49 protein-coding genes and 1 riboswitch (2 of these 50 cut by a window edge) are annotated in these 57,671 nt (G+C 39.2%); of the genes, 13 read left to right on the top strand and 36 right to left on the bottom strand.

All coding sequences use genetic code 11. From position 1 onward, the window contains the following. The 3 genes from O0V13_RS16105 to O0V13_RS16095 form a co-directional block, all read right to left on the bottom strand. On the bottom strand, positions 1–652 hold the beginning of the coding sequence (locus O0V13_RS16105; protein WP_268035995.1) for a TonB-dependent receptor. 2,039 nt of this gene lie to the left of the window's left edge; the window shows 652 of its 2,691 coding nt (coding positions 1–652); the start codon lies at positions 650–652; its stop codon lies beyond the left edge, outside the window. Positions 653–713: 61 nt separating this feature from the next. Next, positions 714–2,177 carry a SusD/RagB family nutrient-binding outer membrane lipoprotein gene (locus O0V13_RS16100; RefSeq protein ID WP_268035994.1) on the bottom strand — a complete coding sequence of 488 codons (1,464 nt, stop codon included), beginning with the start codon at positions 2,175–2,177 and terminating at the stop codon, positions 714–716. An 11-nt stretch (positions 2,178–2,188) separates the two neighbouring features. Beyond that, entirely contained in the window at positions 2,189–5,362 is a 3,174-nt protein-coding gene (locus O0V13_RS16095) for a SusC/RagA family TonB-linked outer membrane protein (RefSeq protein ID WP_268035993.1), read from the bottom strand. A gap of 423 nt (positions 5,363–5,785) precedes the next feature. Between O0V13_RS16095 and O0V13_RS16090 the strand changes: the two genes are divergently transcribed. Continuing rightward, positions 5,786–6,199 (top strand): nucleotidyltransferase substrate binding protein, encoded by a 414-nt coding sequence (locus tag O0V13_RS16090; RefSeq protein WP_268035992.1) that lies wholly within the window; start codon positions 5,786–5,788, stop codon positions 6,197–6,199. A 5-nt stretch (positions 6,200–6,204) separates the two neighbouring features. On the opposite strand, the gene dnaA is transcribed toward O0V13_RS16090, so the two are convergent. Beyond that, a complete protein-coding gene (gene dnaA / locus O0V13_RS16085) occupies positions 6,205–7,629 on the bottom strand; it encodes a chromosomal replication initiator protein DnaA (RefSeq protein ID WP_268035991.1) in 1,425 nt (474 codons plus the stop codon). 340 nt (positions 7,630–7,969) lie between these two features. Between dnaA and O0V13_RS16080 the strand changes: the two genes are divergently transcribed. From O0V13_RS16080 to O0V13_RS16070, 3 genes are all read left to right on the top strand, one after another. Beyond that, positions 7,970–9,370, top strand: coding sequence for a methylmalonyl-CoA mutase family protein (locus O0V13_RS16080; protein WP_268035990.1), 1,401 nt, complete (start codon positions 7,970–7,972; stop codon positions 9,368–9,370). Then, positions 9,367–11,487 carry a methylmalonyl-CoA mutase gene (gene scpA / locus O0V13_RS16075; protein WP_268035989.1) on the top strand — a complete coding sequence of 707 codons (2,121 nt, stop codon included), beginning with the start codon at positions 9,367–9,369 and terminating at the stop codon, positions 11,485–11,487. The genes O0V13_RS16080 and scpA overlap by 4 nt, the downstream gene beginning before the upstream one ends. A 75-nt stretch (positions 11,488–11,562) precedes the next feature. After that, a complete protein-coding gene (locus O0V13_RS16070; protein ID WP_268035988.1) occupies positions 11,563–13,446 on the top strand; it encodes a TIGR00341 family protein in 1,884 nt (627 codons plus the stop codon). On the opposite strand, the gene O0V13_RS16065 is transcribed toward O0V13_RS16070, so the two are convergent. The 12 genes from O0V13_RS16065 to O0V13_RS16010 form a co-directional block, all read right to left on the bottom strand. Beyond that, positions 13,447–13,749: an AtuA-related protein gene (locus tag O0V13_RS16065; RefSeq protein ID WP_268035987.1), complete on the bottom strand. Its 303-nt coding sequence runs from the start codon at positions 13,747–13,749 to the stop codon at positions 13,447–13,449. Then, positions 13,746–15,068 (bottom strand): acyclic terpene utilization AtuA family protein, encoded by a 1,323-nt coding sequence (locus O0V13_RS16060; RefSeq protein ID WP_268035986.1) that lies wholly within the window; start codon positions 15,066–15,068, stop codon positions 13,746–13,748. Before O0V13_RS16060 ends, O0V13_RS16065 begins: the two co-directional genes overlap by 4 nt. Before the next feature lies 1 nt (position 15,069). Beyond that, positions 15,070–16,356, bottom strand: a complete 1,287-nt coding sequence (locus O0V13_RS16055; RefSeq protein WP_268035985.1) for a CitMHS family transporter — start codon at positions 16,354–16,356, stop codon at positions 15,070–15,072. Positions 16,357–16,359: 3 nt separating this feature from the next. After that, positions 16,360–17,895 carry a carboxylesterase/lipase family protein gene (locus O0V13_RS16050; protein WP_268035984.1) on the bottom strand — a complete coding sequence of 512 codons (1,536 nt, stop codon included), beginning with the start codon at positions 17,893–17,895 and terminating at the stop codon, positions 16,360–16,362. 64 nt (positions 17,896–17,959) lie between these two features. Next, the gene (locus O0V13_RS16045; protein WP_268035983.1) at positions 17,960–18,340 is read right to left on the bottom strand and encodes a hypothetical protein; all 381 of its coding nucleotides are present in this window, start codon (positions 18,338–18,340) and stop codon (positions 17,960–17,962) included. Between the two features lie 66 nt (positions 18,341–18,406). Beyond that, entirely contained in the window at positions 18,407–18,850 is a 444-nt protein-coding gene (locus tag O0V13_RS16040; RefSeq protein WP_268035982.1) for a DUF4440 domain-containing protein, read from the bottom strand. Between the two features lie 79 nt (positions 18,851–18,929). Beyond that, complete coding sequence (locus O0V13_RS16035; protein WP_073573536.1) at positions 18,930–19,253, bottom strand: 2Fe-2S iron-sulfur cluster-binding protein; 324 nt, start codon at positions 19,251–19,253, stop codon at positions 18,930–18,932. Positions 19,254–19,268: 15 nt separating this feature from the next. Continuing rightward, positions 19,269–20,273 carry an NAD(P)/FAD-dependent oxidoreductase gene (locus O0V13_RS16030; protein ID WP_268035981.1) on the bottom strand — a complete coding sequence of 335 codons (1,005 nt, stop codon included), beginning with the start codon at positions 20,271–20,273 and terminating at the stop codon, positions 19,269–19,271. A gap of 51 nt (positions 20,274–20,324) precedes the next feature. Beyond that, complete coding sequence (locus O0V13_RS16025) at positions 20,325–20,774, bottom strand: MarR family winged helix-turn-helix transcriptional regulator (protein WP_268035980.1); 450 nt, start codon at positions 20,772–20,774, stop codon at positions 20,325–20,327. A 98-nt stretch (positions 20,775–20,872) separates the two neighbouring features. After that, positions 20,873–21,847, bottom strand: a complete 975-nt coding sequence (locus O0V13_RS16020; RefSeq protein ID WP_268035979.1) for an ABC transporter ATP-binding protein — start codon at positions 21,845–21,847, stop codon at positions 20,873–20,875. Position 21,848: 1 nt separating this feature from the next. After that, positions 21,849–22,874: an iron ABC transporter permease gene (locus tag O0V13_RS16015; protein ID WP_268035978.1), complete on the bottom strand. Its 1,026-nt coding sequence runs from the start codon at positions 22,872–22,874 to the stop codon at positions 21,849–21,851. Beyond that, positions 22,864–23,973, bottom strand: a complete 1,110-nt coding sequence (locus tag O0V13_RS16010; RefSeq protein ID WP_268035977.1) for an ABC transporter substrate-binding protein — start codon at positions 23,971–23,973, stop codon at positions 22,864–22,866. The genes O0V13_RS16015 and O0V13_RS16010 overlap by 11 nt, the downstream gene beginning before the upstream one ends. A gap of 135 nt (positions 23,974–24,108) precedes the next feature. Continuing rightward, a riboswitch (cobalamin riboswitch) is annotated at positions 24,109–24,347 on the top strand. Between the two features lie 105 nt (positions 24,348–24,452). Here O0V13_RS16010 and O0V13_RS16005 point away from each other — a divergent pair. Both O0V13_RS16005 and O0V13_RS16000 read left to right on the top strand, forming a co-directional pair. Further along, the gene (locus O0V13_RS16005) at positions 24,453–26,303 is read left to right on the top strand and encodes a TonB-dependent receptor (RefSeq protein ID WP_268035976.1); all 1,851 of its coding nucleotides are present in this window, start codon (positions 24,453–24,455) and stop codon (positions 26,301–26,303) included. Further along, complete coding sequence (locus O0V13_RS16000) at positions 26,300–27,352, top strand: DUF5074 domain-containing protein (protein ID WP_268035975.1); 1,053 nt, start codon at positions 26,300–26,302, stop codon at positions 27,350–27,352. Before O0V13_RS16005 ends, O0V13_RS16000 begins: the two co-directional genes overlap by 4 nt. 86 nt (positions 27,353–27,438) lie before the next feature. Here the strand turns inward: O0V13_RS16000 and O0V13_RS15995 are convergent, their stop codons facing one another. From O0V13_RS15995 to O0V13_RS15985, 3 genes are read right to left on the bottom strand one after another with little or no spacing between them, the layout of a single operon-like run. Beyond that, positions 27,439–28,167, bottom strand: a complete 729-nt coding sequence (locus tag O0V13_RS15995) for a DUF4163 domain-containing protein (RefSeq protein WP_268035974.1) — start codon at positions 28,165–28,167, stop codon at positions 27,439–27,441. Further along, positions 28,164–29,150, bottom strand: coding sequence for a methylmalonyl Co-A mutase-associated GTPase MeaB (gene meaB, locus O0V13_RS15990; protein ID WP_268035973.1), 987 nt, complete (start codon positions 29,148–29,150; stop codon positions 28,164–28,166). Before meaB ends, O0V13_RS15995 begins: the two co-directional genes overlap by 4 nt. Further along, positions 29,147–29,554, bottom strand: a complete 408-nt coding sequence (locus tag O0V13_RS15985; protein WP_268035972.1) for a hypothetical protein — start codon at positions 29,552–29,554, stop codon at positions 29,147–29,149. Before O0V13_RS15985 ends, meaB begins: the two co-directional genes overlap by 4 nt. A gap of 51 nt (positions 29,555–29,605) precedes the next feature. On the opposite strand from O0V13_RS15985, the gene O0V13_RS15980 reads away from it, so the two are divergent. From O0V13_RS15980 to O0V13_RS15970, 3 genes are read left to right on the top strand one after another with little or no spacing between them, the layout of a single operon-like run. Next, positions 29,606–30,142 carry a CopD family protein gene (locus tag O0V13_RS15980; RefSeq protein ID WP_268035971.1) on the top strand — a complete coding sequence of 179 codons (537 nt, stop codon included), beginning with the start codon at positions 29,606–29,608 and terminating at the stop codon, positions 30,140–30,142. A gap of 5 nt (positions 30,143–30,147) precedes the next feature. Further along, a complete protein-coding gene (locus O0V13_RS15975; RefSeq protein ID WP_268035970.1) occupies positions 30,148–30,777 on the top strand; it encodes an SCO family protein in 630 nt (209 codons plus the stop codon). Further along, positions 30,777–31,229, top strand: coding sequence for a c-type cytochrome (locus tag O0V13_RS15970; RefSeq protein WP_268035969.1), 453 nt, complete (start codon positions 30,777–30,779; stop codon positions 31,227–31,229). Before O0V13_RS15975 ends, O0V13_RS15970 begins: the two co-directional genes overlap by 1 nt. Here O0V13_RS15970 and O0V13_RS15965 read toward each other — a convergent pair. Further along, positions 31,226–31,648: a hypothetical protein gene (locus O0V13_RS15965; protein ID WP_268035968.1), complete on the bottom strand. Its 423-nt coding sequence runs from the start codon at positions 31,646–31,648 to the stop codon at positions 31,226–31,228. The genes O0V13_RS15970 and O0V13_RS15965 overlap by 4 nt on opposite strands. A 272-nt stretch (positions 31,649–31,920) precedes the next feature. On the opposite strand from O0V13_RS15965, the gene O0V13_RS15960 reads away from it, so the two are divergent. Together O0V13_RS15960 and O0V13_RS15955 are read left to right on the top strand one after the other, a co-directional pair. Further along, on the top strand, positions 31,921–33,078 hold the full coding sequence (locus tag O0V13_RS15960) for a DEAD/DEAH box helicase (protein ID WP_268035967.1): 1,158 nt from the start codon (positions 31,921–31,923) through the stop codon (positions 33,076–33,078). 177 nt (positions 33,079–33,255) lie between these two features. Continuing rightward, positions 33,256–34,080: an aminotransferase class IV gene (locus O0V13_RS15955; protein WP_326492737.1), complete on the top strand. Its 825-nt coding sequence runs from the start codon at positions 33,256–33,258 to the stop codon at positions 34,078–34,080. 35 nt (positions 34,081–34,115) lie between these two features. On the opposite strand, the gene O0V13_RS15950 is transcribed toward O0V13_RS15955, so the two are convergent. Genes O0V13_RS15950 through O0V13_RS15930 form a run of 5 tightly spaced genes read right to left on the bottom strand, consistent with a single transcriptional unit; the run spans position 34,116 to position 41,107 of the window. After that, positions 34,116–34,556, bottom strand: coding sequence for a hypothetical protein (locus O0V13_RS15950; protein WP_268035966.1), 441 nt, complete (start codon positions 34,554–34,556; stop codon positions 34,116–34,118). Between the two features lie 24 nt (positions 34,557–34,580). After that, the gene (locus O0V13_RS15945; RefSeq protein ID WP_268035965.1) at positions 34,581–35,822 is read right to left on the bottom strand and encodes an ABC transporter permease; all 1,242 of its coding nucleotides are present in this window, start codon (positions 35,820–35,822) and stop codon (positions 34,581–34,583) included. After that, positions 35,819–36,451, bottom strand: a complete 633-nt coding sequence (locus O0V13_RS15940) for an ABC transporter ATP-binding protein (RefSeq protein WP_268035964.1) — start codon at positions 36,449–36,451, stop codon at positions 35,819–35,821. The genes O0V13_RS15945 and O0V13_RS15940 overlap by 4 nt, the downstream gene beginning before the upstream one ends. 1 nt (position 36,452) lies before the next feature. Beyond that, positions 36,453–37,628, bottom strand: a complete 1,176-nt coding sequence (locus O0V13_RS15935) for a hybrid sensor histidine kinase/response regulator (RefSeq protein ID WP_268035963.1) — start codon at positions 37,626–37,628, stop codon at positions 36,453–36,455. Between the two features lie 44 nt (positions 37,629–37,672). Next, positions 37,673–41,107, bottom strand: a complete 3,435-nt coding sequence (locus tag O0V13_RS15930; RefSeq protein ID WP_268035962.1) for an ATP-binding protein — start codon at positions 41,105–41,107, stop codon at positions 37,673–37,675. A gap of 114 nt (positions 41,108–41,221) precedes the next feature. Between O0V13_RS15930 and sucD the strand changes: the two genes are divergently transcribed. Continuing rightward, positions 41,222–42,103 carry a succinate--CoA ligase subunit alpha gene (sucD, locus tag O0V13_RS15925; RefSeq protein ID WP_026955480.1) on the top strand — a complete coding sequence of 294 codons (882 nt, stop codon included), beginning with the start codon at positions 41,222–41,224 and terminating at the stop codon, positions 42,101–42,103. A 136-nt stretch (positions 42,104–42,239) separates the two neighbouring features. Continuing rightward, the gene (locus O0V13_RS15920) at positions 42,240–43,871 is read left to right on the top strand and encodes an ABC-F family ATP-binding cassette domain-containing protein (RefSeq protein WP_268035961.1); all 1,632 of its coding nucleotides are present in this window, start codon (positions 42,240–42,242) and stop codon (positions 43,869–43,871) included. 78 nt (positions 43,872–43,949) lie between these two features. Here the strand turns inward: O0V13_RS15920 and O0V13_RS15915 are convergent, their stop codons facing one another. The 11 genes from O0V13_RS15915 to O0V13_RS15865 form a co-directional block, all read right to left on the bottom strand. Continuing rightward, positions 43,950–44,699, bottom strand: coding sequence for an NIPSNAP family protein (locus tag O0V13_RS15915; protein ID WP_268035960.1), 750 nt, complete (start codon positions 44,697–44,699; stop codon positions 43,950–43,952). A gap of 115 nt (positions 44,700–44,814) precedes the next feature. Beyond that, positions 44,815–45,009, bottom strand: coding sequence for a DUF6728 family protein (locus O0V13_RS15910; protein ID WP_268035959.1), 195 nt, complete (start codon positions 45,007–45,009; stop codon positions 44,815–44,817). A 30-nt stretch (positions 45,010–45,039) separates the two neighbouring features. Then, positions 45,040–47,022: a (E)-4-hydroxy-3-methylbut-2-enyl-diphosphate synthase gene (ispG, locus tag O0V13_RS15905; RefSeq protein WP_268035958.1), complete on the bottom strand. Its 1,983-nt coding sequence runs from the start codon at positions 47,020–47,022 to the stop codon at positions 45,040–45,042. Between the two features lie 4 nt (positions 47,023–47,026). Further along, the gene (locus O0V13_RS15900; RefSeq protein WP_268035957.1) at positions 47,027–47,731 is read right to left on the bottom strand and encodes an SDR family oxidoreductase; all 705 of its coding nucleotides are present in this window, start codon (positions 47,729–47,731) and stop codon (positions 47,027–47,029) included. A gap of 65 nt (positions 47,732–47,796) precedes the next feature. Further along, positions 47,797–51,258: a hypothetical protein gene (locus O0V13_RS15895; RefSeq protein ID WP_268035956.1), complete on the bottom strand. Its 3,462-nt coding sequence runs from the start codon at positions 51,256–51,258 to the stop codon at positions 47,797–47,799. Positions 51,259–51,301: 43 nt separating this feature from the next. Beyond that, entirely contained in the window at positions 51,302–55,003 is a 3,702-nt protein-coding gene (locus O0V13_RS15890; RefSeq protein WP_268035955.1) for an ATP-binding protein, read from the bottom strand. Between the two features lie 54 nt (positions 55,004–55,057). Further along, on the bottom strand, positions 55,058–55,309 hold the full coding sequence (locus tag O0V13_RS15885) for a hypothetical protein (RefSeq protein ID WP_268035954.1): 252 nt from the start codon (positions 55,307–55,309) through the stop codon (positions 55,058–55,060). A 33-nt stretch (positions 55,310–55,342) separates the two neighbouring features. Beyond that, the gene (locus O0V13_RS15880; RefSeq protein WP_268035953.1) at positions 55,343–55,894 is read right to left on the bottom strand and encodes a DUF420 domain-containing protein; all 552 of its coding nucleotides are present in this window, start codon (positions 55,892–55,894) and stop codon (positions 55,343–55,345) included. Beyond that, positions 55,881–56,549, bottom strand: a complete 669-nt coding sequence (locus O0V13_RS15875; protein WP_268035952.1) for an SCO family protein — start codon at positions 56,547–56,549, stop codon at positions 55,881–55,883. The genes O0V13_RS15880 and O0V13_RS15875 overlap by 14 nt, the downstream gene beginning before the upstream one ends. 74 nt (positions 56,550–56,623) lie before the next feature. Further along, complete coding sequence (locus tag O0V13_RS15870; RefSeq protein WP_073573567.1) at positions 56,624–56,953, bottom strand: cytochrome C oxidase subunit IV family protein; 330 nt, start codon at positions 56,951–56,953, stop codon at positions 56,624–56,626. A 19-nt stretch (positions 56,954–56,972) separates the two neighbouring features. Then, on the bottom strand, positions 56,973–57,671 hold the 3' portion of the coding sequence (locus O0V13_RS15865; protein ID WP_268035951.1) for a cytochrome c oxidase subunit 3. The gene runs 78 nt beyond the window's last position; 699 of the gene's 777 nt are visible here — the last part of the coding sequence; its start codon lies beyond the right edge, outside the window; the stop codon is at positions 56,973–56,975.

Raw genomic sequence — 57,671 nt, 5'->3', positions numbered from 1 at the left:
GCTTGAGGGTTTGATTAAAAAGTTCCACATCCAATTTCCCTTCATTAATCACCTGAACAGGAATAGATTGGGCTTCATATCCGGCATATTGAACCAACAATTTATATTTCCCAGGTACTAACGGAATTTCAAAATTCCCATCGATATCCGTCACAACACCTTCGGAGCTGTCCAATATCTGAATACTCGCTCCAATTAATGGTTCTCCCTCAGCAGCATCAATTATTTTACCTTTGATTAGAACCGGAAGGTTGGAGTTTTCTGGCTTTCCCGAACCAATAATTTTATATTGGTCCAGATTAATGTCATTTTCATCCCAAAATTCATATTGGTATGATTCTAGTCCTTCCTGATTGACGATTACAAAAAGTCCTTTGTACTCAATCAAGCTATACCCATAAGTTTCTAATAAGACATTGATTCCGATCAATGCATCCTGACCTTTTTCCCCGTTTAATAGGAAGGCTTCAATTCCCCAGTCATTTTTATAAAAAAACTGGACCCCGTTTTGATTTTCAAGATTTTGCAACACAACAGTTAGGGGTGTAACGGAATAATCTTGATCAAAAACAATCTTTTCAATTCCTGTCTGACCAAAAATAATGGTAGTCTGAATAAAAAAGTAAGATAGTAGTGGTAGTAGTTTTCGCATAAGCGTTTAACGAAAAATGCCATCCACAAATGTGGATGGCATTTTATGTTATTTCAATGGATTATTTATCCCACCAAACGTGAGTATCCAAATCATCAGCACCTTGACGAGCAACAACAGCATCGTAGTTGGTGGAGTTCAAGTTCACCTCGAACAATGGATAGGCTTGACGTACTGGAATTTCTCCACTGGTGTTCAAAGCATCTTCCGCAGGAGTCAAGGTTGGGAAACCTGTTCTTCTCCATTCTGACCATGATTCATAACCATTTAGGAAGTTTGCAATCCACTTTTGAGTCAAAATTTGCTCCATAGCTTTGCTAGAATCAAATTTCACCCAAGAGTTAGCAATGTAATCATCGTAACCTGCAGCAACACCATATTGATCCAAAGATGCCTCGATACCTTGATAGTACAAGTCCTCAGCATCACCAGAGATCCATCCTCTTTCTACAGCTTCAGCCATTGAGAATAGAACCTGAGCAGAAGTGTAGATGTAGTTAGGAGCATCTTGAGCTCTCAATGTCTCTCCTAAGAAAGACACATCAGAGTTGGAGATAGCACCTGCTCTTGCTTCAGAGATACCATAGGTCATACCTACATAATCACCTCTATTTTCAGTTGGATCTGCATAAACTGGAACACGTGGATCCATAGATTTATCCAAAACTCCACCATTTGCAACAGTCTGCATTCTATCCATCAAAGTATTAGAAACGCAATAGTCACGGCGAGTCAAGAACCTTGCATACCACGCATTTTGGAATGCAGCTTCTGGAAGGTTAGCATAGTAAACATTTTCACTATTATCCAAAGCAATCACTCCATCAGCGATAGCAGAAGAAAACTCTGCAGCAGCAGTAGTTGGATCTACTTCGGACATTCTCAATGCCATCACCATTCTCAATGTGTTTGCAAACTTCTTCCACATCATCATATCTCCGCCGAAAAGGATATCACCTTGTACCGGAGCAGTAGTAGAAAGATTTGCTTGTGCAGTCTTCAACGTAGAAAGAACACCTGCATAAACATCGGATTGAGGATCAAATTGTGGCTGACGAATATCTTCAGCAATATCCAAGGCTTGAGAATAAGGAATATCTCCCCATCTGTCAGTCATTGTTTGGAAGAAATAAGACTGAAGAATTTGCGCAACCGCAATTTGGTTTGCATTAGAACCATTTACTGAGGCTTCATCCTTGGTTTCCTCATTGGTATTGATCTGAATTATCTGCTCCAAATCCATCAATGGTCCGCTATAGGTACCACCATAGTTGAAGATGATAGTCTGATAATTATCAGCACTTGTATACTGAGAATTTGCCAAAAATTGGGAATACAATGATCCCGTAGGATCGTCGATAGTACCCTTAAGACTATTCAGTGAATTAGTCAATAAAGAAGAGGTGATAGGCTTAGTCGTTTGGTTAGGATTGACATTTGTATCACCAAAATCTCCCAAATCACAGGATGTAACGCCTACGGCTAACAATCCTATGAAAATATATTTTGAAATTGATTTTTTCATTTTTCTGTTTTTTAGAATCCTAGACGAATGTCAAAACCGATAGATCTTGTTGCTGGCAACTGACCACTATCCACCCAAGCACCATTGTTTCTTGAATTTCTAGTATCACCAGATACCTGAGATGGATCCAAACCAGGAACATTTGACTTAATCAACCAAGGGTTGTTTGCTACAACTGCTACAGCAGCAGATCTAAACAAGTTAGATCTCTGAAGAAGAGACTGAGGAAGGTTATATCCGAATCTAACTTCACGAAGTTTCACATAACTCGCATCATATACCCACTGCTCATGAAGTGCAAAAAGAGCTTTCCAATAGGTGTCAGCTTCTAGGTAAGTGTCATTTGGAGTTCCGTCAGCATAAACACCTTCGAATCTCAAACCACCACCATCAGCTACTGGATCTCTCATTGGAACACCTTTATCGTTGTCACCTACAGTCATTATTCCAAGACCAGAATAGGCATTAAACATATTGGTAATGGAGTTGATTTTACCACCGATTTGCCAATCAATTGTAAAGCTCAATTCGAAATCTTTGTAAGTAAATCTGTTGAAAATACCACCAGTGTAATCAGGAAGGATTGTTCCCAATACTTGATTTTGCTCAGTCATTGGATATCCATCCTCATCGATCAAGATATTTCCAGCTTCATCTCTTTGATATTTCTCACCAATGATTGTACCCCAATCTTCACCAACTTTTGCTCTAGCAGAGATAGATCCCCATCCACCGCCTACACGGTTACCTAGGAATCCGTTCACCAACTGGATTGCATCAATACCTGGATAGATTTCTTCGATTACGTTTCTACTTCTTGCGAAGTTGAAATTCAAATCCCAGTTGAAGTTGGAAGTTTTAATCGGTGTACCACCGATGGTCGCATCCCAACCTTTTGTAAAGGTTTTACCAGCATTAATTGTATAAGAAGAAATACCAGTAGTACTTGGAACCTCAGTTGCCAAGATTTCATTGGTATTATCATAGTAGTAATAAGAGAAATCAGTTCTGATTCTTCCTTGCAAGAATGCCAATTCAACACCAGCTTCCAAAGCACCTGTCGTAGCAGCTCTCAAATTAGGATCAACCAATGAGTTTGGATATCCCATAGTTGGATTTCCATTATAAGGAGTTCCCAATCCATAGGCTGGATCCAATTGATAAGGATTCAATTCACCACCTACTTCAGCATAACCTGCACGAACTTTACCAAATGACAAGATTCTGTTGTTTGGCATCAATTCAGAGAAGATAAAGGAAGTAGAGATAGCTGGATAGGTAAATGCATTACTTGTAGAAGGCAAAACAGAATCATAATCACGACGGATGGAACCATCTACGAAAACGATTTCTTTGAAACCAAAACTTGCTTGAGCAAAGATTGAATTTACTTGTCTATTTTCAATTCTATTAGAAGCATTTGGACGGTTGATAGATGCCGAAATATTATACAAATCAGGCACTGACAAACCACCAGCAGTTGACATTGAAGCATTACTATAGAAGTTCTTTCTGATATTCCCACCAACCAATGCAGAAACAGAGAATTTCTCGGTCACCTTATTGTATTGCGCTAAGAATTCATAGTTATCCTCATTTTGTTCATATTTTCTCAAACTGTAAGAATCAAGATTCAAAGTTCCAGAAGCAATTCTTCCATCCTCAAAATATGTGGTAGCATATCTACTCAAATTTGCTGAAACAGAAAGACCGTCAATGATTTCGTAAGTCAAACCAAATTTACCACTGTAAGTATCTTTTGTGCTTTCAGAGAAGTTAGCGTATTGCTCAGTATATGGGTTGTTCCAATACAAAGGAGTAGCATTTCTTGGAGAGTTGATATTCCAAGAAGTGTATCTTCCATCAGGCATTCTATAATACTTCTTCAACAAGTCCATATCCAATTGTCTTTGGAACCACTGGTTGAAGTTTTGTCCAATACTACCATCTTGATAACCTTCAGTCAAAGATCCAAATACATTGGTTCTATTATAGTTAGCCATTGTATTCAATTTCAACTTTTTGGAAAGATCCACCGTTGCATTCAAATTCAAGAATGTTTTCTCTTGTTTAGTATTTGGAAGAACACCAGTTCTATTAACGTTGGTCATGGTAGCAGTTACGTTGTAACCTTCACCAGCTTTACTCACTGACAAGGAATTCTGAACACCAACACCTGTGTTAAAGAAATCTCTTACATTGTTTTTATTTGGAGACCAAGCTCTTGTTTGACCATAGGTATCAGTACCTGGAGTAAACGCGTCCCACTGAGCTACTTGAGAACCATCCAATCTTGGACCCCAGCTCTCATCTGCATAAAATTCAGGGATTTTTGCACCATCCAATCCAGCCAATGCAGGATCATCTCTAGATGGGTCAAAAGAAAATGTCTGCCACTCTTGAGAATATCCACCACCATATTGGTTTTGATATTCCGGCATCACAGATACATTTTCGAAAGTAGTGGTGTTATTGAAATCAATATTCAATCTTCCACCTTTCGCTTTTTTCATGGTGATCAAAATCACACCATCACGAGCACGAGAACCATACAAAGCAGATGCGTTAGCACCTTTCAATACGTTGATGGATTGTACGTTATCCATGTTGATGGTAGAAGGATCTGAAGTTGGGATACCATCTACTACATATAGAGGGGAATTAGATCCGAAACCTCTCACACCACGGATACGAACAGCTGCCTCACCAAATTTAGCTCCAGAACCAGATACTACTTGTACACCGGCTACTTTACCTGCCAAAGCTTCGTTCAAGTTAGTTTCACGAGCTACACGAAGATTTTCGGCACCTACTTCTTGGGTTGCATAACCCAATGTTTTTTTCTCTCTCTCCACGTTCAAGGCAGTTACTACCACCTCATTCAATTGGGTTACATCTTCTGACAATACTACATCAATAGTAGATTGATTTCCGATTTCCACTTCTTGAGTTTGCAATCCAATAAAGGAAAACACAAGAACACCACCTGTACTAGGTACTGTTAAACGGTAGTTACCATCAATGTCGGTAACTACACCGATTTGGGTTCCTTTCAAAATCACACTTGCCCCAGGTATGCCCAATCCATCTTGTTCAGAAGTTACCACACCAGTGATACTTCTGTCTTGAGCCCATACCATGCCAGTAAGCATGATCATGAAAGAAAATAGTAAAACTTTCTTCATAAAGGTTAATTTTTAGTTTGGTGCGAAGTTGGCAAATTATCAGAGGAGTTGTCTCAAAAGTGAGCACTTAAAGTATAATAAGTTTCAAATGCGGACACAAACCAGATATGAACGGCAATTATCATACATGAACGGAATGTTAAAAAAAGATAAATTATTTGTGAATTTGAAAAAAGACTTTCAACTAAAAATATCCAAATAATAATTATGATTATACCAAGTCAATTATACTAATTTAAAATAAATATCTATTATTTTTTCAATATTAATAGAATAATTCCAACCCATGTATTTGCCTTTAATTATACAAATAAAAAAACAAATTGCATCAATAATTTCGCAAAGAATCAATTTAACGACATAAAATTTTATTATATTGAATAAACACAACTGAAACCCTGTCTAAAACCATAGTTTTTAATAATGAAATCCCTCCCTCAGTCCTGTACGCAGTGTTTTGAAGAATTTAAGACCTCTTTAGAAGATCTTCGGGTATTTACCCAAAGTTCAAAATCTCACCCTTTATCCGATGCACAAACTCGAGAACTAATTATCAATTTTGAGGTAGCACATGAGCTTGCACTCAAGGTAATAACTAAATATTTCGAAAAAGAAAAAAAAGGACCGTTTTCAGGGTCTAGAGATGCAACGGTTGAAGCCTTTCATGCGGATCTAATCGATGATGGCAAAGGCTGGCTAGACATGATTATAGATAGAATTCAATATAATCCAGTATATCCTATCAATACTCAAAAGGAGTTTATAAACAATATAATAAACAAGTATATAAGATTATTAAATAGATTTGAAGACAAGATGGAAAAAGAATTATATTAAATATATTAATATGATCTCATCTTAAATTTCTTCTTCAGTTCGTTGACAGAATTTCTGAAAGTACTGTCAGTTTCGATCAAGTCATTCACAGTGGTTACCGCATGAATCACTGTCGAATGATCCCTTCCACCAAAATGATAACCAATTGATTTCAAAGAATGATTGGTAAACTCTTTTGAAAAATACATGGCTACTTGTCTGGCCACCACTATTTCTTTCTTCCTGGTTTTGGCCTTCAAGTCATCTTGGTTGATTCCGTAATATTCTGATACAGCTTTCTGGATAAATTCAATCCCGACTTCAGTCTCAATATCCTTGATGATGTTTTTCATCACGGTTTTGGCAAGCTGAAGGCTTATTTCAACACGATTCAATGATGCATGTGCAATAAGTGAAATTAAAATCCCTTCTAGCTCTCTGACATTGGTATCAACAGTATATGCAAGGTATTCAACTACATCATCAGGAATAAAAATTCCTTCTGACTGCATCTTTCTTCTGATGATAGCTACCCTCGTTTCAAAATCTGGCATCTGCAAATCTGCAGTCAAGCCCCATTTGAATCTCGAGAGCAATCGCTCCTCTAGCCCCTTCAGATCTCTTGGAGGACAATCTGAAGTCATGATGATTTGCTTTTTGCTTTGATGAAGATGATTGAAAATATGGAAGAACATTTCCTGAGTCCGATCCTTACCAGCCAAAAACTGAATATCATCAATTATCAACACATCTACCTGCATATAAAAATTCGTGAAGCTCTTCACATTTCCATCCTTAATGGAATCCATGAATTGATTCACAAACTTTTCTGAAGAGACATAAAGGACAAACTTGTCCTCCGGTCCATTCTTGATTTCATTCCCTATAGCCTGAACTAAGTGAGTCTTACCTAACCCAACTCCTCCATATACCATCAATGGATTGAAAGAAGTTATCCCTGGCTTGGTAGCTACAGCAAAGCCAGCAGATCGTGCCAAACGATTGCAATCCCCTTCTATATAAGTATTGAAGGTATAGTTTGGATTCAAATTACTTTTCGTCAAAGCTTCAGCACCCAAAGACTCCATTTCAAATGGAGTTGTCTTTTGCTCTTGTACAGGCTGAGAGGAAGGCTTTTTGTTTCCGTGATTTCCTTGCGGATAAGAAACCGCAATCGGACTATTTGAGGAATTACCTCTATCTACCACAACTGCATATTCCAAACGTCCACTTTGACCAAGGGTAGTTTTGATTGCTAGCTTTAATTCTTGGATATAGTTATCCTCCAGCCATTCGTAGAAAAATTGACTCGGTACTTGGATGGTCAGACTGGTCCCATCCAATTTCACTGGGTTTATAGGCTTAAACCAAGTAGAAAAGCTCTGCTCACTGACGTGTTGCTCAATAACACGTAAACATTCATTCCAAACTGCGCTAGCTTCTGAACTCATTAGAGAAGTTTTCTGAAAAACAATGACCCGGACGGATTAGTACAAGGGTGTCAAATTTGGACAAAATTCAGTTAAATAAAAAATCAATTTCACCTTGAAAAAGTGAAAAATTAAGCAGGATTGAAAAGTTTTAAATTTTTCTTCTTGAATAGATTCTCTTCTTTAAAATCTTTAGTAAACAATGTACTAATCTCCCGAATTATTCTTCACTCGCATGCTTTAAAAACAGAACTTTATTCAAAACTTTCAATTTCCAAAAAGGTAGCGGTTTGAATTTCAATTCTTTATTTTTAGAAAATATTCAGTTCATTCATGAGACTGAAACTTGACTACCCAAAATATGACTGAAAAAAACTTTTATCCATTCAAAACCACTTCGAAGATTGATTGGAAATCCCAAATTGAAAAGGACCTTAAAGGCAAGGACTTCAACCAAACATTGGTAAAAACCATTTGGAACGAAATACTGCAACAGCCTTTTTATTCCTCAGAAGATTTAAAAGAAAAGCCAATTCAAAACCGGTTTTCTCCACCTGCAGAGACCCCAGGTTTATCTCCTAGGACATGGTCTACCACAGTTTCAATTAGTCCATACAACGACAAAATTGAAAACAAAGAAATCTTAGCCGCACTTGAAAATGGAGCGGATGCAATAGTTCTGGAATTGGACCGTGACCCAAATTGGAACGAGTTATTAAAGGATGTATTGTTACCATATATACATATATATATCAAGCCTCTTCAAAATGCAGGAGTAATTTTGCTTTCTTTCTCAAAGTTCATTCAGCAAATGGACCTTAATCAATCAGATCTTCATGGAGGATTTATTTGGTCTCCCACCGGTGACCTTTTAGAATCTAATGGAGATTTTGCAAAGAAAATCTCACTTACTCAACAAGTCATCATAGACTGGAAAGAATACCCTTCCTTCTTCCCCATTTGTATAGAGTTTTCCAAATACAGAAACAGCGGAGGAACAGGAATTCAAGAACTCACCTTTGGCTTCGGCGAAATCATAGAAATAGTATCTTCTTTAACCGAATTGGGAATTGATGCCAAAACCTGCTTTGACAACATAATGATACACTCCTCTATAGCAGAAGAGTTTTTCCTTGAAATCGCAAAGTTAAAATCCCTTAGAAACTTATTTTCGTCGCTTGCCAAACAATTTGATGTAGAAACATCTCCTGAAAACCTCCATCTTATTTCCTCTACTGCAACTTGGAGTCACTCATTTTTAGATAAAAACTCAAACCTGATTCGTCAAACTTATGAAGCCATGGCAGGTGTTATTGGAGGCTCGAATTCCATTTGGGTTATTCCTACAGAAGGTAAAATTGCAGATACGCTCGAAAAAAGGATTGCTAAAAATATTTCTTTGATACTGAAAGAAGAATCCTATCTAGACAAAGTAATGGACCCAAGTTCGGGATCCTACTACTTAGAGACCTTGGAAGCTGAAATTTGCGCAAAAGTCCAGTCAAATATTACAAGTCTTGAATCAAAAGGTGGTTGGTTGAAGTCTTTCCAAACAAGAGAACTCCAAAAATCTATCAGGGAGACAAGAATCCTTATTCAAAACCAAATATTGAATAAGGTGCTAGTCAAAGTTGGAGCTAATAAATATCAGCCATCCAAAAAATTAGAAAACAACTTAGAAATTCAGGATTTCCAGGAGAAAGAATTCCAATTACGCCCAACTAGAGCTAGTTTTTCACTTGAAAAATCCCTTGCCCAATGAGACCTGATTTTAAAAATTGGAAATATCACAATTCTGAAAAGGCAAATCAATCCACTCAAAGCTGGGATTCGCCTGAGCAAATACAAATACCTGATTCATTCAATGAAAAGGAAATCCTGAAGTTGCCTCATCTAAATTTTGCAGCGGGGATCCCTCCTTATTTAAGAGGACCTTACAGCACTATGTATGCAATTAGACCTTGGACCATTCGCCAATATGCAGGTTTTTCAACCGCAGAAGAGTCTAATTCTTTTTATAGAAGAAACTTAGCTGCTGGTCAAAAAGGACTATCCGTAGCATTTGACTTAGCGACGCACAGAGGATATGATTCGGATCATCCCCGAGTAGTAGGTGATGTCGGAAAAGCTGGTGTCGCTATCGATACGGTTGAGGATATGAAGGTCCTTTTCGACCAGATTCCATTGGATCAAATGTCGGTTTCCATGACTATGAACGGAGCAGTGATCCCTGTTATGGCATTCTTCATTGTCGCTGCTGAGGAACAAGGAGTGAAGCCGGAACAATTGAGTGGAACTATCCAAAATGACATCTTGAAGGAATTCATGGTTCGGAATACGTATATCTACCCTCCACAGCCATCCATGAAAATAATCGCGGATATTTTTGAATACACATCCAAGTTTATGCCCAAATTCAACTCTATTTCTATTTCTGGATATCACATGCAGGAAGCTGGAGCAACGGCAGATTTGGAATTGGCTTACACCTTGGCGGATGGATTGGAATATCTCAGAACAGGAATCAAAGCGGGATTGGACATAGACGATTTTGCACCTAGACTTTCATTCTTTTGGGCAATTGGGATGAACTATTTCATGGAAATAGCCAAACTGAGAGCAGGAAGGCTTCTTTGGGCTAAAATTGTCAAACAATTTAATCCCAAAAACGATAAATCCCTTGCCTTAAGAACGCATAGCCAGACTTCCGGCTGGTCTTTGACCGAGCAAGATCCTTTTAATAATGTCACTAGAACAGCTATAGAGGCTATGGCCGCTGCAATGGGTGGAACCCAATCCCTCCACACGAATTCCTTGGATGAAGCCATTGCTTTACCAACTGACTTTTCGGCAAGAATCGCTAGAAACACTCAGCTAATCCTTCAGAATGAAACAGGAATCACAGAGGTTGTCGATCCTTGGGGAGGGTCCTATTATGTGGAATATTTGACAGACCAATTGGTTGAAAGAGCTTGGACATTGATTGAGGAGGTTGAACAAATGGGCGGAATGGCCAAAGCCAATGAAGCAGGACTTCCAAAGCTTAGAATCGAAGAAGCAGCCGCAAAAAAACAAGCAAGAATTGATAGTGGAAAGGATATAATCGTCGGAGTCAATAGATATCAAATCGATGAGAAATCGGACATAGAGCTTTTGGAAGTGGATAATGACTCGGTAAGGAAATCTCAAATCGATCGAATCAACGATGTCAAATCAAAAAGGAATTCCAAAGAGGTGGAAAAATCTTTAGAACGAATTACCGAATGTGCAGAATCGGGCGAAAGTAACCTGTTGGAACTTGCAGTAGATGCAGCTAGAAAAAGGGCTACCTTAGGAGAGATTTCTTTAGCTATGGAAAAGGCCTATGGGAGACATCAAGCACAGACAAAATCTATCTCTGGAGTTTATGCAGCAGAAGTGAAAAATCAGGATTCATTCAAAAAAGCAATTCAACTTTCCGATCAATTTGAAGAAATGGAAGGAAGAAGACCCCGCATCATGGTCGCCAAAATGGGGCAAGATGGACATGATCGAGGCGCGAAAGTAATTGCAACAGGCTTTGCAGATTTGGGTTTTGATGTAGATATCGGCCCACTATTCCAAACACCAGAGGAAGTTGCAATGCAGGCAATTGAAAATGACGTTCATTTGGTAGGAGCTTCATCATTGGCGGCAGGACATAAAACACTCGTTCCTCAATTGATCAATGAATTGAAGAAATTGGGAAGACCTGACATCATGGTGGTTGCGGGCGGAGTTATTCCTCCCAAAGATTACCAGTTCCTCTATGACAAAGGAGTAGCGGCTGTATTTGGACCAGGAACTGTCCTTTCGGAAGCTGCCATTGAGATTTTAGAAAAACTCCTCAAGGAAGAATAATCACAAAAAACACCCGAATTACACCGGGTGTTTTCTATTTTAGTACATACCTAATTTATTCTTTGATTTTGGCACATGGATAGTTATACTCTTATTTTTGACCCAAACCTTGAGAAGGAAGATAAAGACGCATTTTTCGAAAAATTGGATCCTGCTCCAAATCAAAAAATTCCTTTCAACGACCTTTCTCTTTCGGACTATTCTTCTGAAGACGATTTATTGCTTTGGATCAATGATCAGCAAGGACAAGAGCTTATCCAAAAACTGGATGAAAATTCTCCGGCAATCCATTTCCTCCCCCACCCTGAATTAACCCTATTGGCGCGATCCTTTGGTGTTCCAAATTCAAAAGAGGCAGCTTTTATAGCATTCAAAGAGCAGGAAAAAACACCTCCATACGATCTCCTTTCTATCAATGACCAACTTTGTCTCAATTCCTTGGTTATTGGTGAGTCTCTTTCTGTTTTGTATGATTCTATCCAAAAAGGCTTTTTCAAAAATATTGCAGATCGGTTTTCAAGATTCAAAAAGCTTTTTCAAAAAGTAAAACTTCGAAAGTACAAGATCACCTATGGAGATGATGAAAGCGCCAAAACTCTTGAAATAGCCGCTATGGGAATTCTGGCCGTTTCACATTGTGAAAGCAACCTTATTTTCAAAAGAGTCATCAAGGACTCCGGACTCAATGAAGGGCTATTGCATGTCATCATTCTAGCACCTAAAAGTCTTTTTTCGATCATTCAGTTTGGAATGCAAAACTTATTCTTCCCGGTCAAAGGGAGTGCTATACCTGACTTTTTGAGTTACATCTCCACAAAAAAACTAACAATCGAAAGTGAGGAAGAATTTGGCTATGCCCTTGATGGAAAAGAAGAAAAATCCAATCAGTTGGAACTTGAGATCCGGTCTGAAAAAGTGAAAATCCAGACTTATTTCGAGTCTACAAAAGAAAATGAGTCTCAAAAAAAGGAGCTAAATCTAAAAGCCCTACCAACGGGGAAATTACGGGAGGAATTGACCCGAGGGTATCTACCCTGGGTAAGACATGCCACCTATGATGAGTTCAAAGAGCTGTTTACTCTTCTCAGACAAAACTCCCAGACCACTTCCAATTACCTGGTCTTAATGGCTCTTTCTACCCTTATTGCCACCTTTGGTCTATTTGCGAATTCTACTCCAGTCGTGATTGGAGCGATGATTTTGGCTCCATTAATGGCACCGATTATTTCTTTAGCCATGGGTGCATTACGACAAGATGGATTATTAGTAAAAAATAGCCTAATCACAATTTTCTGGGGAGTTCTGATAGGTTTGATATTTGCAATGCTGATTACTCTGATAACTCCTTTACATTCCATGAACTCGGAAATTCAATCCCGGATAAGACCCAATTTATTGGATCTGGGAATAGCAATAGTTTCGGGAGTAGCAGGAGCCTTTGCATATTCCAAAGAAGAGATTGCCAAAACTCTTGCGGGTGTAGCTATATCCGTTGCATTGGTTCCTCCATTGGCTGTAGCTGGAATCGGATTGGGATGGGGAGATTGGAATGTATTCTGGGGAGCTTTTCTTCTTTTGGGAACCAACCTTGCCGGAATTGTAATGGCAGCATCCTTAACTTTCCTTTTATTGGGATTCAGCCCATTTCAATTGGCAAAAAAAGGTCTGCTGATCAGTGTGGGAATTCTTGTATTGGTGACAGCACCTTTGATTTTCAGCTTTAGAAATATGGTTTTGGAAAACAGATTGATTCAAGAACTGGGAGGAAAAGAAATTCCACATGGTTTAATGCGGGATGTCAAAGTAATCGGACTGAACCCCGTCAGACTCTCTGTGACCATACTATCCAAAAAGCCTTTGGATGAGAATGATTTTAGGGAAATCAAAAAAGAAATCGAAGACGTAATTCAACAGCCTACAGAATTGGAATTAACACTTGGAGTGGAGGTTTTTGATTAATCAGATTTCTAATTCAAGAAGGGCATAGCTCAGACTTTTCCCATGCGCATCCAAAGCCAAAGAAGTAGTCACACCGCCTGCCAATGCATCAGTACAGGTAAATTGCATGACCTTCAAATCAGGTAAAACATATCTGGTAACAGTCCCCTTGACTTGATTCTTCAAATGATTTTTCACCAGGTCTGCTGAAACTTTCTCGACCAGCAAATCAAAATCATTTGAATCGAAAGGAATTAAAGACAAGATCAAAATATTTCCTTTGTCACCTGCTCTGCTATGTGCTATTTCTGCTAACTTTTTCATGCGGAAAACAATTGAATACCTGGTTTAACTTGATCCCTTTCTAACAATGTTGAAATCACTCCTACGACTTGTTCTACATATTTTCTTGCCCCTCCACCACCGGCTGGTCCGTTGGTATACAAAGCTTCTACTTCCTCTCCAATTTCCTGTGCCAAAGAAAGGGAATCACACATTCCTGTTACCCGAAGCCTGACTTCATAAGGTTGAGATTCCTTGGAAAATTCAGATGGATGCAATGAATTCATTCCAATCAAATCAATCTTGAGATTTTGAATCTTATCCTTCAATCTCAATCGCATGATTTCGGCCGCCAACTCTCCTCTCTCTACTGCATGAGCTCCCGCATAGGAAATTTCGCCAGTCCCACGAAAACCTGCTTCATATCCAACACTCACCTTGTAAGTTTCCGGTTTTGAATTACCCCCTCCCCCTTTTATTTGAATTTGATTTTTTGAAATCTCTTCGATTTTAACCGAAGAAAAATCTGCAATCACATCAGGAGTGAAGTAATGAAACGGATCCAGGACTTCATATAATAATTGCTCTTTGGTAGTCTGAGGGGTAATGGCCCCTCCGGTACCTTCTACTTTTGAAATGACACCATGTCCATCCTTAAAAACATCCACAAATGGATGTCCCAAAATATGCATATCAGGGATTGGTTTGCTTATTGGATCCGCAAAATAGCCTCCAGTAATTTGACCTGCACATTCCAACAAATGTCCTAAGACCGTACCTTTTCCCATTTTTTCAAAATCATCGACCTCCCATCCAAATTCATAAATCATAGGAGCCAAAAACAAAGAGGGATCTGCCACTCTTCCGGTAATTATAATATCGACATCAGTCGCCAATGCAGGTAAAATCGCCTCGACACCCAAATAAGCATTTGCTGACACCAATTTACCATATGAATAGATGGGTATATCATTTTCAAGAGAATACTCATCTCCAGATAAAAAGGAAAAAACGTCATCTCCAAAAACTGCAGCAACCTTTACCTTCAAACCTTGTTCTTTCGCTAATTCAATGATTTTCTTTGCACCAGCTATGGGGTTGGCTGCTCCCATGTTGGTTATTAAACGAGTTTTGTTTTTCAATAAAAGAGGCAACAAACCCGAGATTCTTTTTTCCAAAAGAACATCATATCCTAAATCGGGATTTTGAAGTTTACGCTTTTGCGCCAAAGCAATTGTTCTTTCTGCTAGGCATTCTAAAATGAGATAATCTAAATCCCCTTTTTCAGTCAAAATCAATGCGGGTTCAATTCTGTCCCCAGAAAATCCTGCTCCACAACCAATTCTTATTTTCTCTTTCATATCATACCCTGATCACACCAATCAAAACAGAAACAAAAAGCATCACCAAAGTCACCAAAAAAGCCAAAGGAATGGTCTTTTTCTGATGATCACCCAAATCCACTCCTGCCAATCCAATCAGCAAATAAGTAGATCCAGTTAATGGACTAACTGGAAAGCCCGTTGTCATCTGACCTAATATAGCTGCTTGACCAGCCTCTATTCCACTAACTTGGAAAGATTCAGCAGTTGAAGCTAAAAGCGGCAAAATCCCGAAATAAAAAGAATCCGGATCAAAAACCAAACTCGCCGGCATTGCCAAAATCCCAGTCAATAAAGGTAATTGTCTACCCAGAAATTCAGGAATTATAGTTTGGATTCCTGAAGCCATGGCATCCATCATTCCACTCCCTTTTAAAATCCCCGTAAAACAGCCAGCGGCAAATAAAATACTCGCCATTAACAAGGCTTCTTTCGCGTGAGCATCCACTCTTTCTTTTTGATCTGAAACTTTTGGGAAATTAATCAGCAAAGCCAATCCAAAGGCTATCATAAACACCACATAAGGAGGAGCCCAAGACATCACGATGGTTAGAATTGCGAGCAAAATCAAAGCTATATTGATCCAAAATCTCCAAAGAGGAAGCTTCACCTTTTGATCAGTATTTCCCTCTTGAACCCTACTTAATTCAACAGAAGGAATTGTATCTATTTCTTTTTTCCCTAAGTAAAAAGCGATACCAAACACTGTTACCAAACCAACCAAAAAAGGGATCAATAAAGGATTGAATAACTCAGTGACTGTAACATCCAAAGCAGAAGCAGCTCTAATTGTTGGGCCTCCCCAAGGCAAAATATTCATTGTACCTGCGGAAAGTGCTACAATACTCGCAAGTGTCAACCTGTTCATCCCTATTTGGTCATAAATGGGAAGTAAAGCAGGAATTACTACCAAGAATGTAACTGCACCAGAACCATCCAAATGAACCATCATGGCCAGAGCAGCTGTAGCAAGAGCAATTTTCACCGGATCATTTCCTGCCAGTTTTAAAAGTCTTGAAATAATAGGCTGAAAAGTTCCGGCATCCATTAATACCCCAAAAAATAAAATTGCAAAAACAAACATGACGCCTGTCGGAGCTATACTTATCAAACCGCTGGAGATCATAGATGGTAATTCTTCGAATTTCCCAGCTAAAATTCCAGCTAAAACCGGCACCAGAATCAAAGCCACCACTGCTGAGGTCTTTTTTGAAATGATCAAAAAAAGTAGAATAGCAATGGTCAAAACGCCTAATAAACCCAACATTGTTTATTGAATTGTGCTTTCCAAGAATCTAATCTGGGAACTGTGAGGCAGAGGAATTGCCAAAACTTCTTCTCCTAACTCGATCACCATGGGGTCTTCAGGATTGAAAATAGGCCATTCTGGCATTCCTTCCCCATTTGGATTCCCCGTTTTTACAAAATTCACCCAATAAGTGGACATCTTCTCTTCCAAATCATAATCCGCTTGTTCAAAAGGCCTATTCCAATTCTTGAGAGTATGAAGTGCATAGGCAAATTCTGCCGAGTGAAAGGCACCGTAATTAGGTTCTCCTGGAGGAACACGGGTGAAATAATACAAATATGCAGAACTGGAGCCTTTCTGTGTCTGAAGCTTGGCCCAGCTGTAGTTTTGCATTCCAAACATCAGTTCGGATAATAAATTTTGAGATTCTTTTAGCTGGACTTCATCATCAGCAGGAAACAATTCCAAAAATTCACCTGCTCTTCCACCATATTCTTTGATTGCATTTTTTTCAAATTCTTCAGGATTTTTGGATGGATCCGTCCGTACCAAATCATCCGCATTCCATCCTGTCAACAATGGAACATCAGAATAATTACCAGATTCAATTGCCTCTTTAACTGAAGGCAAAACAACTCCATCTACTACAGGGGAAAACCTAGCCTGAATTTTAAGCAGGCTGTCAGCAGGTAAATTTCTTAAGCCCTCAATAGATGTATATCCCAGATCTGACAAAACTTTTTGGTTGTGCTCTTCAGAACTTTTCAACCCTCCTACCAATCCAGAGCCACGATTTACCATGGCCCCACTTTCTGCAATTGCCTTATTGAAGTATCCTTTTGCCAAAGGCGATACTACCAATGCATTGATGCTAAATGCCCCCGCAGATTGACCAGCAATGGTTACATTTTCAGGATCACCTCCAAAAGCAGCAATGTTTTCATTCACCCATTTCAAGGCTGCAATCTGATCTAAAATCCCATAATTACCAGAAACTCCTTCTGTGTTTTCATCACTTAATTCCGGATGTGCCAAAAAACCAAAAATCCCTAATCGATAATTAATGGTCACCACGATGATCCCCTTTTTGGCCAAGGCTTCTCCATCATATAAAGGAACAGTACCTGAACCAGAGACAAAGCCACCCCCATGAACCCAAACCAAAACAGGAATTTTCTCATCCTTTTCTGTAGCTGGAGTCCAAACATTCAAATACAAACCATCTTCAGAGATTGGCTCTTTTGGAATCAAAAACTCCTCTGACCAAGCAAAAAATGGAACTGGAGCCCCCTGCATTAATGAAGCGGGATTTTCTGTGGTTTCCAAAACACCTTCCCATGGGATTACAGGTTGGGGAGCTTTCCACCTCAACTCACCTAAGGGTGGTGCGGCAAATGGAATTCCTTTGAATATTTTGATGGAATCTTCCTCGGAATAATATCCTGAAATCTTTCCTCCAGTGACGGAAACTTCCTCTATATGAAGTGATTGGTCAGGATTTTTTTCCGAGCAGGCAAAAGCAAAAACAAGAAATAAACAGGCTAAAAGGGTTTTCATAGGATAAGGGAATATCCTTCCAATAAAACCAAAAAAATAATTGTTTCAAAACGAAACAATAACCTTAATCATACTGAAATACAGGCTTCCCGGCCTCACATACCACCGAACTAGGTGGGCTTACATACATACAGTCTGAAAATCTTTCATTTTTTGCATTATCCTCCGCTTGAAGCTTGTTGTAAGTCTTCACTTTTTCCAAAAACTTAGCCTCATCAATCGAAGAAGAATAGGCAATATATTTCCAAGGTCCACCGCAAGGCTTACTTCCCAATGCCACAAACTTCCATTCCGAGGAATTTGTACAGGATTTTGATTCGGATAGCTCTTGGATTTCTCCATAGAGAATTTCTAGCTCTTCCAAGGTGTAATCTTTGGAAGCAGACTCAAAAATCTGGCAGGAGGAAACTACCATAAGCAAAAATAAAATGTAAATGTATCTCATAAGAATAGCTTAAAAACTATTCTCAATACGCTATTGTTCACCGAATTGATACATTCTTTAGAAAAATTAATTTCCGGGATCCATATTTCTAATTGCCGAGATTTTCCAGGTCTTTTTCGAGAAAACAACCACAAAACTGCTCCAAAGTTTTCTCTGATCTCCATTCGGTGCCGAAATCAAATAGCGACAATCCACAACCGCTATTTCATCGGATAAAAATTTGATTTTCTCGACTTCCAATGAACGTCCACCAGGATTGGAACTGGAGCTTGCCATCATTCCCTCAATGGCCTCATTGATACCATTTCTCCATTCCCCATTCGAAACCAATTGATCCACATTTTCCGTAAGGATGGATTTTAAAAGTTCATAATCTTTCGTTTCCCTCGCTTTTGAATAGGTATGAATCAACTGATTGATCTTCAATGAACTTTCTTTTTGCACATCAGATATTTGAGCAAAGACAAAGGCAGGAAGAAAAAATAAGAGAGAGAGAAATAAAGCTTTCATAAGGAAATGATTGACATGTTTCTTGAAAATAAAAAAAACCACCCTTTTGAGGTGGTTTTCAACTATAAATCTTTTTGACTTAGACGACGTCTTCTCCTCTTAGCTTCACTACTGCTCCTTCCAAAATATCTCCGATACGGATTTGGCAAGCCAATCTTGAAGTTGGATAGTATTCTGGAAGATTTTCCAATTGGTCCAATTCTACATCTGTAGCTTCTCCCAATTCGTCTTTTCCTTCCAAAATCTCCACATGGCAGGTAGCGCAAAGAGCCATCCCTCCACAAGTTGCCAAAACAGGATATTCTGAAGCTTTCAAAATTTCCATTAGGCTGAAGCCCATATCGTCAGGAGCTTCTATTTCTTGACGGTTACCGTCGTGATCTTCTACAGTGAAATTTACCATGATTCAAAAATAGAATTAAAATGTGTTTACTCCATTAACAGTTGTGTATTTGAAGCTCAATTTCTGATCCGGATATACATACTTGAAGGCAGAGTGCATCATGATCGCAGCTTCATGGAATCCACAAAGGATCAATTTCAATTTTCCTTCATAGGTATTGATATCTCCAATCGCGTAGATTCTTTCCACTCCAGTAGAGTAATCTCTGGTGTCTACTTCGATCGCATTTTTATCGATAGAAAGCCCCCAATCTGCAATTGGTCCCAACTTCGGACTCAAACCGAACAAAGGAATCAAATAATCTGCATCAATCTTGATTTCGGTCTTGGCTTTATCGTGAAGAGTTACGGAATTCAATACTCCGTTTCCTCCAACTTCCTTCAAATTTGCAGAAAGGATCAAGTCAATTTTACCTTGGCTGGCCAAATCAAATACTTTCGCAGCAGAATCAGGAGCTCCTCTGAAAGTTTCATTTCTATGCACCAAAGTAACTTTCTCAGCAACTTTAGAAAGGTAGATTGTCCAGTCCAAAGCAGAGTCACCTCCACCTGCCAAGACAACTTTTTTACCTCTGAAAGTCTCAGGATTCTTCACCATGTAAGTGATTCCTTTTCCTTCGAAAGTCTCCAAATTATCCAAAACCGGCTTTCTAGGCTCAAAACATCCCAAACCTCCAGCAATTACAATCACTTTGGCATGAACATGAGTCTTGTCGCTTGTTGTCACGATGTAACTTCCATCTTCTTGCTTATCCAAATGATCAACTCTTTCTCCCAAGGTAAAAGTTGGTTTGAAAGGCTTGATTTGCTCCATCAAGTTGTCAACCAAATCCTGAGCCTTTACTTCTGGATATCCTGGAATATCATAGATAGGCTTCTGAGGATAAATTTCTGAAAGCTGCCCTCCCACTTGTGGCAAAGCATCGATCAAATGACAACGCATTTTGAGCAGACCTGCTTCAAAAACTGCAAATAAGCCCACTGGGCCTGCTCCAATGATACATAAATCGGTGTGAATCATATCGAAGTTCTTTATGGGAAATCCCTGGATTTTCTATTTTAAATTTTATTCTTAATCTTCTATTACTTGGCCATCCAAATTTTGGTAGATGGTATTTAAGATTCGCTTAAACTCATCAAAATCCGTTTGATTCAGATTCTCCCAAGCTTTTTCGCGAATCTCTAATATTTGAGGACGGAGAGCAGTGACTTTTGACACCCCTGCCTCAGTCAAGTGCAATTGGAAGCTCCTTCTGTCCTGAGGATGCGGCACTCTTTCCACATAACCTTTCTTGCTTAGTAGATCAATGATCCGAGTTAAAGTAGGATGATCCTTGAAAACCAATCCTGCCAACTCGGTTTGACTTGATGGACCATTTTCTGAAAGGTTTTTCATCACCAACCATTGGTCCACCGTCACATCAAAATCCCCTGACTTGAACTGCTGCTGGGCATATTGCTTGACTTTTCTGGCAGTACGGTCCAGCAAGAAAGAATATTTTGCGAATTGCTCTTGTGTCATACAAATAATTAGTGTGACAAATATATGAAAAAAGTGATTCAATAAAGCAATTCTCTACTTTTTTGATAGGTTTTATGGATTTATAAATGAATTGATATTTATTCTCCTAAAAATAAAAAGGCTACAAATTCTTGTATCGAGCTGAATTCCAAGTCTTCATAATGAATAAAAAATGGGTTTTCTTGAATTTTTATAGCGCTTTTCACCTCAGTAATATTTGCTTTTCCCAAGGCCTTTTGAATCCAGAATGCAAGAGATTCATCTCCCTCGAAATCCAGCTTTGCCAATTTATTTTCAAGCTCTACCTTTCCCCTTTTAGAATTAAAATGGATTTTTTCTTTAGAAAAAAGAGAATCTATCAGTCCTTTTACGATCAAATCTTCGGTTAATCCAGCGATTAATTTCTTCTCTTTCCTCATAATCCAAAGTTGATCGGAGGTTTCCAGAGCAATATCCAAATCATGAGTAATCACGAGGATACTTTTGTTTTGAGACTGAGAAATGGAATGGAGTAATTCCATAATCTCAAATCGATTGACTAGGTCCAAATGAGCTGTAGGTTCATCCAAAATCATGATCGGTGCATCCTGAGCAAGAGCACGTGCAATCATAGCTTTTTGTCTTTGTCCATCTGATATTTCACTTAATCTCTCATCCTTGATTTCCAAAATCTGTGTAGAAATCAAAGCTTCTTCTACCACTTGTTTATCATGTGCGGACAAATATCCCGACCAATTCAAGTATGGAGTTCTACCCAAACTAACCAATTGGCCAACGGTCATATTTCCAGCTACAATTGGCTCTGTCAATACCACTGCGAGTAATTTGGAAAGTTCTTTAGAATTAAGTTTAGAAAGCTCCTTGCCTTCTACCAACAATTTTCCATTCCAAACAGGAATTCTCCCCATAATTGCCTTTACCAAAGTAGTTTTTCCAACTCCGTTTGCTCCTAAAAGACAGGTCAATTGCCCAGCGTACAAATCGAAATTCAATCCATGTAGAATCTCTTTCTTCGTTTCGCCTTTTTTATAACCCAGACTTAAATTCTTTCCCGAAATGACAGCTTTCTTCATGTTAAAATTCTTTACTGAAATTTCTTTTTAAAACTAAAGCAATCACAATCGGAGCACCGATCAATGAGGTAACTGCATTGATAGGAAGGCTTTGTGCAGAGCCTGGCAGTTGGCCTATAGCATCACACAAAAGCAACAAAACCGATCCACAAAGGGCTGAAGCTGGGAAAAGGATTCGATGATCCGAAGTTTTCCAAATAATTCTGGCGACATGTGGAACAGCTATCCCAACAAAAGCAATAGGTCCACAAAATGCAGTCACTGCCCCTGACATCAGACCTGTACTGATGATCATTAGCCAGCGCAATTTCACTGGACTGATCCCCATACTTGCCGCATAGGATTCTCCCAATAAAGAGGCATTGAAAGCTCGAATGGAAAAAATAACTGGAATCAAGCCCAAAAGGATAACTATAGAAAGCAAAGTAACTTGAGCCCATCCCAAGCCCCCTAAGCTACCCATGGACCAAATCGTGTATAATTTCAAAGCCTCTGCTCCTGAAAAATAGGCCAAAACAGAAATAATCGAGGAAACAGCCGCTCCAAACATGATCCCTACGATCAATAAGGTCATGCTATCTTTCACCCTCCAAGCGACCAAACTCACTAAAACCAATATCAAGCCTGCTCCCAAAGTACCCGCAACTGCAACGGCCCAAGGATTCATGGCATTGCTTGCAAAACCGAAAATGGATCCCGCTAAAATCAAAATGGCTACACCAAATCCAGCCCCAGAACTAATCCCCAAAACATAGGGTCCCGCTAATGGATTTCTAAAAAATGTCTGCATTTGAAGACCAGAAATACTCAAACCAACTCCTGCCAAAATCGCCACAAGCGCCTTGGGAAAACGGTAGTTAAGAATGATCTGTTCGTATGAATTTCTCTCCCAATTCCCTGAAAATAGGCCTTCCAAAATAGCTGAAACGGAAATAGAAACGGAGCCAAGACTCACATTCAGCAATAAGCTAAATATCAGCAACATAAATGCTCCGCCGAGCAAGATTCCATTTCTACTAATTTTCATTCAATTGATTGTAAAAATACAGCTGGTAATCAGGTAATAAGTTAGGATGTATGATCTTGATCAAATCCTTCAAAACCCAATCAGGTCTCATATATCCCAACTCAAAATACTCAAATCCGCCTTTAGGACCTTTCTTCGCAGTATATGTAAATACATTTCCTTCCTTAAATGCTTTAAAAACCTTGTATCTCGGTTCAGCCTCTCCCATTTCTTGAAGACTATTAAAATCTGCTGAGCCAATCCAAAATTTAGAATTCATGGATTGATCCAAGACATATTCATAATTCAGCTCCAGACTTCCAGTTCCTTTTTGTTCCTTGAAAATGTAGTTTCCACCTGCATTTTCAAGGATTTTAGCTCCCCAACTTTCAGATCCAGGCGCATACCAAATATCCTGATATAATACTCCCGTAAGAACAGTCGGTTTTTCAGCATCAGGAATTGATTTTACCAATTCCTCTGCCTCTAAATATGCTTTTTCCACAACCCCAAAAACAGAATCTGCTTCTTCGTATTTTCCTAAAAGCACACCTGTAAATTTGATCCACTCTGCTCTACCCAAAGGATGCTGTTCCACATACTCTCCATTGATGGGGGTTGGGATACCGGATTGATTCAACAAATCCATATTTCTCATATCCTCACCCAAAGTCGAAACCATCATCCAATCAGGCTCCATTTCAAGAATCATCTCCACATTTGCAGAGGGTGCTGACCCCAAATCTTTCACCAAATTTTGATCAATCCTCTCCCAAACTTTTTCAGAAGAAATTAAATCCAAATTTGGAAAAGCAATCATTTTTTGAGTTTCTCCCAAAAGGTCCAAATGGGGGATTTGAGTGGTCGAAGTCAAAATCACTTCTTCTACTGGAAGTTGAATCACTCCATTAAATTCTCCTTCGGGACCAGACTTTCCCTCTTCCAAAACCAAATATTTGAAACTTTGCTTAGCTCCCTTCCAAGGTTGATTCACAGTCAAGATCCAAAAACCTTCACCTTCCTGGATATCAAAACCTTGCGCATACGAAAGCGGAATATTTTCTAAAGTAAGATTTTCATTTTCAGCACTCTTTTCTGCGCATGAAAAAAGAATTATCAAAGCTAAAAGCGGGTTAAAAAATTTATTCTGGATTTTCAATATTCAATGATTTTTTCGCCCTCAAAGTAAGAACAAGATATTTCCGAATACAAAAAATCTTTTCAAACCCGATTGTTTCAAATCAAAATTGAGTCTAAGTTTGTGGCAGAAACAGGTTCCGGATTCGAAGCTTCGAGTCTTGGATTAAAAGGGAATCCGGTGTGATACCGGAGCTGTCCCCGCAACTGTAAGTCTGAATCTGTTCAGAAGAAATTTTGAGTGGAAAATGCTTTTGCCTCCCACGCCATTGAGCAATCCTGATCCAATCAGGAAAGCTTGAGAAGGCCGGCAAGAGTCAGACGAGCCAGGAGACCTGCCTGATTCTATTGATTCAGTGCTTTCGGAGGAAAAGCGATGGAGAATTGACTGGGAATCCCCATTCTGATTTCTTCCTATTTCTCTTCAAGCCCGAATCGAATTGAAAATTAATTCGATCAGGCATGATTTTGCTCGTATGGTTTATGTCGACCTTCGGTTTTCAAACTGAAGGATTGGATACTTTGTCTCTGAAGGAGGTCGAAGTGACAGCTCCTGTCTACCAACGATTTGGTCAGGGCCAAAAAGCAATCGCTTGGACTTCTGAGGATATCCAAGGATATAATAGCAGAACCCTTTCTGATCTTTTGCAAGAAACCAGTCCTATTTTCGCCCGTCAATATGGACCAGGAATGCTTTCATCACCATCATTCCGAGGCACTTCTGCGGGTCATACAGCACTTTTTTGGAATGGACTCCCCATCAACAGCCCCTCTTTGGGACAGAGTGATCTTTCCCTAATTCCAATTTTAGCAATCGATCAGGCGGATCTTCAATTCGGATCTTCAGGAGCTTTGATTGGAAATGAATCCATCGGCGGAAGCATTCAATTGAGGAGCACGGCAAAATTCTCCCTAACTCCTCATCTCCTATTTTCTCAGGAGTTTGGAAGTTTTGGAACTTATAATACGCGTATCAAAGCTGGGTTTTCTACTGAGAAATTGGCTTTTCAAACCAAAGCATATAGACTTTTTACAGAAAACAATTACCGGTTTGAAGACCTTTCCAAGCCTGGAACCCCGACAGTTGATCAAGAACACGGACAGGTCAACCAATATGGAATTGTGCAAGATCTTTCCTGGAAAACCAAAGAAAACCAGTTGCTAAACAGCTCTTTTTGGTACAATCGAGCCAACCGGGAAATTCAAGCTCCGATGGGTTCTAATACTCAAGATTTGCAGGAGGATGAAAGTTGGAAATGGTCTTTGGACTATGAGATTTTTATGCAAAAAGCATCTTGGCTTTTTAAATCCGGACTTGTACAAGATCACCTGACTTTCAATGGCAGCCTTTCTAAAACGAGGCAATTGTTCTTTGGGGCTGAATGGGATTATTCAACGAAAAACAAGTGGAAGTTTCATGCAGGAACAAGATTTTCCTTCATCAAGGGAGATTTAAGCACTTATTCCGCAACTGATCAACGAATCGAATTTTTCGAATCCATCCAATTTCTGGCAAATGAAAAGCTAACTTTCTCTTTCAATGGAAGGCATTTCGTGTACCTCGATAACTTCAAACCATTGATTCCGAGCCTGGGTTTGGACTGGAAAATTCAACAAAGTGAAGGTCAAAGTTTGACCTTGAAAGCTTCTGGAAGTATGGGATTCAAAGTGCCCACACTCAATGACCGATTTTGGAAACCCGGAGGAAACCCGGATTTACTTCCAGAGAAAAGCTGGAATGCAGAATCTGGGTTTCTTTGGCAATCCAAAAATTTAGAACAAAGCCTGACCGGGTACTGGATGGATGTGGACAATTGGATCATTTGGCTACCCAATGGTTCTGTTTGGTCCCCTCAAAACATCAGAAAAGTAAGGTCGGAAGGAATAGAATACCAAGGCAAAGCGAATTTTCAAACGGGAAAAATACACTGGAATCCACATTGGCAATACAGCTTCAACAGAGCTGTTTCGATTCAGGGAATTGCTGAAAATGATCCATCCCTCGGAAAACAACTTCCTTACACACCCCAACACCAAGCGACAGTTGGAATTGGAGGAAAGTTGAATGGTTTCTCGATTTCTTTTGCAGGGGACTATACTGGAAAAAGAAGCGTTACTGCCGACAATCCACGTATGATGGACCCTTTTACACTTTGGAACAGCCGCTTTTCTTATGAGGGCTTTTCGATCGGTAAAATCAAGATCCCGATGCAATTCCGAATCCAAAATCTTTTTGACACCAACTATCAAGTTTTATATCTCCGACCCATGCCCGGAAGATCTTATCATTTCAATTTATCAATTCAACTATGAAGTTTAGACTACTACAGTTCAGCAAGGCTTTTGCCTTAATTTTCATTCTTTTTGCCTGTACAGAAAATGCCCCTGAAATCCCGCTGGGAGAATATGATTCAGGAATTTTGATCATGAATGAAGGCTCTTTCGGCTCCAATGATGGAGAAGTTTATCACCTAAATCCCAGTACCGATGAGCTAAAAGCCAATATTTTTGAAGACGCCAATGCCAGACCATTTGCAGGATTGCTTCAAGACATGGTTTTAGAGAACGACAGGCTTTATTTAGTTGCAAACACAGGAAAAGTAGAGGTAGTAAACCCTGGAGACTTTTCCAGTTTGGGATCTGTGACTGCTGACTTGGATCAACCGCGATCTCTGACAGTCAACTCCGGCAAACTTTTTATCTCGGATTACGGACCTTACGATGCGAGTTATGCCACTCCTGAATCATACATCGCTGTGGTAAACAACACGCTGGGAGGTCAGGTTTCGACAAAGATTCCTGTTTCCAGAAAGCCTGAGGATTTGATTTCTTTCGGGAAATACGTGCTAGTTGCCGGTTCTGAAGAGGGAAAAGTTGAGGTAATCGATGCCGAAAAATCAGAATTGATCGAATCAATTGAGGTAGAAGGAAGTCCTTCTCGATTTTTTGAAGCGAACGGATCAATCTACCTATTCTCTCCAAATGGAGATGAATTGATCCTTTACAGCTTTCATATGGATAATTTCACCCTGGCTACAACGACTTCCTACCCGATTGCAAATGCCACAGGGAAGTTCGCAAAAGATGAAAATGGAGTGCTTTATATCCTAACCAGTTCCGGTTGGCCTGACTACCAAGACGGCATCGCACTTTTGGACATTTTGGGAACTGACATCGACCCTACTTGGTATGAAGGTTCAGGTTTTTATGGAATTGGGTATGATTCAGTTTTGGATGAAATCTATGTCACCAATTCGAATGGTTTCCAGGGCAATGGGACTGTGACCGTTTTGGGTGAAGACGCAACCGAAAAGAGAAGTTTTGAAGTGGGAAGAGGTCCTTCAGGATTTTTGTTTAGGTAACCATCTTTTATTAGCCTGAGCGGAGAAAAATGGCCTTCGACTCCGCTCAGGCTGACTTTTTAAGGTATTTAAGACAGCATTTTTTATTATTTCCTAACCACCCCATCTAATTCACTCAAATCAAAACTTAAATAAGTATAACCAAATACATAAGGAGCGATCTCATAAGGATTATAAATTAGCCAATACTTCCCTTCCTTAAATCCCTTTGCCTGAGCTAAAAAGAATCCTGAATCAGGAATAAAAAAGCGATCATCTTGTTCAATAGTTAAGGAGTCGGGTACATCATGATATTTTCGAAATTCTCTCCTTGCCATTTCCAAAAGCTTTGCCTGATCCAAAATCAACTCTTTATCAGTCAATAATTCGCCTGTCAAAGCATTTACATTAAGAAAGGTCTCCGTGGAATTAGGATGGGCACCTCCTGAATAGTTGGCTTCAATAAAATCGAAACTCAAAATCGAATCCGATTGATAAGTCAAATTTCCTTCGATCGTCAAAGTCCAGCCAGCAGGGTAATCAGGGAATTCCTTTGTCACTTTCTCGTATTCTGTGAGAAAATTTTCAATCTGCTCTTCTATTGATTCTTGAGGGTTGTCTGTATCTAAGTTGCCTTTTACTTTTCTGATCAAAAGATCATTGATCAACTCAGAATTGGGAAAATCAGTAACCTTGGGCCATGAAATGCTTACTTCTGCACAATTCCCACCCACGCATCTAGAAGCTTCAAGTACTTCATTTTCCAATTTCAACTCTCTTTTTGGAGCCTGACATGCTATGGCCAATCCCAAAAGTGCAACAATTAATTTTTTCATGATTTAAAAAACAATTCGGTAAGCTCACGGGCCAATTTCATGGGACTTAATTCCCCGGACAGAACTTTTTCCACTTCACTTTTCAATTTTTCCTGAACTTTGGAATCTTTATAAAATGCCTTTCCCAATTCAGATTGAATACTTTCATTCAACCAGGAAAGTCTTTGTTCAGAACGGTTCTTTTCCCAAAATCCAGAAACCTTCATTTTACCTTCAAAATCTTCCACCAACTTCCAACATTGTTCAAGTCCTTCCTTAGAAACGGAAGACCCAGTCAAAACTTGTGGAGACCAATTATTTTCCCCTAGCGGAAATAAATGAAGCGCATTTTGGTAAGAAACTTTTGCTCTTTTTGCAGCTTGGACATTGTCTCCATCCGCTTTATTGATGAATAAAGCATCAGCCATTTCCATAATGCCTTTTTTGATCCCTTGCAATTCATCACCTGCTCCAGCCAACATGAGTAATAAAAAGAAATCAACCATCCCATTGACAGCTGTCTCGGACTGTCCAACTCCGACTGTTTCAACCAAAATCACATCAAAGCCAGCTGCTTCGCAAAGCAACATCGCCTCTCTGGTTTTGGAACTCACTCCTCCAAGCGTAGATCCCGATGGACTTGGGCGAATGAAAGCTCTGGAATCAGAGGAAAGCTTTTCCATCCGAGTTTTATCCCCAAGGATACTTCCTTTGGTCTTTTGACTAGTCGGATCAACAGCCAGTACAGCAACTTTTTTTCCAAGGGATATCAAAAGACTCCCAAATGCTTCAATAAAGGTACTTTTCCCTACTCCTGGAACCCCTGTAATTCCAATTCGGATGGATTTTCCAGAGAATGGTAAAAGTTCCTGAACCAAATCCCCAGCCAAACGAATATCAGATGTCAAGTTGCTTTCTACCAATGTGATGGCCTGTGACAAAAGAACTCTATCTCCATCGAGAATTCCCTTTTTGTATTCTGCTATTGATTTACGCTTCCTCATTCAGATGATCGTGATTTAAACCTGGGTTCTCCCATAGGAGTTCTTTCAAAGCTTGCCACAACTTTTTCATCCAAACTCTGATCAAAATAAGGAGGGGTTCCAGAAAGCTCAATCGGCCCACTTACATCTTGTGAAAAGAAATAGACCAATGTCTTTCCGTATTTAGTATGAGGTTGAGATTCGGCAAATTCCTTCATCCATTTTTGATCACTGTCCAAGGCCCGAATCGCATAAATTCTTAAAACAGGCCCCGTGTTATTCTCATTCCGGAAATGGCCCAATTCTTCGTATTTCCCTTCGAAGCGCTCCATTCCAGGCTGAAAAAATGATTCTTTGCCTATATAAAACACCAATGCAACGATCACAAAGACGATAATGTAGAAAATTATTCGAGAGCTTTTCAAAAGTTTAGGGGTTAATCGATTTAGACCTTAATTTAGCCGAAAATTCTGACAATGAGTTTCGAATACGTCAAGGCACTTCATATCATTTTCGTAGTCACCTGGTTTGCAGGACTTTTTTATATCGTGCGTCTTTTCATCTATCAAACTGAATCTATGGAAAGGCCTGAGGCAGAGAGAAACATTCTAAAACCACAACTGGATTTGATGGCTTCCAGGCTCTGGTACATCATCACCTGGCCTTCTGCAGTTTTGACTTTGATCTTTGGAACTTGGGTTCTCAGCTATAGAATGGGCTTCTTGGAGCAGGGATTTATGCATGCCAAATTGGCTTTTGTAGTATTACTATATGCCTATCATCTGGGTTGTCACAAATTGTTCAAAGAAATCCAAGCTGGACGAACTCGATGGACATCTACTCAGTTAAGAATTTGGAATGAGGCCTCCACCCTATTGCTATTTGCCATTGTTTTTCTGATCGTTCTGAAAAACACGCTGAGCATGGTTTGGGGCTTAGTTGGATTGATCGGATTGGGAATTACTCTGATGATCGCCATTCGCATTTACAAGAAATATAGATCAAAATCATAATATTTATGAAAACCTGGAAGGTATTAAGCCTACTAGCCATCAGTTCTTTTGCCTTTTGGCAATGTCAACCCTCTGCCACAAAGACCGAAGAACCTTTACCTAAATTAGGAAATTGGCATGTGGAGGATTCCGGCGATACTGTTTACCATCAAATCGCCCAATTCGAATTTGTGAATCAAGTTGGGAAAACTGTCACAAATGCTGACGTGGAAGGAAAAGTCTATGTGGCTGATTTCTTTTTCACAACCTGCCCGACTATCTGTCCGATTATGAAAAAGGAAATGCTTCGCGTTTACGATGCATATCAAGACAATCCAAATTTCAAGATTTTGAGTCATTCTATTGATCCTACTTATGATACTCAAGAGGTATTGAAGGATTATGCTGAGAAATTGGGAATTGAAGATGCAAATACCTGGAACTTCTTAACTGGTGAACCTCAAAAAATCTATGAAATTGGTCAAACCAGCTACCTGACAACTGCTATGGAGGACCAAAATGAACCTGGAGGCTTTCTTCATTCAGGAGCATTTGTATTAGTCGATCAAGAAGGACATATCAGAGGTGTTTATGATGGCACCAAAGAAGATCAGGTAACGCGCTTGATCAATGACATACCTAAAATCCTCAAGTAATGCGTTGGATCCCAGCAGCTATTTTATGCCTGACTTTTGGGTTCTCATGCGCCCCAAAATCCACTAATGAGGACAATACCCTAGCTCAAATTTCTGACCCAGAAGTCATGAAATATGCGGTTGATGGGAAAAGGCTCTATGAAAATCACTGTGGAAACTGCCATCAAAATGACGGAAAGGGCTTGGGAAAATTAATCCCTCCATTGCGAGAGGCTGATTATTTCAAAGAAAGCGTTCACAGATCCATTTGGATCATGAAGCACGGCCAAAAAGGAGAGATTATAGTTAATGGACAGGTTTATAATCAAGATATGCCCGCAAGTCCACAACTTACTCCTTTGGAAATAGCTCAAATAAGCACGTATGTATTTAATATTTGGGGAATGGAAGAAGGAATTATCACCTCCTCAGATGTTGAAAAATATCTGAGAGAGCGGCCCAAAAACTATTAATTATTTAGCTCCTTTTCAGCTTTACTCAACGCGGCCTTCATTTGCTCGTTTACTTTAGTCACCTTCACCATTTGTTCCTCTAAATCTGCTTTCACCACTTCGGCAGCACGATCTCCATCTTCAGATTCATATTGATGCATCCAGTCGAACATAGCCTCATAAGCCTGATCCAGATCATAAGCCACAGCCTTCAAAGTCTGAACCTTTAAGGTATCAACGCTTCCTTCTGATTCTAATTCTTTGACTTGATCTAGAGCCTTCTTCTCCAAAGATTTCAACTTACCCATCATAGGCATTACTTCATCATGAACTCCAACTACTTCTTCTCTTAATTTTCTGTTCTCTTCCTTAAGATTTGGGCCACAGGAGTTTAGAAAAACAATCATTGTTAAAATGAAAAAGGGAATTGATCTCTTCATGATATTTGGTAATTTTTTAATAAAGGTACTATTTTTTCACATTTAAGTCTTATTTAGACACTCAATAAAATTGAACTTCTACACTTTCTTCCCCTCCTATTTTCAATAATTAACCGACTCCTCAAAAAGATATTAATTAGGCCAAGAAGGGGTTAAGAGTCCTTTGATTCTGACTTAGAAAAAATGATTTCCTAAATGGTATAAAACAGGCATTTTCATTCTCTTAAAAATGCTTCCAATGAGATCACTAACTTTGCAAAAAAAATCTCTCAATGAATTTTGCCGATTTAGGTTTCTCCAAAGAAATCCTGACCGCGATCAACCGCGCCGAATATCAAGCTCCCTATCCTATCCAGACCCAAGCAATCCCTTCGGTTCTTAAAGGAAAAGATCTTCTGGGCTTAGCTCCTACAGGCTCCGGAAAAACTGCGGCTTACATTCTCCCAATCCTTGAGAGGTTCTTAAAAAAATCCCCCTCCAAAGATCGCTCAGTCCCCGTTTTGGTCATCGTACCCACTCGAGAATTGGCAATCCAGGTGGCAGAAGTAGCAGATAGTTTCAGTAGATTTTTACCTAGGAAAATCAAAACATTGGCCGTATTTGGAGGGGTTTCGATCAATCCACAAATGATCAAACTCCAAGGCACTGAGCTCCTGATCGCAACTCCTGGCCGATTGATTGATTTGATGGAAAGAGGATCAGTTTCCCTCGAAAAAGTGCATACCTTGGTTTTGGATGAAGCGGACAAGGTTCTCAATATGGGCTTCCGTGAAGAACTGGACCAGATTCTTAATAAGATCCCAAGCAAGCGTCAAAACATCCTTTTTTCGGCTACAATGGATTCAGAAGTAGAAGTCTTGATCCAAAATCTACTCCAAGAACCAGTAAAAGTTTCTGTAGAAGCAGAAAACTTCACCCCGGATCTGATCGACCAAAAAGCCTACCGTGTCAACCCAGAAGAAAAAGGCCCATTCCTGCGGAAACTTATCCAATCTGGTGACTGGAGCCAGATTTTGATTTTTGCATCCTCCATCAGAACAGCCAACAATGTCACAGGCAAACTGGTGAAAAATGGCATTGATGCACTTGCTTTCCATGGAGACAAAAGTCAGGGAGCAAGAACTGAGGCTTTGGCAAAATTTAAATCAGGCAAAACCCGAGTATTGGTGGCCACGGACCTAGCTGCTCGCGGAATTGACATTCAGGCTCTCCCACTCGTCATTAATTATGAACTTCCAAGATCACCCAAGGACTATATCCACCGAATAGGAAGAACTGGCCGAGCAGGATCCAATGGTCTGGCGATTTCCCTAATCACTCCCGAAGAAATGCATCACTTCAAGATCATTCAGAAAAAGATGAAAAAATGGGTCAAACTGACACATGCGGAAGATTTTGATAAAGAAGAATCAGAAGGTGAGAATTCTTAATTGACATAAATTTCTGGCAAAAAAAATTAAGGAAAGGTTTTTATTGCAAGTCCAGCTACTATCGAATTCATTCTTAAATAATCGATGAAGGATTAGGTTAAAATGCTTTTAGGAGTATTTGTTTTAAGTCCTTAATAATTTAAAAACCTTCCTTATTTTTATCCTTCTAAACTTTGAATGATGAAACCTTTTTGCTTTGCCGACGGAGAAATAATTGCAACTAAAAAAGCCACAATTCACCCAATGGATCTAGGATTGATTCGGGGATATGGGATATTTGATTTTTTCAGAACTGTCAATCATAAACCTCTTTTTTTGGAGGATTATCTAGATCGATTTACAGCTTCCTCTGCCAAAACATTTCTGACTTTAAAATACTCCAGAGAGGAGTTAAGAGCTATTATATCTGAGCTTGTTGACAGGAATGATTTGGAAGCCGGAGGAATGAGAATGATGCTTAGCGGTGGATTGTCCGACAACCACTTTTCTCCCGCAGAAGGGAAGCTTTTCATCTTTGCAGAATCATTAATTTTCCCTTCAGAGAAAAAATACAACGAAGGAGTTAAACTTCTTTCTCTGGAATACATTCGACCGATAGCCGATATCAAAACCACCAATTATGCCTTGGCAGTTTGGCATTCGGAGGGATGGAAAAGACAAGGAGCTGAAGATGTACTCTATCACCTGAATGGCGTAATCAGCGAAAGTTCAAGAAGTAACTTCTTTATCGTCAAAGATGGTCAGGTGATTACCCCAGGCAAAGACATTCTCATGGGAATCACTAGAAAGAATCTGATGAATTTGGCAGGAAATGTCCAGGTGAGACCAATTACATTGCAAGAAGCTTTAGAAGCAGACGAGGCTTTTATCTCAAGTACTACGAAAATTTTACTTCCGATCACCCAGATTGACGATCATAAAATTGGAACGGGGAAGCCTGGCCCGATTACTATGGATTTACTCCAAAGATTTAAAGAGCTGGAGAAAGAAATATCATACTAGCAAAGGAGGCCTGAATCAATTTCAGGCCTCTTTTTTTATTCTACCAAAGTAGCATCTGTTAAAATATACATGAGCTTTTCCGGGTCAGCAGAGTTCAGGGTTAGCTTACCTTTTACTTTTACTCTTTTTGACGTGTATTTGATTGGTGTGGAAAGCATCACTTCCATCACAGTTTCCGGACCACCCGATCCACAGAAAAAACATTCTGCCAATGGAAGACTTGATAAGATGATATGCTCTGGCTTAAACATTCCTTCAAATGGAATAATATAACCATCAGCCTCCACTACTTTACCTTCTAGTTTTTTCGCATTATCTGAGAAAACCGGGACGTACAATTCCCCGAAATTATCTTCACTGATTTTATATGTGACATCCGCCAAATTCTTCCACACGTTGGTGTCCTGAGCCAAGGTGGAATTAAAACCACCAACTACCAAACCAAAGAACACTGCTATTAATACTACCTTTTTCATATTCTTTCTAATTCTGCCTCAAGATTAGGCTTTTGTCAATTGCTTTGCAATACTTGTTTGATAAGCCGACCAAGCCGGAATAAGAGAGGCAATTATTCCCACTACTAACGCATAAATCACTATCCAAAGTTCTGCTTTTAAGAAAACCCATGGATTTAAAGTTCCTACGACTCCCTGTTCGTTTTGGGAAACGATAACTGATAAAAAGGTATGCCCCAATAGAATCCCTACCAAAGCACCCAAAAATGTCAGCATCAGTCCTTCTAAAAAGATCAGAAAAACAAGTTGAATTCTCGAAGCTCCGATAGCTCTCAAAATCGCCAGATCATATTTTCTTTCTTTTAGGGAATTATACAAAGCGATGAAGATCCCCAACCCAGATATTCCAATCAATACAAAGGCAAGACCTTGAAGTAAACTAACTCCCACACCCAGCAATTCAAATAGTCTGGACATTTCAAAGGACGGAGAAGCCGCTTGCATGGATGTGCCAGAATTGATCATTCTTGGAAGCTGTATTGCTGCCATAGGATTTCGATATTGCACTAGCAATGATGTGACTTCTCTTTCTTGATCTGTCTGAGGAAAACCTGTCTGAGAAACGGGCTGATGTAATAAATCATGAGCAGCTTCAGAAGCTGTTGAATCTACCTCATCATGTGTATACCAAACAGATTCAATAGATGTCAAAACCAGTCTATCGACTACATTTCCCTTCGGCTCCAATACTCCTTTTACTTTGAACCCATGCTCATCATGATCGTGACTACCTTCAGAGATTCCATGACTTCCTTCAAAAGAATCTCCGGTTTTTAGTCCCGTTTTCTTCGCAACCTCTGCCCCAAGCACTACATCAAATGGTTCTTTCCAAGCTTCTCCCTGAGCAAACCCTACCCCATAGAGGCTTAAGTAATCCGGATTGGTTCCGACTATCCTGTATCCTTTATAATTATCTCCCAAAGCCAATGGAATCACATTTTTGATCAGGCGACTTCTGGACACCCGAATGGCTTCTTCCATCGGAATATTTCCCGTAGGAAAATCAATATGATACACACTCGAAAGAATCAATTGAAGAGGGCTTCCTTTAGCTCCAACCACCAAATCAATGCCCTCTGCATCCTGATTCATTTTCTTTTCAAACTGATCCTGAATCAAGAGTAAGACTGTGATAATCGCCAAACCCAGTGCAAGCAGCATCACATTTAACCCTGTCGACAAAGGTTTAAAAGTCAAATATTTCCAGCTTAGCTTAAAGATATTCATGATGCCTTCACTTCTATAAAGTTGGAAATATGATCTTTCACCCGCTGATCATGGGTCACGATAATCAGTGCTGCGCCAATCTTTTCAGCTTGATTTTTCAGCAAATTGATCACCTTTTCGGTATTCTCATCATCCAAACTGGAAGTCGGCTCATCAGCAAGTATCAATTGTGGTTTATTCACCAAGGCTCTTGCGATAGAAACTCTCTGGGCTTCTCCCTCACTCAAGGTTTTCACAGAAGAATTCGCTTTAGCCCCAATTCCTAGTTCATCCAGTAAACCTTGGACATTCTGTCCTTTTTCTTTTGCGAAATATTGAGCTGCAACGAGATTTTCTTTTACAGAAAGTGGAGCTAACAAATGCGGTTTTTGAAAAACAATTCCGATGTTTTTACCTCTGAATAAATCCAGTTCTCCTCCACTTAGTTTAGTTAGATCTACACCTCCTAAAATCACACTTCCTGATTGAGGCAATAAAAGTCCTCCTAACAAATTTAATAATGTTGTCTTTCCACTTCCAGACTTTCCTAGCACTAAGAGAGACCCTCCTTTTTCTAAAGAAATATCGGAAAATGAAAGTTGAGGCTGACCTGGATGTGCATATTTCAGGTCTTGGGTCGAAAAGAGCATATTACTTTACCGGAATTCTGACTTCAAAGGTTGTCCCTTTTTTTATTTTACTGTCAAAGGTGATTTCTCCGTTCAAGACTTCCAAGCATTTTTTGACGATCGAAAGCCCTAACCCAGACCCCTCTACGATTCCTACATTTTTGGCCCTAAAAAACCTGTCAAACAATTGACTTTGCTCAGACTCAGGTATTCCTATTCCAAAATCAATCACTTTTCCAATTAAAACACCATCTTGGTAATCTAGACTGAATTGAACTTCTCCACCATCTTTAGAATATTTCACTGCATTTGAAAGAAGGTTTTCGAAAGTCTGGTATAGAATTTCGCTATCCGAAGTAATTGTTTTTGGAAGCGAACCTAATTCTGATTTAATGACCACGTCATTCTCAATACCTGCCTTGACAGTATCGAGTAGTTCCTTTACAAATGCTCCCATGAACATTTTCTTAGGCTTGTATTCCATCTTATTTGCATCAGCCTTTCCGAAAAACAAGACACTCGTCAATAAGTTATTCAGCGCTCGGACGGAATTCTCGATTTTCATCGCATGCTTCGCAATCTTTTGCTTAAAAGGATGATCTTTTTCAGCATACATCTGAAGGAGCTGCGCAGAACTCAAAATGGAGGTTAATGGGGTTTTAAAGCCATGAGAAACGTTCAACACAATACGGGATTTCAACTCATTGATTTCTCTCTCTTTCTCCAGAGCCTTTGTCAATTCTTTATTGGCTTCGTAAAGTTCTGCAGTTCTAATCCGCACCTTTTCCTCAAGCTGATTATTGAGTTTTTGAAGTTCTTTTTCTTTTCTGTCCTTGAAAATCGCCAGCTCAATAACCATGTTTAATTCACGGATATTAAATGGCTTGATTACGTATGCTGAAGGGTTAGTCCCAACTACCTTATTCAAGGTCTCAGCATCAGAACTGGCACTTAGATAGACTACAGGAATATCAAATTTTTCATTGATGATTTCAGTTGTAGTAATCCCATCAAGCTCACCAGCTAGATTGATATCCATCATCACTATATCAGCGTGACTTTCTTCTAGTAGATCAAGGGCCTTCTCGCCAGAATCGGCAACACCCAGAATATGATGATTATTTTTCTCTAAAGCCCTTTGTAAAAGTAGGGCTGAAACTGAATCATCTTCGACGATGAGGATATTAAGACTAAACATTCAGGTTTTTAAAAGGCAGATAAACAGCTTTGAAAATACAAAAATTATGAATTAGACAATGGAATTTCTACTATCACTCGTGTTCCTTGATTTTTGGCACTTTGCAGATTGATATAGCCCTTCAAAAGATCAACCAGATTTTTGGTGATCGCCATTCCCAAACCGGTTCCTTCAAACTGTCTCTGATTCCCTGTACTTTCCTGCTCAAATGGCTGGAAAATTTTCGGCATAAAGTCCGTGGACATACCCACACCCTCATCCTCGATTTTCATTAATAAAGATCCATCTTGAGAATCGACCGTCACTTTAACAGTTCCAGACTCAGTGTATTTCAATGAGTTACCGACCAAATTATTAAGAATCATTTCTAAGAATCTCTTATCAGTCTCTCCTTTGATATCTTTCTTTTTGAAATCCAATTTCAATTGAATGCCCTTTCTTTGAGCATGGGCAAAAAATGGCTTCATGACCAAGGAAATAAATTCAACATAATCAACCTTTGTATAAACGACCTCCATTTTATTGGCTTCGATCTTTGCCATATCCAAAATCGAGGTAATCGTAGCCAAAAGTCTTTCGCCACTTTGCAGGATAATATCTAACTCATTCAAAAGTTTGGTATCATCCTTCCTAGTCATCATCACATGCTCAGTACCTCCCAAAATCACATTGAGGGGAGTTCTGATTTCATGACTTACATTCGAAAGTAAACTTGTTTTAAATCGGTTAGCTTCCTCGGCTTTTTCCTTTGCTTCTCTTAAGTTTTTCTCGATTTGTCTTTCTGCAGTCACATCACGAAACATGGATAAAATTGTTTTTCCATCTATCCCTTCAGAGGAAATTCTTTTAGAATAAATTTCCATTTCCACATCTAGATCATTCCATTTAAATTCGAGCTTCAATGTTTTTCCCTCTTCCGGAAGGTTCTGCATTTCCTTTTGGTATTTCCTTAGAAAATCACAATCCCCAAAAATTTCAATCAGCTTTTCCCCTTCAAGGGATGTTGGTTCTTTTCCAACAAACTTTGCAAACGTTGGATTGGCCGCAAGAATCGTTTCTCCATTTATAGTCAAAAGCATAGGGTCTTTGGAGCTATCCCAAACGTTTTTAAACTGCATTTCTACAGTCAATTTCTCCTTATCTTTCTCACTTACTGCTGATTCTAGCACTCCAAGTTTATTCCCCTGATCAAAAAATGTTTTGACAAAAAAACCAATGGCAATCATGACCAATGATGCTAAAGCCAAGAACCAAAATCTCATATAGAATGGCTGCAATACGGTAAATCCCACAGATGTTACCAATGGTGAAAAATTTTCTCCTTCATAAGATGCTTTGATTTCGAACTGATAATCACCTGGTGGAAGCCTAGGATAGAAAAATCGTTTTGATTTGGGTTCTACTAAAACTTGCCAAGACTCTTCAAAACCTTTGAGTCTCCAATGAACCCACAAATCTTTTTCTTCATTAAAACCGATTGCAGCATATTCCAACTCAAGGGAATTTTGCTGAGACCCAGTTCTTGCATTTTCAAGATTCAAAATAGACTCACCTTCCAAATCAAAGGATTTCAAAAACACTTTTGGAGTACCATGTGCAATGAATTTTTCTTGAGGTTTGAAAATCGAAAACCCATCAAGTGTACCTATCATGATCCTTCCATCCACCCCTTCAACTAATGCACCTCTGTTGATTTCGTTATTTGCCAAACCATTCATCTGATTGAACTGGCGGACATGGTTATTTTCAAGCTGAAATATTCCATCATCTGTCCCAAGCCAAATTACTCCTGCTGAATCTTGAAGAATTGAAAATACAGGCCTATTTATTTCTTGTCCACCAACCGAATACGACTGAACTTTATTGTCTTGCACGAACTTTAGGCCTGATTCGGTGCCAAGCAAAATTCCGTTTTCAACCTCTAAGAAGTCATATCCATCTGCTAAAAGGAAGTCTGTGGTAGAAATTAATTCCTCAGTGTTTTCGATTCTGGATGCTCGCATAATGATCGTTCTTCCATCCTCAAGTTTTCCAGACTTCCTTAAATAGTAAAATCGGTGATTCATCAACTCTTCCAACTTGTTTTGAATAGAGTTTTTGTATAAATCAGTACCTCTATCATTTACGGAAGCAAAGTAAACTGCCCGAGGGCTAGTGATTAAAATACTATCTCCATAGATATTTACTGAAGAAATCTGAACATTTGATGGTGGTTTGAATATTTCAACCTTATTGGAAGCAATATCATATCTTCCAACTCCTCTGACGTTTGAAGAAAACCAAATTGCCTTATCTCCTTCCCGAGAAAAATTGACTATCCTACTATTAGGGATTATCCCTACTTCTGAATCTTTGTAAATTACTTCAATGTCATACCTAGATATTTTTTGAATTCCATTGTTATACCCAAATAAATACTCATCTCCATTTACTGGAGCAATGGCTGTAACTTCTTGGCTCATTAATCCTGACTGGACTACATCATAATTTTGGAAAGCCAAAGAATTCAAATTAGCCAAACCTCTGGCAGTAGCCATCCACAGAATCCCTTCCCTATCAATTAAAAAATCTTGCAGATAAAAAACTCGAAAAGTATACTCCAAATCCAATGCAATGGGACGTCTCGAACCAAGAGTCAATTTGTAAAGGTCAGAATTGAAGTGATAAAAAATACTTCCTTTTGCAAACCCCAACCCAAAATAACTATCCAAAAAGTCAAAATTCTGCTTAAATCCGCTATCCACAATTTCATTTGGAGAAAACTGATCAGGCCCTTTGGCTAAATAGTCAGCTCCTAAAAAATAAAATTCACCCGTTTCTGGACATTTCTTAACAATAACTGGTGGGCTTGATACTTTATTCAAATCCCATTGGACTTTTCTCAATTTCCCATTTTCAAGAGCTAATGTTCCTTTATCAAAGAAAAATACAGGATTGTTGATTTCACCGCCTAGAAAGGTCAAGAAGCCTAATTCACCTATATTTTTTTGAAAAAGTTGTAGGCTTTGTCCTTCGACCCAATAATAAAAACGAGTGCCAATATCTAATACATATTCCTTGCTCGATCCTTTCCCACGAGTTGTAAATCTAATACGAGGAAGATTTACCAATGAATCAATACCTGGAAATACCACATTTTCCCAACTCCCATACCCTCCTTTCAGAAAGGTACCGACCCCTCGATCATTATACAACCAAATCATTCCATCTTCATCTTTGTGGATACTGATTTGGAAATCAAATTTTGAATTAAGACTATCCGCCAGAGCAAAAGTCTCCATACCGTCTGAATAAAAAACTCCACGAGTCGTAGACATCCAGATCATCCCCAAAGTATCTTGCTCCACTTGAAGTACACTTTGAACAGGAAGCCTTATTCCTTTAGGATTGGTGTTATATTTAAAAGTCTGAGCAAAAACCCCAAAATTGATAAACAATAACAGGGCACATACTAAAGCGCTCAGGTAGCTTGATTTCATGACAGCTAAATTATAAAAAGAAGCCGTATGTCAAATTAGATAGAGAATGTTAATATATTCTTTTGTCAGCGAACGGTTTCTCTTATTTTTGTGCCAAACTTTAAAATACGACGCATGAGTGTACTAGTCAATAAAAATTCCAAGGTAATCGTTCAAGGATTCACCGGATCTGAGGGCTCTTTTCACGCACAGCAAATGATCGAGTACGGAACCAACGTAGTTGGTGGTGTAACTCCAGGCAAAGGAGGCTCTACGCATTTGGAAAAGCCAGTTTTTAATTCTGTTGAAGAAGCCGTTCAAAAGACTGGTGCAGATACATCTATTATTTTCGTGCCACCAGCTTTCGCAGGTGATGCGATCATGGAAGCTGCTGATGCTGGTATCAAAGTGATCATTGCTATCACTGAAGGGATCCCTGTAGCTGATATGATGAAAGCTAAGCCTTATATCAAAGAAAGAGGAGCTACCCTAATCGGACCTAACTGCCCAGGTGTAATCACTCCAGGTGAAGCAAAAGTTGGTATCATGCCAGGTTTTGTATTCAAGCAAGGAAGAATCGGTATTGTTTCTAAGTCTGGGACCTTGACTTACGAAGCTGCAGACCAGGTTGCTAAAGCAGGTTTGGGTGTTTCTACAGCAATCGGAATCGGTGGTGATCCAATTATCGGAACTTCTACCAAGCAAGCTGTTGAATTGCTTATGAATGATCCTGAAACCGACGCGATCGTAATGATCGGTGAAATCGGTGGTAACTACGAAGCTGAAGCGGCTAAGTGGATTAAAGAAACTGGAAACAAGAAGCCTGTTGTAGGTTTCATCGCTGGCCAAACAGCACCTCCAGGTAGAAGAATGGGCCATGCGGGAGCGATCATCGGTGGAGCTGATGATACTGCAGCGGCTAAAATGAGAATCATGAGAGAAAACGGCATCCACGTAGTAGAATCTCCAGCGGAGATCGGTGCGACTATGGCAAAAGCTTTGGGTGTTGATGCTTAAATAAATTTTCTGATGCCGGATGCCGGATGTCGGAGGTTAAAAGCCGCTTCGATTGATTTCGAAGCGGCTTTTTTATGATTTCAAACTTCAGAATTCATATTTAAAAATTTACCTTTGCGCCTTCAATTTCGACAATATGATCTCAGTTGACAACGTAACTGTCCAGCATAGTGGCAGCGCACTCTTCAGTAATATTTCCTTTGCCATCAATGAAAATGATAAAATCGCATTGATGGGTAAAAATGGAGCAGGCAAATCCACTCTATTAAAAATTATTGCAGGGCAATCCAAACCTACTTCTGGAGCAGTTTCCGCCCCAAAGGATTATGTTGTTGCTTACTTGCCTCAGCACCTTTTGACCAGTGATGATTGCACTGTAATGGAAGAAACTGCTAAGGCTTTTGCTTCATACTTGAACATGAAGGCAGAAATTGATCATATCAATGAGGAACTGACAGTAAGAACTGATTACGAATCTGAAGAATATTACAAGCTTATTGAGAAGGTTTCTGAACTCAGCGAGAAGTTTTACGCTATCGAGGAGGTCAACTATGAAGCTGAAGTAGAAAAAGTATTGTTGGGACTAGGATTTGAAAGAGATGATTTGACTCGCTCCACTTCGGAATTTTCTGGTGGATGGAGAATGCGAATCGAATTGGCAAAAATCCTTCTTCAAAAGCCTGACTTGATTTTGTTGGATGAGCCCACAAACCACCTGGATATTGAATCCATTCAATGGTTGGAGGAATTCCTAATGAATAAGGCCAAAGCTGTAGTTGTGATTTCCCACGATAGAGCTTTTGTGGACAATATCACCACCAGAACTATCGAGGTGACTATGGGTCGTATCTACGACTACAAAGCCAAGTATTCCCACTATTTGGAGCTTAGGAAAGAAAGAAGAGAACAGCAGCAAAAGCAATATGAGGAACAGCAGAAGTTCATAGCTGAAACCACTCAATTTATTGAGAGATTCAAAGGTACCTATTCCAAAACTCTTCAGGTACAGTCTCGGGTGAAAATGCTAGAGAAATTAGATATCGTTGAGGTGGATGAGGTTGATACTTCTGCTTTGAAATTGCGGTTCCCTCCTTCTCCAAGGTCAGGAAAATACCCTGTGATTGTAGATGAAATGAGCAAATCCTATGGAGACCATGTGGTTTTCAAAAATGCTTCCATGACCATTGAGCAGGGACAGAAAGTTGCTTTCGTAGGTAAAAACGGAGAAGGTAAATCCACTATGATCAAAGCCATCATGGCTGAGATTGATTTCGAGGGAAAATGTGAATTGGGTCATAATGCCATGATCGGCTATTTCGCACAAAATCAAGCTTCTCTTTTGGATGAAAGCTTGACTATTTTTGAAACAATTGATCACATAGCTGTAGGGGAAATCCGAACTAAAATCAAAGATATCTTGGGAGCCTTTATGTTCAAAGGGGACGATATCAACAAGAAAGTAAAAGTGCTTTCAGGCGGTGAAAAAACCCGATTGGCTATGATTAAACTTTTGCTGGAGCCTGTCAATTTGTTGATTCTCGATGAACCGACCAACCATTTGGACATGAAAACCAAAGACATAATCAAGGATGCTTTAAAGGCCTTTGACGGTACTTTGGTAGTTGTATCTCACGACAGAGATTTCTTAGATGGCTTGGTAACCAAAGTCTTCGAATTCGGTAACAAACGAGTAAGGGAGCACTTCGAGGACATCAATGGATTCTTGAGAAACAAGAAGATTGAAAATTTGAAAGAAGTGGAGAGGTAGTACTTTTTGTATGCAGTAAAATTTGTATGTGGTAAGTAGTGATCGATATGACTCATTACTTACCACTTCCTATTTTTTTTATTTCATCGGAGAGAAAGGCAAAGTCTTCAAAAATTTCGCATCGACTTTCTCTACAATCTTTCCATTTTTTTCTGAGGCATCTCGGGCCTTGATCCATTCTGGGTCTTTTCTGAAGTTATCAAAAGCCGTCTCATAGGCTTGTTGATTGGAATCTCCTAAGAAATAAACCAGTTTAGGTTGACTTCCATCTTTTTCGACAGTTAAAAAATACATATAGTTTTTCAATCCCTGTTTTTCGAATAAGTCTTGGGTATGGTTTCGGAATCTTGCCTGCAAATCATTGATTTTCCCGTCAAAGCAATAATAGGTTCTCAACTGAAAGATACCACTTGGACTTGGAATCGGATGATCATTTAGCCCAGGAGCTTTGATCATAAAAACTTCCTGCACCTCACGAACTAACCTACCATTTTCAATGGACTCCTGATAAACTTTTTGCCACTCGGGATCATTATTAAATGCCTGCCACATTCGATCTCGAGCCTTGGCATCAGGGTATCCCAAAATATACGTCAAAGTATTGTCGGATTCGTCCACTGGAAGCCAATAGATGATATTTTCCATCCCAAGCCTTTCAAAAATGGCCATCGTATGATTCTGAAACCGTTTTACTAAATCAGGCATTTTGCCATCATTTGCGGTATAAGTTCTCATTTCAAAGTAATTGGAATTCACCTGTTCCAATTGTTGGGCAATACCTGAAAAGGAAACCATAAGCATCAGTCCAATTAGATAGATATTCTTCATGGGTTTAAGGGTTTTTGTTAAGTTTTAAATTTACTCGAAAATCAATCATCTTGAAAAACTCAATAAAAAAAATACCTGACCGGTTGGATCAGGTATTTTGAAACACTTTTTCAGATTATATAAACCTTTTGATGGTCCAAATGATTAAGGCGAGAAGGAAAATGACTATGGAAATCTTATTGATACCATGCATCATTCTCAAATTAAAGCTAGTAGGCTTGGAGGGATCAGGCTTTTGGAAAACCCTAATAAAGTAGTTACCTACCTCTCCCAATTTGAAAAACTCTTTTACTTTATTTTCTTCTGGCATGGCTTCGTTTTGTTAACTCACTCTTTAAACTCAAATACTTTCAGGTTCGTTCCACATTCCATCTTCACGAATGATTTCAATCAATTCATCCACCGCATTTTTTGAAGGTACTGAGCGTTTCACTACCTCTTTTCCTTTGTAAAGCGTGATTTTTCCTTTTCCAGAACCAACATATCCATAGTCCGCATCGGCCATTTCACCCGGGCCATTCACGATACAACCCATAATGCCGATTTTCACACCTTTCAAATGGTCGGTTCTTTTACGGATCATTGCCGTGGTTTCTTGCAGGTCAAATAAGGTTCTTCCACAAGATGGACATGAAATATATTCAGTTTTGGACATTCGGGTTCTTGCTGCTTGCAAGACTCCAAATGACACAGAATTATGCAGTTTGACCTGATCCAATATTTCTTCACGAGTATGCTCTCCTTCATTCTCCAAAGACATCATGATACCATCCCCCAATCCATCGATCAACAACCCCCCGACATCTGTAGCGGTGTAAAGCATGGTCATATCAGTAGTCTGATCAGGATAGCTGACTTTCATCACTACCGGAATCTCATTTTTGCTTTGCAAAAGCTTGATCATCGAAGCCCTCATCGCTGGCATCCCGTGTTTGTTGTTGGTCTTGAGAATCAAAACCCAATTCTTCTTTTCCTCCACAAATGAAATTGCTTCATCCATTTGAGTATCCAGAATTTCCAAGAAATTCAACTCAGAATGCCTTATTACAGAATCATTTGCCTCAGCTAAAGAGAAAAGAGGAAACTTATTTACCTGATCCGGAGCTTGTTTCCAAATTTCATAATTCTGGATTTCCTTCATGCCATTTGGGAGCATAAAGGGAATAGGATTGGATCCAGAATACACAAAATCACATCCAATGTCATTCATTTTCCACTTATCCAATTCAGGAAGGTAGAAATGCCCAACAGCTTTCATTTCCTTTTCAGTCACCTTCTCAACTCGTGAAATATCAGTGATTACTCTAGGAACATTGTGATCACCGAAGTTGTAAACCTCAGCTGTATGTCGCTTGGTGTATTCAAAAGGGTTGATAGAATAGTCTGAAATAGGCTCGATATCTTGATGTCCCGCACGATCAGTGTAGCGATCAATCAATGCTTTGGCAACAGGAGCTTCGAATTCCGGATCTTCTGTCAGTGAAACACGAACCGTATCTCCCAACCCATCTTCCAGTAGTGTCCCAATTCCCACAGCAGATTTGATCCTACCATCTTCCGCCTCTCCGGCTTCAGTCACTCCCAAGTGTAGAGGATAAGGTTTAAAACCTCCTTCATCCAGTTTTTGAACCAATAATCGATATGCCTGAACCATCACTTGCGTGTTGGAAGACTTCATAGAAATGACAATATCATGGAAGTTTTCACTTTCACAGATTCTTAAAAACTCCAAAGCTGATTCTACCATTCCTAGTGGCGTATCTCCATAACGGCTCATGATTCGATCCGAAAGCGAACCATGATTGGTTCCAATTCGCATCGCAGTTCCGTTTTCCTTGCAGATTTTCACCAAAGGAAGAAATCGCTCCTGTATTCTTGCTAATTCATCTTGATAGCTTTCATCGGTATATTCGATGACCTCAAACTTCTTTTTATCCGCGTAATTCCCGGGATTGATCCGGACTTTTTCTACAATTCTAGCGGCTAATTCAGCAGCATTTGGTGTAAAGTGGATATCCGCAACCAAAGGAGTGTTATAGCCCCTTTTCCTCAATTCCGCTTTTATATTTCGGAGATTTTCAGCCTCCTTCATACTTGGGGCAGTAATCCTTACCAATTGACATCCGCTTTCAATCATGCGGATACATTGCTCTACCGAGCCATTCGTATCCATGGTATCTACTGTTGTCATCGACTGGACAACTATTGGGTTATCCCCACCGATCAACACATCACCTACTCGAACAGGGATGGTCTTTCTTCTGGAATAGGATGTTAAACTATTGCAGTAATGAGGCTCACTGACTTTTACGATTGGGTCCATATTCTTAAATATCGCCTAATTGGGGACGGATTATTAATTCTTCAACAACGGATTGGGGTGAAAGGTTATAAGCTCCCCAAACAGATTCTGCAACATCTTCGGATTTCATGAATCGCTCAACAGGCAAATCCACTCCTTCCCAGCTTGCAGTATAAGTTGCACCCGGCAAAATCGAAGTGACTTTCACCTGATGTTCTTTCATTTCTTCGCGCAAACATTTGGTCATACCCAACATAGCCCATTTGGAAATCGCATAGCTTCCACCGTTGGCATAAGCTGTGGTTCCAGCTATAGATCCCATGCTGAAAATATGACCGGAATTCCGCTCTACCATATCAGGAACGAATTCCCGAATCAAGTAATAAGCGGAAAACAAATTGGTATGCATCATCAATTCAAAGTTCCCTTCAGGTTCATTGTAAATAGAACCTGGAAGAAATACTCCAGTATTATTGATCAATACATCGGGATGGCAAAAATTTTTCACTTGCTCTGAAAATCGAGTCACTTCCTCTTTTTTCGAAAGATCCGCAACTAAAGCCAACACCTTGATCTCAGGGAATTTGGATTCTAAATCAGATTTTAGATTTCCTAAATCATGCTCGTTTCTTGCGCAGGTGGCAATATCAAATCCTTCCTTAGCAAATCGGTAGATAATAGCTCTTCCGATTCCTTTGGTACCGCCTGTGACTAAGATGCTTTTGGGCATATTTTGTTAGTGTTTTAATAGTTAGCATGACAACTATTTACTTGAAGCAAAGTTACATTTTTTTATCAAAACAGAGCCGTTACTTGCATTCTTCCCACATGAACTATCCTATCCAGCCCCTGAGAATTTCGGCCTTCGTATACCATATTTAATTGAAGTCCTTCCCCAATCTTTTGTAGCCAATTGAGGGTCCAGGTAATATTGGTTCCTGGGGTTAAAGCTTGCAACATTTCGTAACCAACAGGGGAATTCATTTCTCCATTGTAGGAAATTTCGATCCACTTCAGATTTGCATTGATAGTTGTTTTGATGGCTTTTGCATATCTAAAATCTACCCCAGTTTGATGTATTTGAGCTTTTTCATCAAACTCCAGGTTCTCAAGATTTTCTTTCCCAGTGAAAGAATAGGAAGCTGTCCCTCTCAAATTTGGACTCGGTTGCCAGATAAATTCTGGACCAATACTTTTTTGATTTACTCGGTAGTTTCTGTTTGATAAGAAATCCGAAGAGGAAAGTCGATTTCCTTGAGAGGCCAATATTCTCAAAGTTGTCCGATTGGTAAAATTATACCGAGTGTTTAGCTTCCAGTCTTTTTGAATCAGGTCTTCAAAACCTCCTGAAAGCAATTGTTTCCACTGGGAATCATAGTAGGAAAGATCAAACCCATAAAGGGAAGAAGCTCGATTGAAAAAGAAACTGGTCCGAATCACCTGTCTCAAAGACAAAATATCCTGTCGATTTACACCTCCTATAAACGGATTGATTCGGTCTTTAAAGTCTTCTGAAGTAACTTTTTTCTCAACACTCAAGCTACTTGTATTAGAAAATTTCTGGAGAAAACTTTTTGCTCCACCTTCTTCTTTCCACGCATCCGGAAACTTGGCCTGAATTCGATAATTTAATAAAGTAGTGTAGGCTTGCACATAAGTGTCTGTAGGAACAAAGATTTTGATGTAGAGTTTTTCTTCCGGGTTAATCGCTAAATAAAATTCATTCAGTTGCTGGATCCCATCTCCATTGTCATCCCGCCAAGTGCGAGTACCATCTCCATTTGGGGCTGGAATGAATACAAATTCCCGTTGCAACTCCCGCCCGTTTCCTAAAGCATAGCTCAATTCATTTCTGATCAAGTTCTTTCCTATCGATCCCAAGTAGTCCACCTTCCCCATTACCGTCATTTCCGAAGGAAGATCTCTCTGCAAAAACTCCAATTCCCGATAGGTAAATGTACTCGTCAAAGAATGTTTCTTCCATTGCTTTTGAAAGCTAAAATTACTGGTAAATGCCTTGGTATCATTTTTCAAAACACCATCAAAAGGAGCTCTATCCTCTCTCCAAGCTGCATCTGCCCGAAATGCTACAGAAAGCGTATCATTGCTCTTAAGGTAAAGTAAATGCTCCCGATAGTTCATGGCAGTACTCAAAACGGAGTCACTTTGATTGTGACGGAGCGAGTTTCTGTCTACTGAAAAACGATAGCCCGGCACCAAAACTTTGGATCGATAGGAAACATCCCCCAGGTAGCGGAGCCAGTCAGTTGAAGTTGTGTCTTTCTGGCTTTGGAGATTGAAAAACTCATTTCTCAGGTAAAACCTATTCCCTACTTTCAGATTCCAATGAGCAGAGTGTTGGGTACCACTAAGAACTTCATTTCTATTTCTGTGATAAAACAAATAATCAAAAGAGTTATCTGAATCTTTATCCAAGCTAAATCCTGCTTTCAAAAATTGTTCGGAAGCTGCATTTTCTAATTCTTGTTGTGTGATCCCCCAATCCCGATCAAACTCTATATATCTGAATCGATCTATAAAATTGAAATTGGTGGAATTGTACTCGTATTCCGTTTGCCCTTTGAAAGTATAGCCCTTGAATAAATCGACTCTTCTATCCTCGGATTGAAGACCGATTTTCCATCCAAAACCTTGATTATTTTCATCATCGATCGTAGAAAATAAATTTTCATCTCTGGAAGAAAGGGCTAATTCGGTATAGACTTTTTCATGATCTCCAACTTTGATTCGAGTACCTGCTGTCACCATCCTTTTGCTATCCGGAGCTGCCAATTGGGTCAGAATGGAGTAATCTCCCTGGGGTTGACCATTGATTCTGGGGACATACTCGTAGACTGTTCCATTGGACAATTGATTCATTCGCCGATAATCTCCATTTCCAAAACCAACTTGAGAAAATGAAAGGTCAAAATGAGCTTTTTCGGGATCTGTAGAATATTGGTAATAAACCAAAGGAACATCGGAAGTCTGCTCTACAATTTTCTCATACAAGATCAAATTCACATCGTAGGCCACAGAGTCAATTCTTGGAATACGGGCCTTATCAACATCATCTCCTACGCTTGCCAATAAACTCAGTTCTTCTTGATTGAATTCTGTAAAAAGCGGTCGATTTCTGTTGTCTTTTTCCTGATAATAATTCAGGTACAAATCAACCTTCCCGTTTGTCTGGAGGTGGTTTGCACCGGTGATGGATCGCGAATAATTCCGTTCTGCATACTCAAAATCAACCCGAACCCGGGAGTATTGTGTGATCAAGACTTTGGGAGTAAAAGTGATTTCAGCCTGATTGTAGTCGATCACATAATCTGCATTGAATCCTCGTTGCAATTGCTTGCCATCCAAAAAAACCCGCTCTGAGTTCGCCATTATGATGATAAAACGCTCGTTGTTGGGTCCATTCAATCGATAGGGACCAAGAACACCTTCCAAAATCGGGACTTGAATCGAAGCGAATTTCCCTTTGGCAATAGAAGCAAAAGCTTGAGTACTGGCCTCCCATCCCCCTTTCATCTGATAATAGGTAGTGAGTTGAAGTCCTTGAACATTTTTATAATATCTCAAGAACTCACTTTGCCTTTGTTGCAAAACGACATCACCAGCCGCTAGGTTAAAATCATCGTTATACAGCTCAATCAGAACATTATCAAAATCTTGAATTTGCTGCGTATTTCCCTCAGGTTGAAATGGAACATTTTGATCCGTAATACTGGCTCGGATGTTTAGATTTTCTGCAATCTCACCTTCGAGTTGAAGATTCAATGCAGAATTGACAAAGACATTTTGTGTATTCCCGACAGATATCCCCCGAGTTAAACTACCGGTTTTATACAGATTGGTACTTGGAAATAATTCCTCCTGAATATTCAGATTTTGCCTTGGGGCTAACCTTGTATCCTTAAAAAGTGCCGCAGAATCATAGTTTACAGCCAGAGTTCTTTTTGCCAGAGGCTTATCAAATCGAATTGAAAAAGTCCGATAACAAAGCGTTAGGACCTCTACATTAACCTGAATAGTAGAATCTAATCGGATCCAGTTTTTATTGAGGTCAAATGAAAATGGATAGTCTTTCCCCGAGGCATCTTTGATGATTATACTTTCCTCGACCCCGGACAGAGAATCTAATTCAATTCCATTTTTCAAGTCTTCAACCTTAACTTGGCGACAAGTTTCCTGAGCCTGAACTTGAAAAAGTATCAGGAAGAAAAAAAGTACAGAAAGCAGGCATTTTTGCATTTGGTAGACTTGACCCTTTCCCTAACAAGGTAAAAAAATCTACTTATTGAATAATTGGAAAAGTAAGGTAGAAAGTAGTCCCAACTCCCACCTCAGTTTCAAACCAGATTTTGCCACCTGCGGTTTCGACTCCTGATTTAGCGATGGCCAATCCTAATCCCGACCCTGTGGATTTTGTACTGAAATTTGGAATAAAAATCTTATCCCTAAGTTCAGTTGGAATCCCTTTTCCATTGTCCGCAATTTCAAGAAAAACAGCCTCATCGGTCATCCAAAGCCACACTTTGATAATTGGAAACTTATCCTCTTCTACAGCTTGAGATCCATTAATAATCAAATTTGAAATCACCCTGCCGAACAATTTTTCATCACCCATAATTGGGATATCACTTGCATAAGAATCATCCTGAAATTGAAGTTCCAACTTTTCATCATTCTTGTACAAATCCAAAACACGCATCACTACTTCCTTGAAGTTCATTCGTTCATTCTTTGGTAGAGGCATTTTTGCAAAAGTGCTAAATGAGGATGCAATTCCACTTAAGGCATCAACTTGATGGATAAGCGTTTCCAATGACTTTCTCAACTTTTGCAAATCATCCAAACGTCCAGCCTCTTCCAACCTTAACAAATGCTGCAAAGTCAGTTTCATTGGAGTCAAAGGGTTTTTAATCTCATGCGCCACTTGTTTTGCCATTTCTTTCCAAGCAGATTCTTTTTCCGAAGAAGCCAAGACTTTCTTACTAGCCTCAAGCTTGAAAAGCATATTGTTGTATTCATTGACCAGCAATCCGATCTCATCTTTTGAATCCCAATGCATGGGTTCATTATTTTCTAGATTGGTTGTCTTCAGCTTTTGAGTCAACAAACGGAAAGGGAAAGTCAGGTTTTTGGACACAAAAAATGAAACGATCAAAAAAAGGATAAATATGATGACAAATGCATTGAAAATATTGCTTAACACATCAGCGATCAAAGTATTCAATTCCGTTTCCGACTCAAAGAAAGGCACACTCACGATTGCTGAAGTACCCTGACTGGAACTAAAAGGAATTGCCAGGTAAACGGATTTGTATCTTAGCTTTCCAATTTCTTCTTCAGCCACAAACTGAACCTGATTTTGCTCTATTATCTCTGAAATCGCTTGAGGATTAATCCTTGGAGCCAAAAGCTTTTTATCGAAAATATTCGGCCGATTCGTGGATTCAAGATCCCCATTTATATCATACAAATGAATATCAGCAGCAATGGTATTTGCCAAGGTGACCACTTCTTCATTAAGTTGGTCTTGATCGACTTCATCGGGTGTCCTATCCCCAAGAAAACTTGCCAAATTACCTCTGATCAAAGTTGCCTTCTGGATATACTGTCTATCCAAATCCTCTCGGTAACTATTAGCCAAAAGCCCAACTGTAATGATAGAAATGATGATAATCGGGAAGAAAAAAGCAAAATTCAGATATAGCTGAAGTTTGGTGGAATAGTTGAATTCAAAAGTTTTATACCCTTTGAACAGAGAGTGAATCAGAATCGTGAAGAAGGTCAGAAAGACGAAAATCACGAAGTAAAGCGAGATATTTCCGAAGAAATAAGAGAATGGCTTATTCTGAGATGAAACCACAATCAATTCATCCCCATTTGCAATTCCTAAATGATGGTAGCCATTGGAATGAATCCCTGTAGTTAATAACTTCGATTCACCTAGACGCTCAATAAGTAAAGAATTGGTATAATTGAAAGAACCAATATTCCTGATCAACTCGCCTTGCTTGAAAATGGCATAGTCATACCGAGTAGGATCAAGCTTTTCGCTATACTTTTTATCCAGTAGAAGTTTAGGGTAAACAGATCCTGGCTGAACCCGCAATTGCTTCAACTCCAAATACAGGGTCCCCAAATTATTGGAATCTCTCATAATCGGAATGAATGCGATAAATTGATTCCCAACGTTACCTTCAGTCCCTCGGATAAAATAGAGGTCCTTCAAACTTGTTACATAATCCGACTTGATATAAGTATCTCTTAGCGTTTTCAAAGATCTATCATCCGGAGTATTGACAAGACTTTGACCATTTGGAGAGAAAATTCTAACCTTGACTTCAAACTGGTCAAAGTAATTATCCAGATAAATTCTTCTGATTTTTGCCTCTATGGGTTCTTTTGAAAGTAGTGGATCTCCCAAACGGTTTTGGATGAAAAGATCGTTTTTCACTCGTGTGAAAATTTCTCCCAAGAAGAATTCTGTCATTACATCACTTTCAATCAAATTTTGATTGGCAAACCTGATTTTGGATTGATTTAACTGGACTCTTTCTGTTTGAAAAGTACTAATACCGGCAATAATTGCCACAATTAAGCCAGCATAGAAAAATGTAAGGAATGTATTCAGTCCTAACCTGAAGATATTTCTAAACAATTTGAATCTGATCGCAGAAAACTGAAAAATCAATTGCACCAGCCAGGCAATACCGAGCCAAGTGGACATATATGTCAAAATTATTCCTACTGGAATTCCTAAAATCAGTAAATCTTGAAAATTGTCTTTTTGGGAATTGTTCAGCTCTACTAAAAGACTTGTGAGTGTAATGGAAAACAAAACGTAAACTGCAGCCCAAAGAAAAATAATCAAGAAACTTAGTCCTTCAAACCAACCGAATGTTGGTATTGCCTCAATGTCCAATGGCCACTGAGAGTTTTGAATCAAATCCTCAGGAAGAACCCAAATCAAATAAAAGCCAAGAGAAACTAGAACAAAGGCGATTACAAAAAATATCCTTTGCTCATTTTTAGTTGCTAGTACTTTTATCTTGTGGTGTGTTTGAGGAGAAGCCAATTGATACAAGACCATTCCAGCAACTGCAACTCCAAAAATGGTATTCAATAATAAATCACCTAAACTAGGATTGAACCATGAAGCCGCATAGTTGGTGGGATCAAAAAGAGAGAAATTGAAATAAGCCCCAGGAAAACCCAAAACAAGCATCACGAGTCGGAATGCCAATACTACAAGAATCCCGTACCCTATAGCTTGCCATCTTCTACCTTTTTTCCATCTATTAAGCACAAACCCAGAGCTCAATAGGAAATACAGAAGGAAAATAGAAATGAAGAATATTAAAATAGCAGGATTTCCCACTCTTCCCGCCGGCTGATATCCAATTTCAAAATCGATCCCAAACATGGGGATACCTGCCAAATTGGAAATTGTATAATCAGCATCCTCTCCAACTTGTTTGAGTTCAAAATTCGAATTGCCAAAAAGTCTAGAGTTTGCTCCGGTTACTAAATAATCATTTTGAATCGATCCTGGCCAAATGAGTCGAAATGCATGGACAACTATATAAGAACTTCCATTTTTACTGACCCTTCTGTTTTTCAACAAATAACTTCCATATGGATCAAAAAGTAATTGATACTCTTTTGATTCATCCACTTGATCAAAATCCAAGGAGACTGTAAAATCTGACCAAAAAAGAAGCTTTTTCTCTGGGCTTAGAATAAAAAATGGATGTCTGGACTGAACGCTGACTTGCTCAAAAGAAAAATCCTGATCAGGCCCAATCGCCATTAAAATTTGGATGAAGTCTTCATCAAATTCTCGGTCAATTTCATGAACTTCCTCTTGAAGAGCAGAAAAGAATCCTTCCTCTTCACTCTCCTGAAAGAAAAAGAAATTCAATATTAAAACTCCAAGGAGTGAAAATCCGCTGACAAGGATGATCAGCCTTCTTAATTCATGGCTCATTTGGCTTAAAAATAAAAAAAGCAAAGTCCTAGATCAAACTTTGCTTCATAATAGCTATCGAACCATCAATTTTGATTTCCTTTTCTTAGCTGCTCTATACCATAAAACGCCAATTACAGTAGCAATTAAATAAGGCATCACAAACAAATACAAGATTCCTGCATTCAAACCAGCACCAATACTTGTATCTCCATTACTCACATTGTTCTCAACAGATGCACGGCACATTGCACATTGAGCCATCGTAGGCAGTTGGACTACAACAAATAAAAGGAAGGTCAGAAATAAATATTTAATTCTTTTCATGCTTGATCCATTTTGAATGGAAAGAAAAGGCTATCAGTGTGTATAATATGGACTGATCATCAAGTAAACAATCACTCCAGTCACAGAAACGTATAACCAAATCGGATATGCAAATTTAACTACTTTTCTGTGTTTATCCCTCTGATTGGTGTACCCATAATAATAAGCAAACAAAATCGGAAATAAAGCCACTGCTGCCAACACTATGTGAGTAATCAAAAGAAAGTAATAAACTGTCCTTATTGTACCCTCTCCTCCAAAAGATGTACTTTCTGCAGCTCCATGATAAATCACATATGAAACTAAGAAAATAGCTCCTAAACCAAAGGCTACACTCATGGTAGCTCCATGGTAATTGTATTTTTTATTTTTTACAAAAATCAATCCCAAGATCAAGGCCAAACTTGCTGCTGAATTAATTACTGCATTCAAATGAGGTAGAAAATAAACCCATTCGGCTCCAACATCTACTTTCTGTGGCATGAACAAAAGAACAGCCACTGCCACTGGAATAATAATAGAAATAGCAATGATCCAGTTTTTTACTTTCGCTTCATTCTGAAGCATAGAATTATTTGTTTCCATGCAATAAGACTTTTGTTTCCAACATCAGAAGATCTACATCCTCTCTATTGGTACCACTGTAATAGCCTCTAATCCTACCTTGATCATCAACCAAAGTGAATTTATCACTATGGATGAAATCATCTGGATTCCCCAACCCATCTACAGTAGGAAGGATGAAGCCACAACGGGCCAATTCATAGGTTTCCAATTTTGATCCAGAAAGGAAATGCCATTTACCTGGAGTGGCATGATGCTCATCCGCATATTCCTGAAGAATCTCTGGAGTATCGTATTCAGGATCGATACTGATCGACAATATTTGCACCTCAGGATTATTACGGAACATGTCATTGACCCTTTCCATTTCCTTGGACATCACAGGGCAAATACTAGGACAAGAGGTAAAGAAGAAATCAACGATAGTGATTTTTCCTTCCATATCTTTTCTCCCGATAGTTTTTCCCTCTTGATTAGTAAAAGCAAATTCAGGAATATAATGTTGCGTACTATCCTCAAAATTGCATTCCTTAAAAGGGTTATCAACTCCATTTTGATAGAAAATAGGCAAGTCATAATGATTCTCTCCAAACCCTCTAAGGAACATAAAGATCAATACCGGTATCAATAAAACACATACCAATACAAAACCCTGTAATATTCTTAATCCTCTCATAGCTTACTCTTAACAAAAAAGTAGGTTGAAGTGTCACACTCCAACCTACTTTTTTTAAGTTTTTATTTAAATGCCTACCAACGCATCATAAATATCTCGGTTCCTTCTTTTGCCAAAGCAATCAGCAACCAAACCAAGAAAATCAATGGAACAATGATAGAATAGAATAAAGGCTTCACTTCATCACCTAGGTGCATAAACTCCATCATGATGTATTTCGCTTTCCATACTGTCAAGATGATGAACAATGCATAAAGCAACAATCCTCTTGGCATGGTGAAAGCCATGATAAATTCTGCAACAGTGATAGCCAAAAGAATACCTGCAGTAATCCAGATCTTTTTGACCTTGGCATCATTTCTTGGGGTTACCTCAAGAGTTGATTTATTTTCCTGAATTTCCATATTGCTATTTTTTATTTTCTTAGATCAAGTAGAACAAGGTGAAAACGAATACCCATACCAAGTCAACAAAGTGCCAGTATAATCCGATTTTCTCAACCATCTCATAATGTCCTCTTTGGTCATAAATCCCTACAGCTGCTTGGTAGAAACAAAGGAAAAGAAGACAAACACCGATTGTAACGTGGAATCCGTGAAAACCAGTGATGAAGAAGAATAAGTTGGCAAAACTTGCTGGGCCGTATTCATTGACCATCAAGTTTGCACCATGAACTGTCTCTGTAACGTTTTGGCCAAGTCCATTGACAAAAGTCATAATAGAACCAGCATCAGAACCATGGATAAAGTGAGACCATTCCCAAGCTTGACAACCTAAGAAAGTAGCACCACCAAGGATTGTCCAAAGCATCCATTTTACTACATCATTTCTATCATTTCTATGACCGGCTTCTACTGCCAATACCATAGTCACTGAAGAAGAAATCAAGATAAAAGTCATGATACCAACGAATACCAATGGAGCATGTACACCATGCAAGAAAGGTACTGCGTCAAAAACCAATTCAGGAATTGGCCAGTATTCATTAGAGCCAACAAAAGCGTCCATAGGACCCTCGTAAGCAGGATAGCTGAGTCTGATCGACAAATATGTGATCAAAAATGCAGCAAAAGTAAAGATGTCGGAGAGCAAGAAAAACCACATCATCAGTTTTCCATAGCT

The sequence above is a fragment of the Algoriphagus sp. PAP.12 genome (assembly GCF_026652115.1).
Lineage (GTDB): Bacteria > Bacteroidota > Bacteroidia > Cytophagales > Cyclobacteriaceae > Algoriphagus.
This window is presented reverse-complemented; position numbering and strand designations above follow the sequence as displayed.

What these genes read in the sequence shown, in the direction of transcription:
- O0V13_RS16100 (WP_268035994.1), bottom strand. Translation starts at nt 2,177, where the DNA reads ATGAAAAAATCAATTTCAAAATATATTTTCATAGGATTGTTAGCCGTA.
- O0V13_RS16095 (WP_268035993.1), bottom strand. Translation starts at nt 5,362, where the DNA reads ATGAAGAAAGTTTTACTATTTTCTTTCATGATCATGCTTACTGGCATG.
- O0V13_RS16090 (WP_268035992.1), top strand. Translation starts at nt 5,786, where the DNA reads ATGAAATCCCTCCCTCAGTCCTGTACGCAGTGTTTTGAAGAATTTAAG.
- dnaA (WP_268035991.1), bottom strand. Translation starts at nt 7,629, where the DNA reads ATGAGTTCAGAAGCTAGCGCAGTTTGGAATGAATGTTTACGTGTTATT.
- O0V13_RS16080 (WP_268035990.1), top strand. Translation starts at nt 7,970, where the DNA reads ATGACTGAAAAAAACTTTTATCCATTCAAAACCACTTCGAAGATTGAT.
- scpA (WP_268035989.1), top strand. Translation starts at nt 9,367, where the DNA reads ATGAGACCTGATTTTAAAAATTGGAAATATCACAATTCTGAAAAGGCA.
- O0V13_RS16070 (WP_268035988.1), top strand. Translation starts at nt 11,563, where the DNA reads ATGGATAGTTATACTCTTATTTTTGACCCAAACCTTGAGAAGGAAGAT.
- O0V13_RS16065 (WP_268035987.1), bottom strand. Translation starts at nt 13,749, where the DNA reads ATGAAAAAGTTAGCAGAAATAGCACATAGCAGAGCAGGTGACAAAGGA.
- O0V13_RS16060 (WP_268035986.1), bottom strand. Translation starts at nt 15,068, where the DNA reads ATGAAAGAGAAAATAAGAATTGGTTGTGGAGCAGGATTTTCTGGGGAC.
- O0V13_RS16055 (WP_268035985.1), bottom strand. Translation starts at nt 16,356, where the DNA reads ATGTTGGGTTTATTAGGCGTTTTGACCATTGCTATTCTACTTTTTTTG.
- O0V13_RS16050 (WP_268035984.1), bottom strand. Translation starts at nt 17,895, where the DNA reads ATGAAAACCCTTTTAGCCTGTTTATTTCTTGTTTTTGCTTTTGCCTGC.
- O0V13_RS16045 (WP_268035983.1), bottom strand. Translation starts at nt 18,340, where the DNA reads ATGAGATACATTTACATTTTATTTTTGCTTATGGTAGTTTCCTCCTGC.
- O0V13_RS16040 (WP_268035982.1), bottom strand. Translation starts at nt 18,850, where the DNA reads ATGAAAGCTTTATTTCTCTCTCTCTTATTTTTTCTTCCTGCCTTTGTC.
- O0V13_RS16035 (WP_073573536.1), bottom strand. Translation starts at nt 19,253, where the DNA reads ATGGTAAATTTCACTGTAGAAGATCACGACGGTAACCGTCAAGAAATA.
- O0V13_RS16030 (WP_268035981.1), bottom strand. Translation starts at nt 20,273, where the DNA reads ATGATTCACACCGATTTATGTATCATTGGAGCAGGCCCAGTGGGCTTA.
- O0V13_RS16025 (WP_268035980.1), bottom strand. Translation starts at nt 20,774, where the DNA reads ATGACACAAGAGCAATTCGCAAAATATTCTTTCTTGCTGGACCGTACT.
- O0V13_RS16020 (WP_268035979.1), bottom strand. Translation starts at nt 21,847, where the DNA reads ATGAAGAAAGCTGTCATTTCGGGAAAGAATTTAAGTCTGGGTTATAAA.
- O0V13_RS16015 (WP_268035978.1), bottom strand. Translation starts at nt 22,874, where the DNA reads ATGAAAATTAGTAGAAATGGAATCTTGCTCGGCGGAGCATTTATGTTG.
- O0V13_RS16005 (WP_268035976.1), top strand. Translation starts at nt 24,453, where the DNA reads ATGATTTTGCTCGTATGGTTTATGTCGACCTTCGGTTTTCAAACTGAA.
- O0V13_RS16000 (WP_268035975.1), top strand. Translation starts at nt 26,300, where the DNA reads ATGAAGTTTAGACTACTACAGTTCAGCAAGGCTTTTGCCTTAATTTTC.
- O0V13_RS15995 (WP_268035974.1), bottom strand. Translation starts at nt 28,167, where the DNA reads ATGAAAAAATTAATTGTTGCACTTTTGGGATTGGCCATAGCATGTCAG.
- meaB (WP_268035973.1), bottom strand. Translation starts at nt 29,150, where the DNA reads ATGAGGAAGCGTAAATCAATAGCAGAATACAAAAAGGGAATTCTCGAT.
- O0V13_RS15980 (WP_268035971.1), top strand. Translation starts at nt 29,606, where the DNA reads ATGAGTTTCGAATACGTCAAGGCACTTCATATCATTTTCGTAGTCACC.
- O0V13_RS15975 (WP_268035970.1), top strand. Translation starts at nt 30,148, where the DNA reads ATGAAAACCTGGAAGGTATTAAGCCTACTAGCCATCAGTTCTTTTGCC.
- O0V13_RS15970 (WP_268035969.1), top strand. Translation starts at nt 30,777, where the DNA reads ATGCGTTGGATCCCAGCAGCTATTTTATGCCTGACTTTTGGGTTCTCA.
- O0V13_RS15965 (WP_268035968.1), bottom strand. Translation starts at nt 31,648, where the DNA reads ATGAAGAGATCAATTCCCTTTTTCATTTTAACAATGATTGTTTTTCTA.
- O0V13_RS15960 (WP_268035967.1), top strand. Translation starts at nt 31,921, where the DNA reads ATGAATTTTGCCGATTTAGGTTTCTCCAAAGAAATCCTGACCGCGATC.
- O0V13_RS15955 (WP_326492737.1), top strand. Translation starts at nt 33,256, where the DNA reads ATGATGAAACCTTTTTGCTTTGCCGACGGAGAAATAATTGCAACTAAA.
- O0V13_RS15950 (WP_268035966.1), bottom strand. Translation starts at nt 34,556, where the DNA reads ATGAAAAAGGTAGTATTAATAGCAGTGTTCTTTGGTTTGGTAGTTGGT.
- O0V13_RS15945 (WP_268035965.1), bottom strand. Translation starts at nt 35,822, where the DNA reads ATGAATATCTTTAAGCTAAGCTGGAAATATTTGACTTTTAAACCTTTG.
- O0V13_RS15940 (WP_268035964.1), bottom strand. Translation starts at nt 36,451, where the DNA reads ATGCTCTTTTCGACCCAAGACCTGAAATATGCACATCCAGGTCAGCCT.
- O0V13_RS15935 (WP_268035963.1), bottom strand. Translation starts at nt 37,628, where the DNA reads ATGTTTAGTCTTAATATCCTCATCGTCGAAGATGATTCAGTTTCAGCC.
- O0V13_RS15930 (WP_268035962.1), bottom strand. Translation starts at nt 41,107, where the DNA reads ATGAAATCAAGCTACCTGAGCGCTTTAGTATGTGCCCTGTTATTGTTT.
- sucD (WP_026955480.1), top strand. Translation starts at nt 41,222, where the DNA reads ATGAGTGTACTAGTCAATAAAAATTCCAAGGTAATCGTTCAAGGATTC.
- O0V13_RS15920 (WP_268035961.1), top strand. Translation starts at nt 42,240, where the DNA reads ATGATCTCAGTTGACAACGTAACTGTCCAGCATAGTGGCAGCGCACTC.
- O0V13_RS15915 (WP_268035960.1), bottom strand. Translation starts at nt 44,699, where the DNA reads ATGAAGAATATCTATCTAATTGGACTGATGCTTATGGTTTCCTTTTCA.
- O0V13_RS15910 (WP_268035959.1), bottom strand. Translation starts at nt 45,009, where the DNA reads ATGCCAGAAGAAAATAAAGTAAAAGAGTTTTTCAAATTGGGAGAGGTA.
- ispG (WP_268035958.1), bottom strand. Translation starts at nt 47,022, where the DNA reads ATGGACCCAATCGTAAAAGTCAGTGAGCCTCATTACTGCAATAGTTTA.
- O0V13_RS15900 (WP_268035957.1), bottom strand. Translation starts at nt 47,731, where the DNA reads ATGCCCAAAAGCATCTTAGTCACAGGCGGTACCAAAGGAATCGGAAGA.
- O0V13_RS15895 (WP_268035956.1), bottom strand. Translation starts at nt 51,258, where the DNA reads ATGCAAAAATGCCTGCTTTCTGTACTTTTTTTCTTCCTGATACTTTTT.
- O0V13_RS15890 (WP_268035955.1), bottom strand. Translation starts at nt 55,003, where the DNA reads ATGAGCCATGAATTAAGAAGGCTGATCATCCTTGTCAGCGGATTTTCA.
- O0V13_RS15885 (WP_268035954.1), bottom strand. Translation starts at nt 55,309, where the DNA reads ATGAAAAGAATTAAATATTTATTTCTGACCTTCCTTTTATTTGTTGTA.
- O0V13_RS15880 (WP_268035953.1), bottom strand. Translation starts at nt 55,894, where the DNA reads ATGGAAACAAATAATTCTATGCTTCAGAATGAAGCGAAAGTAAAAAAC.
- O0V13_RS15875 (WP_268035952.1), bottom strand. Translation starts at nt 56,549, where the DNA reads ATGAGAGGATTAAGAATATTACAGGGTTTTGTATTGGTATGTGTTTTA.
- O0V13_RS15870 (WP_073573567.1), bottom strand. Translation starts at nt 56,953, where the DNA reads ATGGAAATTCAGGAAAATAAATCAACTCTTGAGGTAACCCCAAGAAAT.